Origin of the sequence: Actinoplanes sp. NPDC051346 (assembly GCF_040682215.1) — a bacterium.
In the GTDB taxonomy this organism is placed as follows: domain Bacteria; phylum Actinomycetota; class Actinomycetes; order Mycobacteriales; family Micromonosporaceae; genus Actinoplanes.
On sequence record NZ_JBFBAJ010000022.1, the window covers coordinates 1 to 57,375 of the forward strand.

At 68.5% G+C, this 57,375-nt stretch carries 48 protein-coding genes (1 of these 48 only partly in view); 14 read left to right on the forward strand and 34 right to left on the reverse strand.

All coding sequences use genetic code 11. The features are described from left to right. Positions 1-632: 632 nt before the first annotated feature. Both AB0M36_RS35130 and AB0M36_RS35135 read left to right on the forward strand, forming a co-directional pair. Positions 633-1,460 carry a hypothetical protein gene (locus tag AB0M36_RS35130; protein WP_364166625.1) on the forward strand — a complete coding sequence of 276 codons (828 nt, stop codon included), beginning with the start codon at positions 633-635 and terminating at the stop codon, positions 1,458-1,460. 546 nt (positions 1,461-2,006) lie between these two features. Further along, on the forward strand, positions 2,007-2,861 hold the full coding sequence (locus tag AB0M36_RS35135; protein WP_364166626.1) for a bifunctional helix-turn-helix transcriptional regulator/GNAT family N-acetyltransferase: 855 nt from the start codon (positions 2,007-2,009) through the stop codon (positions 2,859-2,861). Here AB0M36_RS35135 and sthA read toward each other — a convergent pair. From sthA to AB0M36_RS35160, 5 genes are all read right to left on the reverse strand, one after another. After that, positions 2,858-4,261: a Si-specific NAD(P)(+) transhydrogenase gene (gene sthA, locus AB0M36_RS35140; protein ID WP_364166627.1), complete on the reverse strand. Its 1,404-nt coding sequence runs from the start codon at positions 4,259-4,261 to the stop codon at positions 2,858-2,860. The two genes, AB0M36_RS35135 and sthA, sit on opposite strands and share 4 nt — an antisense overlap. Before the next feature lie 34 nt (positions 4,262-4,295). Then, a complete protein-coding gene (locus tag AB0M36_RS35145) occupies positions 4,296-4,799 on the reverse strand; it encodes a hypothetical protein (RefSeq protein WP_364166629.1) in 504 nt (167 codons plus the stop codon). 245 nt (positions 4,800-5,044) lie between these two features. Then, complete coding sequence (locus tag AB0M36_RS35150) at positions 5,045-7,087, reverse strand: CHAT domain-containing protein (RefSeq protein WP_364166631.1); 2,043 nt, start codon at positions 7,085-7,087, stop codon at positions 5,045-5,047. A 2-nt stretch (positions 7,088-7,089) separates the two neighbouring features. Beyond that, positions 7,090-7,458, reverse strand: a complete 369-nt coding sequence (locus AB0M36_RS35155) for a hypothetical protein (RefSeq protein WP_364166633.1) — start codon at positions 7,456-7,458, stop codon at positions 7,090-7,092. A 51-nt stretch (positions 7,459-7,509) separates the two neighbouring features. Further along, positions 7,510-8,346 (reverse strand): alpha/beta hydrolase, encoded by an 837-nt coding sequence (locus tag AB0M36_RS35160; RefSeq protein WP_364166634.1) that lies wholly within the window; start codon positions 8,344-8,346, stop codon positions 7,510-7,512. A gap of 90 nt (positions 8,347-8,436) precedes the next feature. Here AB0M36_RS35160 and AB0M36_RS35165 point away from each other — a divergent pair, with 90 nt between their 5' ends. After that, complete coding sequence (locus AB0M36_RS35165; RefSeq protein WP_364166636.1) at positions 8,437-9,396, forward strand: sigma-70 family RNA polymerase sigma factor; 960 nt, start codon at positions 8,437-8,439, stop codon at positions 9,394-9,396. On the opposite strand, the gene AB0M36_RS35170 is transcribed toward AB0M36_RS35165, so the two are convergent. Beyond that, positions 9,393-10,079: a hypothetical protein gene (locus AB0M36_RS35170; protein ID WP_364166637.1), complete on the reverse strand. Its 687-nt coding sequence runs from the start codon at positions 10,077-10,079 to the stop codon at positions 9,393-9,395. The genes AB0M36_RS35165 and AB0M36_RS35170 overlap by 4 nt on opposite strands. Positions 10,080-10,127: 48 nt before the next feature. Next, the gene (locus tag AB0M36_RS35175) at positions 10,128-11,165 is read right to left on the reverse strand and encodes a medium chain dehydrogenase/reductase family protein (RefSeq protein WP_364166639.1); all 1,038 of its coding nucleotides are present in this window, start codon (positions 11,163-11,165) and stop codon (positions 10,128-10,130) included. 117 nt (positions 11,166-11,282) lie between these two features. Here AB0M36_RS35175 and AB0M36_RS35180 point away from each other — a divergent pair, with 117 nt between their 5' ends. Further along, positions 11,283-11,948 carry a TetR/AcrR family transcriptional regulator gene (locus AB0M36_RS35180; protein WP_364166641.1) on the forward strand — a complete coding sequence of 222 codons (666 nt, stop codon included), beginning with the start codon at positions 11,283-11,285 and terminating at the stop codon, positions 11,946-11,948. Here AB0M36_RS35180 and AB0M36_RS35185 read toward each other — a convergent pair whose 3' ends face one another. Genes AB0M36_RS35185 through AB0M36_RS35210 form a run of 6 tightly spaced genes read right to left on the reverse strand, consistent with a single transcriptional unit; the run spans position 11,949 to position 18,588 of the window. Beyond that, positions 11,949-12,386, reverse strand: a complete 438-nt coding sequence (locus tag AB0M36_RS35185) for a hotdog domain-containing protein (RefSeq protein WP_364166643.1) — start codon at positions 12,384-12,386, stop codon at positions 11,949-11,951. Beyond that, positions 12,383-14,740, reverse strand: a complete 2,358-nt coding sequence (locus AB0M36_RS35190) for a bifunctional salicylyl-CoA 5-hydroxylase/oxidoreductase (protein WP_364166644.1) — start codon at positions 14,738-14,740, stop codon at positions 12,383-12,385. Before AB0M36_RS35190 ends, AB0M36_RS35185 begins: the two co-directional genes overlap by 4 nt. Then, entirely contained in the window at positions 14,737-16,356 is a 1,620-nt protein-coding gene (locus tag AB0M36_RS35195) for an AMP-binding protein (RefSeq protein ID WP_364166646.1), read from the reverse strand. The genes AB0M36_RS35190 and AB0M36_RS35195 overlap by 4 nt, the downstream gene beginning before the upstream one ends. 23 nt (positions 16,357-16,379) lie before the next feature. Then, on the reverse strand, positions 16,380-17,288 hold the full coding sequence (locus tag AB0M36_RS35200) for an acyl-CoA thioesterase domain-containing protein (RefSeq protein WP_364166648.1): 909 nt from the start codon (positions 17,286-17,288) through the stop codon (positions 16,380-16,382). Then, positions 17,285-17,761 (reverse strand): cupin domain-containing protein, encoded by a 477-nt coding sequence (locus AB0M36_RS35205; RefSeq protein WP_364166650.1) that lies wholly within the window; start codon positions 17,759-17,761, stop codon positions 17,285-17,287. Before AB0M36_RS35205 ends, AB0M36_RS35200 begins: the two co-directional genes overlap by 4 nt. 8 nt (positions 17,762-17,769) lie before the next feature. After that, positions 17,770-18,588 carry a fumarylacetoacetate hydrolase family protein gene (locus AB0M36_RS35210; protein ID WP_364166652.1) on the reverse strand — a complete coding sequence of 273 codons (819 nt, stop codon included), beginning with the start codon at positions 18,586-18,588 and terminating at the stop codon, positions 17,770-17,772. An 82-nt stretch (positions 18,589-18,670) separates the two neighbouring features. Between AB0M36_RS35210 and AB0M36_RS35215 the strand changes: the two genes are divergently transcribed. Next, a complete protein-coding gene (locus AB0M36_RS35215; RefSeq protein ID WP_364166654.1) occupies positions 18,671-19,084 on the forward strand; it encodes a RidA family protein in 414 nt (137 codons plus the stop codon). Here the strand turns inward: AB0M36_RS35215 and AB0M36_RS35220 are convergent. After that, a complete protein-coding gene (locus AB0M36_RS35220; protein ID WP_364166656.1) occupies positions 19,074-19,919 on the reverse strand; it encodes a PaaX family transcriptional regulator C-terminal domain-containing protein in 846 nt (281 codons plus the stop codon). The two genes, AB0M36_RS35215 and AB0M36_RS35220, sit on opposite strands and share 11 nt — an antisense overlap. Positions 19,920-20,131: 212 nt before the next feature. Between AB0M36_RS35220 and AB0M36_RS35225 the strand changes: the two genes are divergently transcribed. Continuing rightward, complete coding sequence (locus AB0M36_RS35225) at positions 20,132-20,533, forward strand: nitroreductase/quinone reductase family protein (RefSeq protein ID WP_364166658.1); 402 nt, start codon at positions 20,132-20,134, stop codon at positions 20,531-20,533. A 56-nt stretch (positions 20,534-20,589) separates the two neighbouring features. Here AB0M36_RS35225 and AB0M36_RS35230 read toward each other — a convergent pair whose 3' ends face one another. The 5 genes from AB0M36_RS35230 to AB0M36_RS35250 all read right to left on the reverse strand — a co-directional run bounded on the left by AB0M36_RS35230 (position 20,590) and on the right by AB0M36_RS35250 (position 24,231). After that, a complete protein-coding gene (locus AB0M36_RS35230; RefSeq protein WP_364166660.1) occupies positions 20,590-22,050 on the reverse strand; it encodes an alpha/beta fold hydrolase in 1,461 nt (486 codons plus the stop codon). A gap of 60 nt (positions 22,051-22,110) precedes the next feature. Beyond that, a complete protein-coding gene (locus AB0M36_RS35235) occupies positions 22,111-22,557 on the reverse strand; it encodes an SRPBCC family protein (RefSeq protein ID WP_364166662.1) in 447 nt (148 codons plus the stop codon). A gap of 157 nt (positions 22,558-22,714) precedes the next feature. Then, positions 22,715-23,056, reverse strand: coding sequence for a VOC family protein (locus AB0M36_RS35240; protein ID WP_364166664.1), 342 nt, complete (start codon positions 23,054-23,056; stop codon positions 22,715-22,717). 20 nt (positions 23,057-23,076) lie between these two features. Next, positions 23,077-23,826: a L,D-transpeptidase gene (locus tag AB0M36_RS35245; protein ID WP_364166665.1), complete on the reverse strand. Its 750-nt coding sequence runs from the start codon at positions 23,824-23,826 to the stop codon at positions 23,077-23,079. A 69-nt stretch (positions 23,827-23,895) separates the two neighbouring features. Further along, the gene (locus AB0M36_RS35250; RefSeq protein ID WP_364166667.1) at positions 23,896-24,231 is read right to left on the reverse strand and encodes a helix-turn-helix domain-containing protein; all 336 of its coding nucleotides are present in this window, start codon (positions 24,229-24,231) and stop codon (positions 23,896-23,898) included. A gap of 154 nt (positions 24,232-24,385) precedes the next feature. On the opposite strand from AB0M36_RS35250, the gene AB0M36_RS35255 reads away from it, so the two are divergent. Continuing rightward, on the forward strand, positions 24,386-25,393 hold the full coding sequence (locus AB0M36_RS35255) for a zinc-dependent alcohol dehydrogenase family protein (RefSeq protein ID WP_364166669.1): 1,008 nt from the start codon (positions 24,386-24,388) through the stop codon (positions 25,391-25,393). Here AB0M36_RS35255 and AB0M36_RS35260 read toward each other — a convergent pair. The 5 genes from AB0M36_RS35260 to AB0M36_RS35280 form a co-directional block, all read right to left on the reverse strand. Then, on the reverse strand, positions 25,390-26,451 hold the full coding sequence (locus tag AB0M36_RS35260; protein WP_364166670.1) for a hypothetical protein: 1,062 nt from the start codon (positions 26,449-26,451) through the stop codon (positions 25,390-25,392). The two genes, AB0M36_RS35255 and AB0M36_RS35260, sit on opposite strands and share 4 nt — an antisense overlap. Beyond that, positions 26,448-26,780 carry a PadR family transcriptional regulator gene (locus AB0M36_RS35265; protein WP_364166769.1) on the reverse strand — a complete coding sequence of 111 codons (333 nt, stop codon included), beginning with the start codon at positions 26,778-26,780 and terminating at the stop codon, positions 26,448-26,450. Before AB0M36_RS35265 ends, AB0M36_RS35260 begins: the two co-directional genes overlap by 4 nt. 413 nt (positions 26,781-27,193) lie before the next feature. Next, entirely contained in the window at positions 27,194-28,261 is a 1,068-nt protein-coding gene (locus tag AB0M36_RS35270; RefSeq protein WP_364166672.1) for a helix-turn-helix domain-containing protein, read from the reverse strand. A gap of 180 nt (positions 28,262-28,441) precedes the next feature. Continuing rightward, entirely contained in the window at positions 28,442-28,696 is a 255-nt protein-coding gene (locus AB0M36_RS35275; protein WP_364166674.1) for an RICIN domain-containing protein, read from the reverse strand. Continuing rightward, the gene (locus AB0M36_RS35280) at positions 28,645-29,208 is read right to left on the reverse strand and encodes a hypothetical protein (RefSeq protein ID WP_364166676.1); all 564 of its coding nucleotides are present in this window, start codon (positions 29,206-29,208) and stop codon (positions 28,645-28,647) included. Before AB0M36_RS35280 ends, AB0M36_RS35275 begins: the two co-directional genes overlap by 52 nt. A gap of 215 nt (positions 29,209-29,423) precedes the next feature. Here AB0M36_RS35280 and AB0M36_RS35285 point away from each other — a divergent pair, with 215 nt between their 5' ends. Next, entirely contained in the window at positions 29,424-31,250 is a 1,827-nt protein-coding gene (locus AB0M36_RS35285; protein WP_364166678.1) for a WD40 repeat domain-containing protein, read from the forward strand. A gap of 136 nt (positions 31,251-31,386) precedes the next feature. Continuing rightward, positions 31,387-31,782: a hypothetical protein gene (locus AB0M36_RS35290; RefSeq protein WP_364166680.1), complete on the forward strand. Its 396-nt coding sequence runs from the start codon at positions 31,387-31,389 to the stop codon at positions 31,780-31,782. Between the two features lie 89 nt (positions 31,783-31,871). Here the strand turns inward: AB0M36_RS35290 and AB0M36_RS35295 are convergent, their stop codons facing one another. From AB0M36_RS35295 to AB0M36_RS35310, 4 genes are all read right to left on the reverse strand, one after another. Then, positions 31,872-32,429: a PadR family transcriptional regulator gene (locus AB0M36_RS35295; protein ID WP_364166682.1), complete on the reverse strand. Its 558-nt coding sequence runs from the start codon at positions 32,427-32,429 to the stop codon at positions 31,872-31,874. Between the two features lie 36 nt (positions 32,430-32,465). Then, positions 32,466-33,281 carry a crotonase/enoyl-CoA hydratase family protein gene (locus AB0M36_RS35300; RefSeq protein WP_364166684.1) on the reverse strand — a complete coding sequence of 272 codons (816 nt, stop codon included), beginning with the start codon at positions 33,279-33,281 and terminating at the stop codon, positions 32,466-32,468. A gap of 20 nt (positions 33,282-33,301) precedes the next feature. Next, positions 33,302-35,359, reverse strand: a complete 2,058-nt coding sequence (locus AB0M36_RS35305; protein WP_364166686.1) for an NADPH-dependent 2,4-dienoyl-CoA reductase — start codon at positions 35,357-35,359, stop codon at positions 33,302-33,304. A 274-nt stretch (positions 35,360-35,633) separates the two neighbouring features. Further along, positions 35,634-36,002: a hypothetical protein gene (locus AB0M36_RS35310; protein WP_364166688.1), complete on the reverse strand. Its 369-nt coding sequence runs from the start codon at positions 36,000-36,002 to the stop codon at positions 35,634-35,636. Between the two features lie 255 nt (positions 36,003-36,257). Between AB0M36_RS35310 and AB0M36_RS35315 the strand changes: the two genes are divergently transcribed. Beyond that, positions 36,258-36,695, forward strand: coding sequence for a PRC-barrel domain-containing protein (locus tag AB0M36_RS35315; RefSeq protein WP_364166690.1), 438 nt, complete (start codon positions 36,258-36,260; stop codon positions 36,693-36,695). 51 nt (positions 36,696-36,746) lie between these two features. Here the strand turns inward: AB0M36_RS35315 and AB0M36_RS35320 are convergent, their stop codons facing one another. Together AB0M36_RS35320 and AB0M36_RS35325 are read right to left on the reverse strand one after the other, a co-directional pair. Then, the gene (locus AB0M36_RS35320) at positions 36,747-37,718 is read right to left on the reverse strand and encodes a metal ABC transporter substrate-binding protein (protein WP_364166692.1); all 972 of its coding nucleotides are present in this window, start codon (positions 37,716-37,718) and stop codon (positions 36,747-36,749) included. Continuing rightward, positions 37,694-38,905, reverse strand: a complete 1,212-nt coding sequence (locus AB0M36_RS35325; protein ID WP_364166693.1) for an Ig-like domain-containing protein — start codon at positions 38,903-38,905, stop codon at positions 37,694-37,696. Before AB0M36_RS35325 ends, AB0M36_RS35320 begins: the two co-directional genes overlap by 25 nt. Before the next feature lie 210 nt (positions 38,906-39,115). On the opposite strand from AB0M36_RS35325, the gene AB0M36_RS35330 reads away from it, so the two are divergent. After that, positions 39,116-40,156 carry a calcium-binding protein gene (locus AB0M36_RS35330; RefSeq protein ID WP_364166695.1) on the forward strand — a complete coding sequence of 347 codons (1,041 nt, stop codon included), beginning with the start codon at positions 39,116-39,118 and terminating at the stop codon, positions 40,154-40,156. Positions 40,157-40,163: 7 nt separating this feature from the next. On the opposite strand, the gene AB0M36_RS35335 is transcribed toward AB0M36_RS35330, so the two are convergent. Then, on the reverse strand, positions 40,164-40,997 hold the full coding sequence (locus AB0M36_RS35335) for a hypothetical protein (protein WP_364166697.1): 834 nt from the start codon (positions 40,995-40,997) through the stop codon (positions 40,164-40,166). 143 nt (positions 40,998-41,140) lie between these two features. Here AB0M36_RS35335 and AB0M36_RS35340 point away from each other — a divergent pair, with 143 nt between their 5' ends. Continuing rightward, positions 41,141-41,857: a spermidine synthase gene (locus tag AB0M36_RS35340; protein WP_364166699.1), complete on the forward strand. Its 717-nt coding sequence runs from the start codon at positions 41,141-41,143 to the stop codon at positions 41,855-41,857. A gap of 64 nt (positions 41,858-41,921) precedes the next feature. Here AB0M36_RS35340 and AB0M36_RS35345 read toward each other — a convergent pair whose 3' ends face one another. Both AB0M36_RS35345 and AB0M36_RS35350 read right to left on the reverse strand, forming a co-directional pair. Then, positions 41,922-42,419: a DUF1877 family protein gene (locus AB0M36_RS35345; RefSeq protein WP_364166701.1), complete on the reverse strand. Its 498-nt coding sequence runs from the start codon at positions 42,417-42,419 to the stop codon at positions 41,922-41,924. A 9-nt stretch (positions 42,420-42,428) separates the two neighbouring features. Next, positions 42,429-49,142, reverse strand: a complete 6,714-nt coding sequence (locus AB0M36_RS35350) for an RHS repeat-associated core domain-containing protein (protein WP_364166702.1) — start codon at positions 49,140-49,142, stop codon at positions 42,429-42,431. 651 nt (positions 49,143-49,793) lie between these two features. Here AB0M36_RS35350 and AB0M36_RS35355 point away from each other — a divergent pair. Then, positions 49,794-55,640: a LamG-like jellyroll fold domain-containing protein gene (locus tag AB0M36_RS35355; RefSeq protein WP_364166704.1), complete on the forward strand. Its 5,847-nt coding sequence runs from the start codon at positions 49,794-49,796 to the stop codon at positions 55,638-55,640. 48 nt (positions 55,641-55,688) lie between these two features. Here the strand turns inward: AB0M36_RS35355 and AB0M36_RS35360 are convergent, their stop codons facing one another. After that, positions 55,689-56,438 (reverse strand): TauD/TfdA family dioxygenase, encoded by a 750-nt coding sequence (locus AB0M36_RS35360; protein WP_364166706.1) that lies wholly within the window; start codon positions 56,436-56,438, stop codon positions 55,689-55,691. Positions 56,439-56,881: 443 nt separating this feature from the next. Between AB0M36_RS35360 and AB0M36_RS35365 the strand changes: the two genes are divergently transcribed. Then, positions 56,882-57,375 carry the 5' portion of an ATP-binding cassette domain-containing protein gene (locus AB0M36_RS35365; protein ID WP_364166708.1) on the forward strand. 457 nt of this gene lie beyond the right edge of the window, so only the first 494 of its 951 coding nucleotides appear in the window; the start codon lies at positions 56,882-56,884; its stop codon lies beyond the right edge, outside the window.

Here is a 57,375-nt window from a genome sequence, read left to right on the forward strand (position 1 = left end):
GCTAAGCCCTCCAGCGCCGATGGTACTGCACTCGGGAGGGTGTGGGAGAGTAGGACGCCGCCGGACTTAACGTGAAGAAACGCCCACCCCGACACGCGTGTCGGGGTGGGCGTTTCCGTTATATCCACACCCATGTTTTCTGAGGCCGACCCGCCCCCGGGTCGGCCTTTCCTCATTTCCACACCCAAACAGGCGACCACCCAGTCCCAGCTGTGGACCGGGGATTCGTCCTGGAGACCGCGCGGGCTCGTCGCGCACGATGTCACGCGGCGGGCCGGACGTGCGTAGGCCGGACCGTGTTGAGGCCGGACCGTGTTGAGGCCGGACCGTGTTGAGGCCGGACCGTGTTGAGGCCGGACCGTGTTGAGGCCGGACCGTGTTGGGGTCGGACCGCGTTGGGTTAGGCCGAGCTGGGTGGGGCGGGCTTGACGTCGGTGATGGCGTGCGTCGACGTGGGGGTCCAGGCTGACGGCGGGGGCGCTGCTGCTGTTGCTGCGCTGCGGCGGGCTGGCGTGGCTGCTTCGGTGGCTGGCATGGCGTCGCGGGTTTGCAGGGCGTAGGTTGACCTTCCTGAAGGGACGTGCCGTGTAGGCAACCGAGGGGTCGGGTAATAGGTGGCCATGATTGTCCGGGTGCTGCGGACGGCCGTGATGGCGGGTGTGCTCGTGATGGCCGGTTGCTCGATGGCCGACGACAGTGGGCGGGACTACAACCCGGCTCATCAGCCCGACTACGTTCTTCCCGGCTATGGCGGTTCCTCTGATCCCGCCCCGGTTCCGACCTGGCAGGGGTCGGGAACAGGGTTGGGGCTTCCCGGCATCGGACAGGCCGAACCCAGCGAGCCCGACCAGACCGTCCGAGGTGGCGCCGGGTATGCGAGCAAGCCGCATACCTTCGAGCTTGCCAGCGGAGCTGATGCCGTGCGGGTGAGTGTCGCGGACCTCGGTGGGGACCTGTTCGACGTGTCGGCCCCGAGCCGCTCGGAGGTTCGGCCGACTGTCGATGTGAAGGGGACCTCCGTGGTCGCCCGACTGGGAGAGACCGGGAATGCCGGCCCTTCCATCGTCACCGTGCTGTTGGCGCGGGACGTTCGGTGGCAGGTGCGGCTCACCGGCGGTGCTAGCGACGAGGCCGTCGATCTCACCGGAGGGACGCTCGGCGGGGACGTCGATCTCAGCGCCGGCACGAGTCGGGCCGAGGTGGCGTTGCCGGCCGCTGCGGGTACGCAGAAGGTGACCGTGAACGGCGGGGCTAGCCTGCTTACCGTCCGCCTGGCTGGCACCGCACCCGTTCGGGTCGCTGCTCGGGACGGGGCCGCGAATGTCACCATCGAGGGCCAGAGCCAGTCGAGTGTTGCCAACGGGTTCCTCTTCGTGCCGCCTAGCTGGGAGTCGGCCAAGGACCGTTTCACCATCGACGTCACTTCGGGGGTCTCGTCCCTCACCGTCGCCCGTGGATAACTACCACTGAGTCATCAGCGGGTTGTGCACTGCGCACGGGTGCTGGCCGGGTCGGCAGCGTCGGAAGGGCGATAGATCCGACAAACCGCCTGTGGACGGGGCTGTGGACGGAGGCCGCGGGTGTGGCAACGGGCGGCTTACCGACGCGCTTGCGGACGAGGGTCGCGAGCGCAGACAGGTTGCCCCAGGCCAACTGGACTTCCCAATCGGAGAGGTCGGAGAGGTCGGAGAGGTCGGAGAGGTCGGAGAGGTCGGAGAGGTCGGAGAGGTCGGAGAGGTCGGAGACGCGCGGGCCCGCCGTTCTTGGCCGTGCCGATGACGAGGCTGCGGGCGCGCTTCCAAGGGTGCACCCAGATTAGGGAGACGCCAGCCGTCCGCCGTTCTCACCCGCGTGGGCAGGAATGCCAGTGAACACGGGGGTACCCGCGCTCATGGAAGCGAGAGTTCGGCGCGTGCCGAGTGGCGCTTGTCGACCTAAGTGGCTGGTGGTTGGGCGTACGATGGCGATTTTCTGACCTTAGTCAGAGAATCTGTTACCGTCGCGTGATGGACCAGGTCGAGCTGGTGAGGGACTTCAACCGCTATTACACCCGGCGCATCGGGGTCCTGACCGATCGATATCTCGGACAGCGTCGTTCGTTGGGCGAGGCGCGACTTCTCTTTGAGATCGGCGCCGGTGCCGAGGTGCGCGAGCTCCGCGCTCGGCTCGGACTCGATTCCGGATACCTGAGTCGGCTGCTGCGATCCCTGGAGGCCGAGGGGCTCATCCGGGTCGACCCGCAGCCGGACGATCGCCGGCTGCGGGTCGCTGAGCTGACCGATGCCGGCGCTCAGGAGCTGGACGATCTTGATGCTCGTTCGCGGGAGGCTGTTGACGCGTTGTTGCGTCCGCTGACGGTGGTGCAGCGGGAGCGGTTGGTCGCCGCCCAGGATCAGGTGCGGCGCCTGCTGCGGCTGGCCGCGGTTGATATCCAGCGGGTCGACGATGCCTCCGGGATTGCGCGGGCCTGTCTGCGGACGTACGCGGATGAGCTCGCGGATCGCTTTCCGGAAGGGTACGACGCTGCGACGCTGACGCCGCCGGGGCAGTTGGCGCTGCTGGTGGCCTGGGATGAGGGGGAGGCGGTCGGTTGCGTGGCGTGGCGGCGGCTCGGGCCGAAGGTGGCCGAGGTGCGGCATCTGTGGGTTGGCGTGCGGGCGCGGGGTATCGGGTTGGGGCGCCGGCTCCTGCAGGAGATCGAGGCGGATGCGGCGGCGCACGGGTTCACGATGATTCGGCTGGGCACGCATCGGGCGTTGACCGAGGCGATCGCGTTGTATCGCAGCAGTGGGTATCGGGAGATCGAGCCCTATGACGATTCGCCGTACAACCAGGTGGCCTTCGAGAAGGGGGCCGCTTAGCCGTCGATGCGGGTGATGTTGCGGATCTTGTTGGAGGCGTCGAGGGCTGCGACTTTGTAGGCTTCGGCGAGGGTGGGGTAGTTGAAGACCGCGTCGACGAGGTAGTCGACTGTGCCGCCGCAGCCCATGACCGCTTGTCCGATGTGCACGATTTCGGTGGCGCCGGTGCCGAAGACGTGGACGCCGAGTAGGCGGCCGTCGGTGGGGGAGACAAGGAGCTTCAACATTCCGTACGAGTCGCCGACGATCTGGCCGCGGGCGAGTTCGCGGTAGCGGGCGATGCCCACCTCGAAGGGTGCCGACTTGTCGGTCAGTTCGTCTTCCGTCGCGCCGACGAAGCTGATTTCCGGGATCGTGTAGATGCCGATCGGCTGGAGCTGGTGCATGTCGCGGGCCGGTTCTCCGCAGGCGTGGTGGGCCGCCAGCCGGCCCTGCTCCATCGATGTCGAGGCCAGGGCCGGGAAGCCGATGACGTCGCCGACCGCGTAGATGTTTTCTACCGCCGTACGGTAATTGCCGTCGACTTCGATGCGGCCGCGACGGTCCGCGGTGAGGCCGGCCGCTTCCAGGGCCAGGTCGTCGGTTTGGCCCTGCCGGCCGGCGGAATACATGACAGTGTCGGCGACGATCTTCTTGCCGCTCTTGAGGATGCACAGTGCGGCGGTCTGGTGTCTTTCGACCGAGGCGACCTCTTCGCCGAAGCGGAACGTCACCGACAGGTCTCGCAGGTGGTACTTGAGGGATTCGACGATTTCCTCGTCGCAGAAGTCGAGCATCTTGTCGCGGCGCTCGACCACGGTGACCTTGGTGCCGAGGGCGGCGAAGAGCGAGGCGTACTCCATGCCGATCACGCCGGCGCCGACGACGACCATGCTGCGCGGCACGGCCTCGAGGTTGATGACGCCGTCGGAGTCGACGATGGTGCGGTCGTCGAAGTCCACGCTCTCCGGGCGTGCCGGGCGGGTTCCCGCGGCGATGATGATCTTTTCGGCGCGGATCTTGCTGTCCCGGCCGTCGCCGGCGTCGACCCAGATGGAGTGCGCGTCGGCGAACCGGCCCGTGCCCGTGATCATCGCGACCCGGTTGCGGGCGAGCTGGTTGCGGATCACGTCGGTCTGGCGGCTGATCACGTGCTGGGTCCGTGCGGCCAGGTCGGAGACGGTGATCTCGTCTTTGACGCGGTAGCTGCTGCCGTACAGATCTCGTTGGCTCAGGCCGGTCAGGTAGAGCACGGCCTCGCGCAGCGTCTTGGACGGGACCGTGCCGGTGTTGATGCACACCCCGCCGATCATGTCGCGGCGGTCGACGATGCCGACCCGCTTGCCGAGTTTGGCCGCGGCGATGGCCGCCTTCTGCCCGCTGGGCCCCGAGCCCAGGACTACCAGGTCGTAGTCGTTCACAAGGCTCAGCGTCGCAGGACTTGCACCCCTCGCGCTACGGCTTCTCGCACAATGCCTTGATCGGCATGTCCGAGTCGGGGACGTGCCCGGGCGGCCACGGCGAGCCGTACAACTCGGCAGACATCACCACGGTCATCCACGGCACCCAGGGGCTGCGCAGCATCATCGGCTGGGCGCCCTGGAAGTAGAGGTTGACCGACCAGTCGAGCGGGTTGGGCTGGATCAGAATCAGCGAGCGGAAATCGTACGCCTGCTCACCGTTCTTTTCGCGCAGCACGAGTCGCTGGCTGGTGATGGTCGCGCCCTGCCGTCCCTCGTGCCGCCAACCCGCCCGGGTTCTCGCGCCGCTGCCGTTGCTCGTGAAGAAATAGCCGCCGCTGGCGAAGATTCCGCTCGAGTAGTCCACATCGGCGGAGAAATAGGCGAGTACGTCGACGGGAAAGGCGCCGTACTCTGCCTCGTCCGGCTGGAGCGCGATGGTCGGCGTCACCGCGGCGGGGTGCCCGCCGCGGTGCACGAGGCGGGCGAGCAAAGACATCGAGCGCCACCCCGCGTCGGTCTGTTCCTTTGTGAAATCCCACGTCACCCTGGTCACGACACCCACCGTGACACGCTCCGTCGAGCCACCACCAGTGGATTCACCCGGCCATGCGGCGAAATGCCCGGAGCGCCGAGGCGGCTCAGCCGAACGTCCGGTATGCACCCCCCACCCGGCGCCACCCGGACGAAGGACAATCCCGCGAGTTGGCAGCGGCAACCCCTCCTGCCTGGTAAAACCCGCCGCTACGCGAGGTCGGCACAGCAGGCGCCGAAGATGCGCCTCGACCCGCAGGGGCAGGAGTCGTCGTGCCGGACGAGGCGAAGCTGCGGCGGGGCATAGGCGACAAAGGCCATGCCCAACGGATCCCGTTCCGTGAGCAGGCTCAGCCTGGCCGAGCGCATGGCGTCGGCCACGGGCGCGCGGAGAATCAGGAAATTCTCGAGGAAATGCTGGCCGAAACGAGCACCGAGACTCTCGTCGGTGATGATTTCGGTGCCTATCACTCCGGAAGCCCGCGCCCGCTGGATGAAGGCCTCGACGAAATTCATGGCGTACTTGGGCTGGACCGCGGCCGTGCGGCAGCCGTTGAGAAAGACCAGGGGCCTGCTGCCCTTCCAGAAGACCTTGCCGTTGGAGAGTTGGGCATAGTCGATACCCGCGGACTCCTCCGAACCCACCTGGAGGGCGGGCACGCCGTTCGCTTCGGTGCCGTGACAGTAGAAGTACACGAAATGCGGCGAGCGGTGGCGATCGCGGAGCGCGGACAGCAGTTGATCGCGGTCCTGGAAGCCGGCCACCGAGCCGAGCCCTTTCAACACCTCGAGCACCCAGGCGGTGTGCGGGCCGATGAAGACGTCCGCCACACCCAGGATGGCGCGCAGGTCGTCGGCCACCTCGATGTAGGGCTTGGTGCTTCCCCCGCCTATCGACTGCGGGAGCGTCACGCCGTGCCGGAAGCCCCAAAATCCGGCCGGGCACACCACCGTTTCCGCGTGGGTCGTCTCGCCGCGGAAACAGGCATGACTCGCCAGGTCGGCTTGCGCGTCGATCGCGGCCAGCGCGTGCTCGCACACCCTCCAGGAGGGCCACGGCACGCCGGTGTCGAGGTCGAAGTCGTAGAGCAGCGCGGCCGGCACGGTGTAGGACGCCTTGACCTTGTTGGCGAACTCGACCAGCCCGGGCCGACGCATGACTTCTTGCAGGGCGAGGATCGGCGAGTTGTCGTCGTCTTCCGGCAGGCCATCCGCGGTGGCGGCCACTCCTCCGATGACCGCCGTCCACATCAGATAACCGGCGAGGGCCAGTTCCTTGAGATCGCTCTCAAACGTGGGGGTGTGTCCCGGATTCAGATACTTGAAGGGAGTGCCCTCCTGCCAGCCCTCGGTGTTGCCCCAGGCCACCCACGACAGAGTCCGGCGTACCCGGCCGAGGAACTCCTCCACCTCTCCGGCGGAGACCATTGTCGTGGCCTTGACGGTGGATTCGCCGAAGAACCGGAAGCTGTGGGTGCCGTCGTCGTTGCTGTTGGCGAAGACCGACAGGCGCAACGGTGGGATGCGGGCCAGGGCGGCCGGATCGAGGGTCGAGTCGGTCACGTAGTCGAGCGTCGTACGCAGGGCATCGCGCTGGCGTACGCCCGCGAGAGCGACGGTGACCTGCACTACCCGGGACTGGAGCAGGGTATTTCGGCAGTAGATGTTGCACCGGAGCCGGTAGATCCCCGGGGTCTCCGGCACGTGCACCGGAAAGAGCAGCCGATCGTCGGAGCGGAATTCGTGCGTGGGCTGCTTTACGTCCATTCCGCCGTCGGCGCGCAGGATGAGACGGCCGACGTCCGCTCCGGGCGTCACCCCGAGCTCTCCCCGGTAGTCGAAGAGCACGACGTGGATGACCTCGCCGGCCGACGCGTCGTCGGGCAACATCAGCGGCGCGGCGAGGTCATCGATGTTCCCTGGGAGCGCGGACGGTCCGACCGCCAGCCAGAACAGGTAGCGGCCGCCCTCGAGCGGCAGATCGGCCGGCAAGGGATCCTCCGACGCCCAGGTCTGGGCGAAGCCGGTGCTGACGACCCGGACTCGCGTCGGGGGCTGTTCGTAGTAGTAATCCTCCTCGTCGTCCTCCTCGAAGGACAGACGTGGCTGGGCGCTCCCCAGCGGTTCACCGCGGCGTTCCTGGCGCCGTAGCACCTGGACCAGCCCGACCGCGAGGTAGGAGAACGGAACCAGCAGCAGGAGCGACGGCGGCAGGTTGGCGACGAAGTCGAGCAGGTCGGTCAGCACGGACACGATCAGCGGCCACCCTGCACGCCGCCCCGGCCCAGCATCGGATGGGAGCCGTCGCTCTCCTGGTTGTCGGCGAGGGCGGGCCTTCGGCCGTCCAGGAAGTAGGCCAGGGTCCACCCGTTCTTACGCTGCGTCAGGATGAAGACCACGAGCAGCAGGAAGTAGACCGTGAAGCCGGTGAAGAGCCCGATTCCGTACGCCGCGAAGAGGGTCGTCTGCTCGGGGAAGAGCGCCAGTATCGCGCCTCCGCCAACCGCGCCGACCAACGACAGCAGGTCGAGGAGCTTGACGGAGCCGCGATAGCGGTTGATGAAGTAGGTGTTCCAGCCGATGACGACGCCGAAGAAGAATGCACCCCACTCGATGAAGGTCATGGACCATGGTTTGCCGTTCCGTACCCTTCGGACAATCCGTCGTTCAGGTATTCACTCCGCTGTCGTCTGGCCGCTCTGCGTGACGGGCTCCTGATCGAGGAAGGCGAGCGTCGTCGAGGCGAACAACGGCGACATGAAGAGGTTGTAGTGCGTGACTCCGGGCAGGATCGCCAGGGCGTGGCCGCCCTTCGGCCGGCCCTCGCCCATCCAGCCGCCGTCGCGGATGCCGCCGTCCAGCAGCCGGAAGATCTCCACGAAGTGGCTCGGCGGCACCAGGTCGGCGTCGGCGCCCATCACCAGCGTCGGGACCCGCAGGCCGCGCACCTCGTCGGTGAAGTCGTAGTCCTTCGCCATCGCCTCACCGATCTTGTCGAGCAGCCGCGGGAAGTCCTCGGGCCGGGGCGCCACCCGCTGGTAGAGCTCGTACATCGGGGTGTCCTTCATGAAGTCAGCGGCGGCGGCGGACACCTGGCCCTGCTGCTCGAGGATCTCCGGATAGGTGGCGTCGCGGCGGATGCCCGCCGACGCGGTGACCAGGCGGCCGACCTTGTCCGGGTGCCGGATCGCGACCAGGAGTGCCACGCCACCGCCGAGCGAGTAGCCGACCACGTCCGGCTTCCGCAGCTCCAGGTGGTCGATGAGCGCGGCGATGTCGTCGGCCATCGACCGGATGTCCAGCGGCCGGTCGATATCGGCGGTGCGGCCATGGCCCTGCAGGTCGACCAGGATGACCTGGTGGCGCTCGGCGAAGGTGTCGATGAGCGGGCCGAACATCTCACCGGAGCCGAGGCCGCCGTGCAGCAGGACCATCGGGTGTCCGGTCCCGTGCGTCTCGTAGTAGAGGGTGATCCCGTTGACGGTGGCGTACTGGCCCTGGGTGGCGGTCATGACGACTCCTCGTGTGCTTGGTGCGGTCTGACGCAGTGGTAGACCGGGCGGGCGCCGCGAACTCATCGCTCCTGGAGCTATTTTTTTCCTGTGACTGATGTGGCGGAGCTCGAGGCCTATCGGCCGGAGCTGACCGGATACTGCTACCGCATGCTGGGGTCCGCCTTCGAGGCCGAGGACGCCGTCCAGGATGCCCTGGTCCGGGCCTGGCGAGGGCTCGACAGCTTCGAGGGGCGCTCCGCGCTGCGGTCCTGGCTGTACCGGATCGCGACGAACGTCTGCCTGACCATGCTGGACAGCGCCCAGCGGCGGGTCCGGCCGATGGACCTCGGCCCGGCCGGGTCCGGCGGGGCGACCGGCGCGGGCGAGCCGCGTCCCGACGAGATCTGGGTGGGGCCGGTGCCGGACGCCAGGGTGCTGCCCGAACGCGCCGACCCGGCGGAAGTCGTCGCCGGCCGCGAATCGATCCGGCTGGCGTTCGTCGCCGCGCTGCAACACCTTCCGCCGCGGCAGCGGGCCGTGCTCATCCTGCGTGAGGTGCTCGCCTGGTCGGCGCAGGAGGTGGCCGACCTGCTCGACATGTCGGTCGTCGGCGTCAACAGCGCCCTCCAGCGGGCCCGCGCCACGATCGCTTCCGTCGACACGGACGCCGACGTGCACCGGCCGCTGGACGACGAGCAACGGGCGCTCCTCAACCGCTATGTGACGGCGTTCGAGGCGTACGACCTGACGGCGTTGACGGCGCTGCTGCACGAGGACGCGACGCTGTCGATGCCGCCACTGCCGCTGTGGCTGCGTGGCCACGACGACATCGCCACCTGGATGGCCGGGACGGGCGGGGGCTGTCGTGGTTCCCGGCTCGTGCCGGTGGTGGCCAATGGCCTTCCGGCCTTCGGGCAGTACCGGCCCCGCCTCGACGGTCCCGGGCACGACCCGTGGGCGCTGATCGTGCTGGAGGTGTCAGCCGGGCGGATCGCGGGGGTCACCAACTTCCTCGACACTGCTCGCCTGTTCCCGCTCTTCGGGCTGCCGGCCCAGTTGTCGGGCTAGCGCTTGAACAGGCGGCTTAGCCAGTGCCGCGGCTGTGGCGGCGGCGAGGACGGTTCCGGCTTCGTTGTCGGCTCAGGTCGTGGCGGGTTGAGCAGGAGGTCGACCAGACAGGTACGGCACAGGTCGGGGCTGCCCCATTGGGCGTACAGGTCGATGTAGGGGATGTCCTCGCTGGCCAGCTCCGGATGGAAATCGACGAGCCAGTACGGCTCTTTGTAGTACGGCAGCGGAGGGCCGGTCAGCAGCAGCTCGCAGATGCTGTTCGGCCTCATCAGCCCGGGGCGGTCCTCCGTGATGGCGAACTCGCACAGGTGCCGGACTCCGGCGTCGTCGGCGATCAGTTCGTAGGTCTCCTGCGTCTCGCGACTGTGGAACGGCGACCTCGGGCCGAGCACCATGCCATGTCGAGGGCTGAACAGGGCATGCCACTCATGGGGGTCGGAATCCGTGGTGACCACCACCGGGATGATGTCGTCCAGCGGCCCGAGCGGCGTATCCGGGTAGGAGGGGTCCGGTTCGCCGATGGGGGTTGCTCGGTAGCAGTGCTCCCCGTCCGGCAGTGTGCCGTTGAGCGGGCACGACTGCGAGTAGACCGGATTGAACATTTCCTCCACATTGGTGCTGTATCGCAGGTACTTGCGGCTGCCGTCGGGGAACTGAATCGTTGCCATCCACGTACCCATGGGCCGCTCCTTCCGTCGATCATCGCTCGGCAAGGGTACGAGGGGTGATCAGGCGGTGAGGATGATTTTTCCGGCCACGGTGCCGGACTCGGCCAGGCGCAGCGCCTCGGCGGCCTGGGGGAGCGGGAACGTGGCGGCGACCTGTGCGGTGATGCGAAGCTCGGCCATGGCGTTCAGGACCTGGGTGAGGTCGTGGCGCAGCCGGTCCTGGAAGCGCCGCTTGGCCAGGCCGCGGCCGGCCCAGACGTTGTAGAAGTAGGCACGCCGGCCGTTCGGCAGCGCGTTCCACGCCCACACCCGGCCGAGGATCTTGAGCACGGGCAGCTGCTTGGAGCCTTCGTCGTCCCGGGTGGCGGCACTGCCGTAGGCAACCAGGGTCCCGCCGCGGGCGAGCAGGCGCCACGAGTGGGGCACGCTGTCCGCGCCGAGGTGGTCGAAGACCGCGTCGACGCCGCCGGGGACGAGCTGACGCACGGCGGCCGCCACGTCGGTGCGGTAGTCGATCGGGGTGACGCCAAGGGCGCGCAGGCTCTGGTGGTGGCGCGGGGAGGCGGTGCCGATGACCCGTACGCCGGCGAGGCGGGCGAGCTGCACCAGGGTGGAGCCGACGCCACCGTTCGCGCCGTGCACCAGGATCGTCTGGCCGGCCCGGATGCGCGCCTTGCGGTGCAGCATCTGCCAGGCCGTGATGCCGTTGATCACGACGGTCGCCGCCTCGACCGGCCTCAGGCCGGTGGGCACCGGCACCATGTCGGCCGCCTCCACGAGCACGTGACTGGCCCAGGCACCCACCTTGGTCAGCACCGCGACGCGCTGACCCACCAACGCGGGGTCGCCGTCGTCGCCGACGGAGTGGACGACGCCGACCATGTCGTAGCCGGGCACGAACGGGAACGGCGGCTGGTCGTAGTAGCGGCCCCGGCGCATCTGCTGCTCCGCGAAGGACACCCCGGTGGCCTCCATCCGCACCACCGCCTGTCCCGCGCCGGGCGTCGGGATCGTCGTCTTGTGCACCTGCAGACCCTCGGGGGCCACCACGCCCGGGAGCACGATCTCGGTCCGCTGCTCGATCATCGCCTTCGTCATTTCACCATCTCCTTGTCGCTACTGCATCTCGCCTTGGTTAGAGGCTCTAACGGAAGTATTATCCACTCACGGAGCCGCTGTCAAGCGAGGTCCATAGGCAGGCGAGGGGAAGAGGCGATGGCCGACAACGGCAGGAGTCCGCGGGAGCGCTACCGGGAGCAGGTCCGCGACGAGATCAAGGCGCACGCCTGGACCCAGGTGGCCACCGGTGCGTCCGCGCCCTCGCTCAACGCCATCGCCAAGCGGATGGGCATCAGCGGGCCGGCGCTCTACCGCTACTTCCGCAACCGCGACGAGCTGATCACCGATCTCGTCCTCGACGCCTATCGGGACCTGGCGGCCACCTGTCGGGCCGCGGCGGCACCCGGCGAACCGCCGCGGGCGCGGCTGACCGAGGTGGCAGTCGCTCTTCGCCGGTGGGCTCTGGCCACACCGCACCGCTATCTGCTCATCTTCGGCACACCGGTGCCCGGATACTCGGCGCCGCCCGAGGCGACCACGATCGCCAGCAGCCTCATGGCGGTCCTCGTCGAGGCGTTCGCCGAATCCGCTACACCCGCCCGCGGCCCGGGGGGCGCGGCGATATTCGACGCGCACCTGGGCGGGCATCAGAAATGGACGGGCAGTCGTCCGGCCACGGCCGGATCCCTCCGCCGGGCGCTCACGTTCTGGACCCGGCTACACGGTGTCGTCAGCCTCGAGATCGCCGGTCACTTCGCCGGCATGGGATTCGATCCGGGTCTGCTCTACGCCACGGAGGTCGAGGCCGCACTGACCGCATGATCAGTTCGGCGGTTGCCGGAGGGCGGCCACCCACTCGTCCGGCCAGGGGGCGCTGCGGGCGCCGTCGTCTTCGTCGTGGCCGCCGGCGATGTGCACCGTGATGTATCGGCCGGATGCGGCCCGGGCACGGGGGCGGCCCGGCAGTTCCTCGCGCCAGACCTCGAAGGTGAAGGTCATCGAGGCCGTGCCGATCTTTTCGATCTCGACGACGGCCGTCACCTCCTGGTCGAAGCGGAGGGCGGCCTCGAACTCGACCTCGTAGCGGACCCGCGGCGCGACGGGGAAGTAGCCCGGAAGGCCATGGGTCCGCATGAGCTCGGCCTCCGCGGCCTCGACATAGCGGGTGACCGCGGAGTTGTGGTAAATGCCCGCGGCGTCGGTATCGATCCAGCCCACCCGGGTGCGGTGCACCCCGCGCGGGGTGTAGGCGTCGGTCACCGCGGGGTCCAGCGCAGATGAACGTGCTGGTCGGCCTGCTGTCGTAGCAGCGCCAACCGCGGCGGGATCTTGTCGGTGCGTGACGTCGGAGGCTTGCGGCTGCCGGCCCGGAACTGGATCGGCCATCCGGCGCCCTCGCCCCGGTAGTCCTGCTCCGCGGCGGCGTGCAGCGTCCACTGCGGATCGTAGAGATGGGTACGGCCCAGGGCGCACAGATCCGCCCGTCCCGCCAGCAGGATGGAGTTCACGTCGTCGTAGGAGGAGATGGCGCCCACGGCGATGACCTTCACGCCCGCCGGCGCCGCGACGAGCTGGCGGATCCGGTCGGCGAACGGGGTCTGGTACGAGCGGCCGTATGCCGGCTGCTCCTCACTCGTGACCTGCCCGGAGGAGACGTCGACGGCCGCCGCGCCATGCTCGACGAAGGCCCGGGCTATCTCGACGGCGTCGTGCTCGGTGTTGCCGTCGGGCACCCAGTCGGTTGCCGAGATGCGTACCGTCACCGGAATCTGGTGGGGAACGGCCGCGCGGACGGCGTCGAAGACCTCCAGGGGGAACCGGAGGCGGTTGGTCAGCGATCCGCCGTACTCGTCGGTGCGCTTGTTGGCCACCGGGGAGAGGAACGACGACAGGAGATAGCCGTGCGCGGCGTGGACCTCTACGAGGTCGAAGCCCGCGGCGACGGCGCGAACGGCCGCGGCGACGAAGTCGGCCACGACCTTGTCCAGGTCGGTGCGGTCGGCCTCGCGGGGCAGGTGGCAGCCCTGGCCGTACGCCAGCGCCGACGGGCCGATGACCTCCCAGTTGTCCCCGGGCAGGGGCCGGTCCATGCCGTCCCACATGAGCCGGGTGGAGCCCTTGCGTCCCGAGTGGCCGAGCTGGACGCCGATCTTGCCGGTCGTCCGTGAGTGCACGAAGTCGGTCACGCGCCGGTACGCGTCGCGCTGCTCGTCGTTCCACAGGCCTGTGCAGCCGGGGGTGATCCTGCCCTCGGGGGAGACGCAGACCATCTCGGTCATGACGAGCCCCGCGCCGCCGAGCGCCTTGGAGCCCAGGTGCACCAGGTGGAAGTCGTCGGGCATGCCGTCGGTCGCCGAGTACATGTCCATGGGGGAGACGATGACCCGGTTCTTGAGGCGCAGGGGACCGATGTCGACCGGCTGGAACATCGCGGGCACGGCCTCGCGGGCCCCCGCCGACTCGGCGAACGCCGACTCGATGCGGTGGGCGAACTCCGGGTCGCGCTCCTTGAGGTTCTCGAAGGTGATGCGCCGGGACCGGGTCAGCAGGTTGAAGCAGAACTGGGCGGGCTCCTGGCCGGCGTACATTCCGATGTTCTCGAACCACTCGAGCGAGGCCTGTGCCGCACGCTGGGTCGACTCCACCACCGGCTTCCGCTCGATTTCGTACGCCTCGAGCGCGTCGACGAGCGTCGGCCGCTCGTGCAGGCACGCCGCCAGGGCCAGGGCGTCCTCCATCGCGAGCTTCGTGCCCGACCCGATGGAGAAGTGCGCGGTGTGCGCGGCGTCGCCGAGGAGGACGACGTTGCGGTCGTGCCAGCGCTGGTTGCGTACCGTGGTGAAATTGAGCCATTTGGAATTGTTGGTCAGCACCTCGTGGCCGGCGAGCTCGTCGGCGAAGATCGCCTTGATCTTCTCGACGGCGTGCTGATCGGAAGCGCCGGGCGGCAGCGACTGGCCCTCGGTCGCGTCGAATCCCGCGCGACGCCAGACGTCCTCGTGCATTTCGACGATGAACGTCGACCCGGTGGCGGAATACGGATAGCCGTGGATCTGCATGGTGCCCCACTCCGTCTGCTTGACGAAGAATTGGAACGCCTCGAAGACCAGATCGGTGCCGAGCCAGATGTACTTGTTCGGCCGGTGGTCGAGAGCCGGCGCGAAGGTGTCCGCGTACTTGGTGCGGATCGGCGAATTGACGCCGTCGGCGGCCACCACGAGGTCGTGGGACGCGCGCAGCTCGTCGGCGTCGGGCGCCTCGGTCTCGTAGTGGACCCTCACGCCGAGGTCCGCGACGCGTTGCTGGAGCAGGCGCAGGAGATCCTTTCGGCTCATGGCGGCGAAGCCCTGCCCGCCGACCGTGAAGGTGTGCCCGTCGACGTCGATGTCGATGTCGGTCCAGCGGGCGAAGCGGCGGGCCATCTGGTCGTGGATGACCGTGTCGGCGTTCCCGATGCCGCCCAGCGTCTCGTCGGAAAAGACGACGCCGAAGCCGAAGGTGTCGTCGGGGGCGTTGCGCTCCCAGACGGTGATCTCGTGGCTCGGGTCCAGCTGCTTCATCAGCGCGGCGAAGTAGAGACCGCCGGGGCCGCCGCCGGCAATTGCGATTCTCACGCGGGTTCCTGCTCTCTTTCGACGCGCTGCCGCAGGACGTAGCGCTGCAGCTTGCCGCTCGGGTTACGCGGCAGCGACTCGCAGAAACGGACTTCGCGGGGGTACTTGTACGGCGCGAGCTGCTGCTTGACGTAGTCCTGGATCTCCTTGGCCTTCGCCGCGTCACCGTCGACGCCGTCCACCAGCACGACGAAGGCGCACACGATCGAGCCCCGGTCGGCGTCGGGCTTGGCGACGACCGCGGACTCCGCCACGTCCGGGTGGGTGTTGACGGCCGATTCGACCTCCGGCCCGCCGATGTTGTATCCCGAGGAGACGATCATGTCGTCGGTCCGCGAGCAGTAGTAGAAGTACCCGTCGTCGTCGCGGTAGAACGTGTCACCGGTGACGTTCCAGCCGTCGACGACGTAGCCGGCCTGTCGTTCGTCGTCCAGGTAGCGGCAGCCGACCGGGCCGATCACGGCCAGCCTGCCCTCGACTCCGGCGGGCAACTCCTCGTCCTTCGGGCCGAGGATCGTCGCGCGGAAGCCGGGCACCGGCTTGCCGGTCGCGCCGGGACGGATGTCGTCGCCGGCCGCGGAGATGAAGATGTGCAGCAACTCCGTGGCGCCGATGCCGTCGATGATCCTGAGCCCGATGGCGGCCTCGATCTCGTCCCGGACGCTGCGCGGAATGTGCTCGCCCGCGCTCACCGCGACGCGCAGGCCGCGCAGCTTGTCGATCTTGCCGGACTTCAGGATCTGCCGGTACGCCGTCGGCGCGGTGGCCAGCGCCGTGACCGCGTGCTTCTCGACGAGCTCCGCGAGCTGTGTCGGTGTCGCGCTCTCGACCAGGAACACGCAGGCGCCCGCTCGGAAGGGGAAGACCACGAGCATGCCGAGTCCGAAGGTGAAGCCGAGTGGGGCCGTACACGTCACGATGTCGTCGGCGGTGAGCTGGAGAACCTCCTGGCCGAAGGTGGCGTCGATGGCCAGCAGGTCGCGGTGGAAGTGTGTGGTGATCTTGGGGGTGCCGGTGCTGCCCGAGGTGGGCCCGAACAGGGCGACGTCGTCGGCGGCGGTCGGCACGGCGGCGAACTCGCCCGACTTGGCGGCGCACAGCGCGACGAGGTCGCGGTCGTCGGACCCGCCGAACGGCACCACCGTGACGGCTTCCACCTCCGCCGTGAACCGGTGGTCGACCAGCGCGATCGTCGGTCGGGCCTTGGCGATGACTGGGGAGAGATCGCGGGCGCGCAGGGCCGCCATCGTCGTGACCGTGATGCCGCCGGCCTTCAGCACGCCGAGCCAGCACGCCACCAGCCAGGGGTTGTTGGGGCCGCGGAGCAGGACCCGGTTTCCGGGTACGAGGCCGAGGTCCTCGACGAGAACCTGCGCGACCTGGTTGGCGCGCCGCTGGAGCTCGCCGTAGGTCCAGGTCTCCCCGGAGTCGGTGCGCAGCGCCGGCCGATCGGGGCCGAAGGTCGCGACCGCGACGTCGACGAGCTCCGCGGCCGCGTTGAGGCGGTCCGGGTATCGCAGGCGGTCGGTCGTGAACTCCAGGTGCGGCCACTGGTGGAACGGGGGCAGGTGGTCGCGGGCGAAGGTGTCGGTGTGGGACGAGGGTGAGAGCTGCATCTTCAAGGTCCCTTCCAGGGGGGTCAGGACGCGCGGATCATGCCTTCCTGCACGACCGTCGCCAGGTGTTCGCCGTCGCGGGTGAAGAAGCTGCCCTGGCCGAGCCCGCGCCCGGAGCCGGCGGAGCCCGCCTGCTGCGCATAGAGCAACCAGTCGTCGAGAACGCCCTCGCCCGGGGCGCGGTGGAACCACATCGCGTGATCCAGGCTCGCGGTGACCAGGCCCGGCTTCGCCCAGGGCAGGTCGAGCACGCGCAGCACCGGCTCGAGGATGGTGTAGTCGCAGACGTAGGCCAGGGCCGCCAGGTCCCGCTGGGTGCGGGTCAGGCCCTCGACCGGCCGCAGGGTGTCGTACGGCTTCACCCAGATGGCCTGATGTGGCGCCCGTTCCCCGTCGACGGTCAGGTAGACCGGCCCGGGAACGTGCCGCATGTCGAAGCTGCGCCCGCCGCCCCAGTAGGCCTTCGACTCCTCGGTCATCGTCCCGCCGTCGCGCGGCGCTAGGTATTGCGCGGAGGTGGGCAGCGTCTCGGGGCCGGGGAGCTCGGGAGCCTCGACGGAGAAGGTGCCGCCGGGCTCGCCCTTGGCGAAGGAGGCGAGGGCCACGTACACCGGCTTGCCGGACTGGTAGGCGCGGACCTGGCGGGTGCCGTACCCGCGGCCGTCACGGAGCAATTCCACCTCGTAGCGCACCTCGGCGCCGATGTCGGCCGGGCGCATGAAGTAGGAGTGCATCGAGTGCAGGGTCTTGCCCTCCGGACCGTCGGGGACGGTCCGCATGGCGGCCGCCGCGGCCGCGGCCACCAGGTCGCCGCCGTACGCCTTGGGCCAGGGGCAGGGCTGGGTGACGGCGGTGTAGGCCACGTCGAAGTGCTGCGCCTCCGCCTCCTTCAGGGTGATGGAGGCGGTGAAGGTCTCCGAGGTCGGGGTCACGGGCGCTCACTCCAGTCGCGCAGCGCCTCGTCCGCGACGTCGTCGAGGTTGACCACGATGTTGTCGGGCGTGCGGGTGGTCATCCAGGTCAGCGGGTTGTTGCGGTCCAGGTTGCACTCGACGTGCGGCATGTAGGGCGGGACGAAGACCCAGTCGCCCTCCGCCATGTCGATGTAGTCCTGGAACTTCGCTCCGAAGTAGATGCGTGCACGGCCCGACAGGACGAACCCGCCGGTCTCGGCCTCGCCGTGGTGGTGGGGGACCGACCGGAAGCCGGGCTCGTTGCTGACCTTGCCGAACCAGAGGCGGCGTGCCGGCGTGTGCTGCGGGCTCACGCCGGCGATGCGCGTGGCGCCCGCCGACTGGCCGGTCAGCCCGGATTCGAGCCCTCCCCGGGTGACGACCGGGACGACCAGGCCGTTGGTGGCGTACATCGAGTTGTCACCCGGGAAGTCACCCTCGGTGAGTTGCATGTCGACTCCTAGTCCTTGACGACGATCCGGTTGCGCAGGACGCCGATGCCGGTGATCTCGGTTTCCAGGACGGCGCCGTCGGCGAGGTAGGCCGGGGGCGTCATTCCCATTCCCACCCCTGAAGGCGTTCCGGTCAACACCAGGTCGCCGGGTCGCAGCCGGGTGAAGGTCGACACGTACGCGACCAGCGCGGCAGCGTCGAAGACCAGCGAGCTCGTGTTGCCACGCTGCCGCTGGACGCCGTCGACCCGGCAGACGACCTCCACGCCCGCGGCCGGGTCGAGCTCGTCGGGGGTGACCACGACCGGGCCGATCGGCGTGGTGCGGTCCCAGGCCTTGCCCTGGAACCACTGCAGGGTCCGCTTCTGCCAGTCGCGGACCGACACGTCGTTGGCGACCGTGTAGCCCCAGATCGCGGCGGCGGCCTCGGCCGGGTCGGCACCGCGGATCTCCGCGCCGACGACCACGGCCAGCTCTGCCTCCCAGTCCACGTTCAGCCCGGGCGGAAGTGCGATGTCGTCGGTCGGACCGGTCAGGGTGTCCGCATACTTGGCGAACAGGGTCGGATGGGTAGGAAGCTCCCGGCCCATCTCGAGGATGTGGTCGGCGTAGTTCAGGCCGCAGCAGATCACCTTGCGCGGCGCGGGAAGCGGCAGTGCCATGCCGGCGGGCCGCACCGGTTCGCCGATGAGGTCGCTCACCGGCCGGCCGGCGAACTCGTCGAGATAGGCGGACAGGTGCGGTGCGGGCAGCCGGCGCCACCCGTCGCCCGGGTCGACCGCGGCCGTCGCGATGCCGTCCGCCGGGGTCACCGTCGCGAACCTCATGCGTGCACTCCTCCAGGCCGTGTATGCAGTTTTTTTCACGCCCGTCAGCTAAAGTCAATACTCTAGACCCGACGGAGGCCCGATGCTGCCCATTCCTGTTAATCCGGATGCCCTGCCCGCCCCCAGCGGCTACTCGCACGGCACTCTGGCCGGCAACACGCTCTACCTGGGCGGCCAGACCGCCCTCGACAAGGACATGAAGATCGTCGAGGGCGGCATCGTCGAGCAGTTCCGCCAGGCCTTCGGCAACGTCCTCACCACGCTGCGGGCGGCGGGCGGCCGGCCGGAGGACCTCGTCAGCATCACGATCTATCTCACCGACATCCCCGACTACCAGGCGCACGGCAAAGAGATCGGCCGGGTCTGGCGCGAGCTCGCCGGGTCCGTCTACCCGGCCATGGCCGGCATCGGCTGCACCGCGCTGTGGCAGCCGGAGGCGTTGATCGAGATCCTGGGCGTCGCCGTCATCCCCGAGGAGCGGCTCGTCAGGCCGTGACCTCGCCCATCGCTTCGCCCATCACCGAGCTCGCGAATCGATGCGCGGGCTCGGTCAGCCTCTCCCGCAGTTCGTCGAAGAGGGTGGCCGCGCGGACTCCGTTCCAGTCGCGCGGAAGGATCTCCGGCGGCAGGCCCGGATCGAGGAACGGGAGGCGGCGCCAGGCGGTCAGGGTGCGTACGTAGTCGTCGAACGCCTCCGCGTCGCCGTCCACCTCGCCCCGCACCCAGCGCGACAGCACCGGCTCGAACGAGTCCAGGAACTCGCCGTAGAGCTTCTGCAGCCCGTCCAGGTCCCACCAGCGGCCCGCCAGCTCGGCGACGTCCCCGAACGCCAGGTAGTCGGCGTCGAACAGGTCCACGAACCCCGACAGCTCGTAGCGCTCCAGCACCTCGCGGGTTTCCTGGCGCAGATGACGAGGCGCGATCCACACCCCCGAGGCCACCGTGCCGAACCCCAGCCAGCTCAGCCGTGAGCGCAGCACGTGCCGCTGCTGGCGCTGGGACTCGGGCACGCTGAAGACCGCGAGCAGCCATCCGTCCGCCAGCTCGGCACGCTGCCGGCCGAAGATCCGTTGATCGCCCTCATCGAGGATCCCCCGGGCCTGGTCGGACAGGCTGTATCCGGCCGACCCGTTCACCTTCCGCGCCTCGAGCAGTCCCCGGCGCTTCAGCCGTGAGATCGCCGAGCGCGCCGAGGGCGCGTCGATCTTGAGCCGTTCCATGAGCTGGATCAGGGCGGACACGCTGATCCAGCCGCCGGCCTCGCGGGCGTACAGCCCGTAGATCGTGACGATGAAGGCGCGAGGCTGCGTCGACCTCGGCTCTTCCGTCACCTGGACACGATAAAGGCCGCGGGCCGGGCCGCGCGGGGACCCCCTGGTAACCGTACGTACGTCTTTAGATCGCAGCTCAGCGCGCTCACAGGTGGTCGGGAGGAGAATCGGGCCGACCGTCACCCGCCCGGCGAGAGGCGACTGAGGTGGAACTCCAGGAGAAAGGGGCCGCGCGGCTGCCGCCGCGTTGGTTCATCCGTCTTTTTTGGACAGTGCATCGCGGGCTGTACCGGATCACCCGGGGACGATTCGGGTTGCGGCGGCCGAAGGCGCAACAGTGGGGAATGTTCCGGCTGACGACGACCGGGCGCCGCAGCGGGCAATCGCGCAGCGTGATTCTCGCCTATCTCGAGGACGGCCCGAATCTGGTCACCCTCGCCATGAACGGCTGGGGCGAAGCGGAGCCGGCGTGGTGGCTCAACCTTCAGGCGAACCCGGATGCGCGCGCCGACCTCCCGGACGGGTCGCGACTGGTCCGGTGCCGCGCCGCCGAGGGCGCCGAGCGGGACCGGCTCTGGCAGCTCTGGCGCGAGACCAACGCCGACCTGGACGCCTTCGCGGCGCGGCGCCCCACCCCGACCGCGGTGGTGGTCCTCGAACGACGACCCGGATGACACCCGCGCCCGCGCGGGCTCTGTCGGCGATGACAGAGCCGCGCGGGCGGTTTTCTTCAGTTTTTGCAGGTGGACCCGGGGGCGGGCAACTTCTGCTGGGTCAGGTACCTGCCGAAGGCGTCCTGCACACACCCGGAGAAGAGGATCATGCTGTAGTCGTCTCCCTCGCGGGTCAGCACCCTGCTGCCGGGCAGCTGCCGGGCCAGGGAGAAGCCCTCGGAGTACGCGGCGAGCGACTGATGCGTGGACTGCAGAATCAGCGCGGGCGGCGTGGTCCGGGCCGGTGCCGGACTGGCCGGCCGGGTGGCCCGGTGGGGCCAGCCGATGCAACCCGCCGCGGTGTCGTAGGCCCGGGTGGCGCCCGCCACGTGCGGGGAAGCCGATCGGGTCATGGCGGACAACTGGGTCAGGTCAGCGAGCGTGGCGGCCGCGGGCGGAGTGTTGACGCAGTTCAGAACGTGGGCCTGCACGGGTGACAGGGTGTCGTCGGGGCTGGCGGCGAGCGTCGCCGCGTTGCCGGCGAGCGCCTCCTTGATCGCCTGGCCGAAGCGGGGCCAGGCCAGGGTCTGCACCAGGTGCTCCTGGGCCGCGCGCCGGACGTCCTCACCGGTGAGCGACGGCAGGCTCCGCGCCCTGATCGGCTTGGCGTCGGCGTTCTTCACCAGCCGGTCGAACGCGGCAAGGGAAGACTTGCCCTTCAGGGCGCAGCTCGCGGTGGTATCACACCAGGCGGCCCAGCGGACGAGCGCCGTCTCGGCGGCGGTCGACTCGCCGGCCAGCCGGGTGACCGGGTCCAGGGTGTCGTCGACAGCGGTGTCCAGGACCATGCCGCGGAGGCGGTGCGGGAACATCTGCGCGTAGGCGCGGCCGAGGCTGGTGCTTCCGTGGATGCCGTACCAAGTGACCTTCTTGGCGCCGAGGGCCTCGCGCACCGCGTCGAAGTCGCGGACGCTGCTGGCGGTGTCGAGGTGGTCGAACAGGGAGCCGGTCAGCCGGCGGCACTGCTTGGCCAGGTCGGCGTTGTCGGCGGCCAGGGCCTGGAACTGAGCCTGGGTACGGGGGAAGTAGGTGACGCCCGCACGGCGCTGCGGCCGCCCGCAACTGATGGGGCTGCTCTCTCCCACGCCGCGGGGGTCGACCGCGATCAGGTCGAACCGGGTGGCCAGCGGCGCCTTGACCAGGCCCGCCTTCAGGCCCAGCCGAAGCTGCTCGATCGGCGACGAACCGCCGCCGTTGTTGAGCAGCAGCGGGCCGATGCGGTTCGGGCCGTCGGCGCGCCGACGGACGACCGCGAGGGTGGTCTTCTCACCGCGGGGCTTCTCCCAGTCGACAGGCACTTTCAAGGTGCCGCAGTCCAGACCGGCGAGCCCGTCGGCGGTGCAGGCCTTCCAGGCGATGGTGCTCCTCGGCGTGGCGGAGCTCTCCCGGGTCGTGGTCAAAACGGTGACGCCGGCGGCGACGGCGGTGACGGACAGGGCGGCGAGCGTCAAGGTCCGCAGCCGGGTGTTCCTGAACATGATCTCTCCGGATCGGTGAGGGGATTCAACTGATGGCGATGGGGGATCGGTAGCTCGTCGTCAGTCGGTGCTGGCTTCGGCCTTGGTCCGGAGAAGGTGCAGCCATGAGGCGAGAGAGGTGTCGAGGGCGTGACGGAGGTTGTCCTCGTCGGCGCGGACCGGTTCGCCATCCCACGACTCGGCGGTGCGCACGATGGTGGCGTCGCCGTCGGCGGTGAAGGTCCACTCGTGGATGCCGGTGATGCCGTGCGCGGGACCGCCCCAGAGGATGCGGTGCGGAGCGTCGACCGCGTAGACGGTGGAGGCGATCTGGAGGCCGGCGGTGGTCCAGTGGAACGTGGTGCCTGGTTCCAGCGGTCCGTCGACGGAGGCGGTGTCGATGTCGCTCTGCCAGGTGGTCCAGTTGTTGACGTCGGTGTGCAGCCGCCAGACCCGGTCGACGGGCGCCGCGATGCGAATCTCACGTCGGACGACGACGGTGGCGTCTTCTTGAATGTTCGTGATCATGGCGTTCTCCAGGTCTTCGTCGCTCCGAGGGCCACCGGCGATCTCCGGTGCGACTCTGACTCTGCACGCAGCGGCCGGCCAAAGGCATGATCAACCGCTGCTCACCACTGACCATCACTGCTCACCGCGATTCGCCATCGGGCGCCCTGGCGGTGTCCTAGAGCGGAGCGCCGCCGACGCCGAACTCGTTGCCGTCGGGATCGCGGTAGGTGATCTTGCGTACGCCGTTGTCGTACGTCTCCCGCGTCACGGGCTCGATGCCCCGCTCGGCGGCGCCGGACACGAATGCCTCGAGGTCGTCGAGGACGATGGTGTGCATCGCATGGCCGGCGTGCTCGGGCCGGACCTCGACGTAGACGTATCGGTGCTCGCCGAGCTCCCACACCGCCTCGACGTCGTTCGGGAAGAACGCCGGCGGGTGGCCTAGCAGCTTCTCGTACCAGGCCAGCGCCGCCGGACGGTCGGTGACCGGGATTCCCGCGAACAGGTCAACGGTCATGCGGCGAGTCTAATTCGGCATCAGGTGCCGGGACGGCGGCCGAACGTTTTCACCGTCACGCCGACTTTGCCGACGCTGTAGTACTTCTTGGCGTCGGACCGCAGCAGGTTCACGCAGCCGTGCGAGCCGCGCCACTTGTCGTGGAGGTACGTGGTGGTCTGGTGGAAGCCCACTCCGCCGATGAAGCGTTGCCAGTACAGCAGCCACACGCTGTAGGGGTTGGACCATTCCTTCTTCGCCCGCTTGTTGATCGTGAAGGTGCCCGTGGGGGTGCGGTAGCCCTTCATACCCGTACGGACGACGGTGGGTTTGGTGTGGACCTTGCCGTTCTTCATGATCCAGCTGGTCTGGTGCGTCAGGTCGACGCAGAAGGTGATGCCCTTCTTCCTGGGCTTGCACTTCGACGTCTTCGTCGCCGCCAGCCGCTTGGCGACGTCGTTGGTGGTCGCACCCGCCAGACCCTTGGCCGGCGTGATGCCGAAGCGCTTCTGGAACTTGACGATCGCGGCACAGTCGGCGGTGGACTGCTTGCCGTCGACCGTCACCGTGCCGTATCCGCCGAGCTTCTTGAGGTAGCCCTCGACCTGCTTCTGGTACTTGCCGGTCGCGCATGACGCGGCAGCCGCCCTGGCGGCCACGGCGGCGGTCGCTGGAGCCGTCCGCGTGAGGTTGCCGGCGCTGGCCGGCGCTGGCGCGAACGCCCCGAGACCGCCGCCCACCAGCATCGCCGCTATGCCGGCCAGGCGGGTGATAACCCGTCTCCCTGCCACGTTTCGTCCTCCCCAGGATTGTGTCCGCACATCGAAGCACAGCCGATCCAATTCATGATCGGACAGCTGTTACCGCTCTCGGTCCATGGCGGTGAGCAGCGCGGGAAGCAGGCCGGGGAAGCGGGCCTCGAGGTCGTCGGCGCGGAGCGCGTTCATCTTCATCGTGCCGGCGTAGTACTGCCGCACCAGGCCGGCCTCGCGCAGCACGCTGAAGTGGTGGGTCATGGTCGACCGGGTCACGGGCAGGTCGAACGCGCCGCAGCTCAGGTGCTCGCCGACGTCGGCCAGGTGCCGCACGATTTCGCGGCGTACCGGATCGGCCAGGGCCTCGAACAGGCTCTGGACGGTGATCGCGTCGGATTCCGGGTGTTCCAGGATCCTGGGCTGGGTTTTCGGTCTCGCCATCGTCCGCGCTCTCGTGGGATGCCGGCTGGCCGCCGGGCCGGTCAACGATAGCCGCCGGATGACGGTGCGGCCGGTCACAGTCTATTCCGATCGGACCCGTATTACGATCACACTCGTAATACGTACCGCTCCTTCTGGCGAAAGCTGAAACGACATGCCCGAGATGATGCAGGCAGTGCTACTTGACGACTACGCGGAGGCCACCTTCCGTACGGCTCGGGTCGACCGGCCCACCCCCGGACCCGGCCAGGTTCTCGTCCGGGTGGTCGCGGTCGGGGTCAACCCCATCGACCCGAAGATCCGGACCGGCAAGTCGACCTACGCCATGCCGGAGCTGCCCGCGATCCTCGGCACCGATCTGGCCGGAGTCGTCGTCGAGACCGGTCCGGACGTCACCGAATTCACCGCGGGCGACGAGGTGTACGGCCTCACCGGCGGCGTCCGCGGGCTGCCCGGCTCGATGGCCGAGTACGCCGCCGTCGACGTCCGGTTGCTGTCGCGCAAGCCGGCGAACCTCACGCTGCGCGAGGCCGCCGCCCTGCCCCTGGTGTCCCTGACCGCGTGGGAGGGGCTCGTCGGCGCCGCCAACGTCGGACCCGGCGACAAGGTTCTCGTGCACGCCGGCGCCGGCGGGGTCGGCCACATCGGGGTGCAGCTCGCCCGGGCCCGTGGCGCGGAGGTCTTCGCCACCGCCTCGACGGGCAAGCTCGGCCTGGTCAAGGATCTCGGCGCCACCGCGATCGACTACACCACCACGTCCGTCGAGGAGTACGTGAACGCGTACACCGGCGGTCGCGGCTTCGACGTCGTTTACGACACCGTCGGCGGGCCGGTCCTCGACCAATCGTTCACGGCGGTGCGTCACTACGGCCACGTGGCCAGCTGCGCCGCCTTCGGTACGCACAACCTCGCGCCCGCCTCGCTGCGGATGGCCACTCTGCACGGCACCTTCGTGCTGCTTCCCCTGCTCACCGGTGAGCGCCGCGACGAGCACGGTCGGCGGCTGCGGGAGATCACCACGCTGGTGGAGCAGGGGAAGATCCGTCCGGTCGTTGACCCGCGCCGGTTCACCCTCGAGACCGCGATGGACGCGCACTTCGCGGTGGAGAACCGTACCGGCAACGTCAAGATCGTGATCGACGTAGCGGACGGCACCGTCTAGCGGCCGTCAGCGGAATGCTCGGAGGCCGGGGCGCGCAGGGTTTCCGTTGCGGTGGGCAGTCGGCGCAGCCGACGGACGGCAACGGCGGCGAGTGCGGTGCCGGTGGCCGCCAACAGCAGGCACTGGACCGCCCCGATGGTCATCGGTACGACAGTCTCGCCGAAGTGGCCCAGGAGCGTTGTCACCCGCAGCCCGAGCAGAAGCGGAACGAGCAACGCGAGTGCCAGCGGCCAGGACGGCGAGGGGTTGTCCCTGCTCGCCAGGTGCACCATGGCGGCGCAGATCAGTGCCGCGCAGTACATGCCGGGCACGTCGACGAGCGGGCTGAGCGCCATGTTGTCCAGGAACAAGGGTGCGGTGAGGAGGGCGACAGCGAAGCTGACGGCGGCGCCCACGGGCAGAGCGACCAGCCACGGCCGGGCCCGCACCCGCGGCACGTTCGGCCCGAAGGCGGTCAGCGCCAGCATCGGTACGGCGGCGAGGAACAGCCAGTAGGCCTGCGCCGGGACAGGGCCGTTCCACGGGTCGAGCATCTGGACGACGCTGGTGATCGCCGCCGGGATGAAGGCCACGACGGCCATGATCCGAGCCGCCCGATAGTGGCCGAACACCGCCGACAGGTACGTCGGGATCCACAGCAGTCCCGCCATCGCCCACAGTGCCCACCATTGGCTGGCGAATCCGACCTGCGCCTCCTCGACCACGCCCGGGCGGGGCAGGTGAGCGAGGTGCCAGGTCATGAATAGGGGCATGAGCAGGGACTCGACCGCGGGCACCAACAGGCAGATCAACGCGACCCGGCGAATCGCCTCGCCCCAGGCGAAGGCGCGCGGGGGAGCGCCGGTGCCACCCAGGCGCAGCCGCAGGGCCAGCAGCGCGATGCTGGCCACCTCGCCGTGGCTCGGGCTGCTGATCTCCACACCCTCCGGATCGTCGGGGGTCGAGGCGTAGGCCGCCTCCAGGAACGAGGACACCATGTCCTCTTCCCACAACCTCCGGTAGTCGGCGGGCAGCAGCCGCAATGCCCTGCGGTAGCGCTCTTCCAGCAGACTGGTCATCCCAGGCCTCCCACTGTCGCTGGTCGGTGTGCGGCCAGCCGCTGGCTGGCGGCCTTGGCGTTGGCGGCCTGTCGTGCGGCTTCCGCCGTGAGTGCCCGGCGGCCCCGATCGGTGAGCCGGTAGTAACGGCGCAGCCGGCCCTTGTGCGGCTCTTCCCGGTCCAGCTCGACCAGGTCCTCGCCGGCCAGGCGGTCGAGCACCCCGTACAAGGTGCCGATCTTCAGGGAGACCCGGCCCTCGGACAGCTCGGCCACCTCGCCGACGATTCCGTAGCCGTGCCGGGGGACGTCGACCAGCGCCGTGAGGACGAAGAACGCCGGCTCGGTCATCGGACTGGCAGTCATTGCCACAATATACTGCCTGACAAGATATCTGGGAAGGCCTGACGATCGTCCCGGATGATCTCCCAGGTTCGTGGCTCCGCCGCAGGTCAGAACCCTTGTCCCGTCCCACGGTCCCAGGGTCTGCTCGGGGCGTTGTCGGCCCCAGCGCCTCTTGGCACTGTTGCTCCGCGGGGCGCCTCGGGACCGTTCGAGCAGCACCCGCGGCGCGACGAGGAGATTTTGTGACGGGACGAATCGCGGGAGCGCTCGTGCCGTCCAGAAAAGCACCAGCTGCCCGCGGACGGCGCCGTCACGTCGGCCGGCTGGCAGCTAATGGTGGAGCGGACTGCGTAGTCCGCATCGGGGGCGGCCGGTCGCCATGGACCTGACGGGTTCTCGGTGACCGGCCGATCGTACGGTCAGCTCGGCTCCGCCGCCTTCAGGCAGGCGGGCCAGTTGCTGAAGCCCTTGTTGTCGGCCCACAGCCGGTGCGCGGTCGTGATGTTCCACTCGGGGTCGAAGGCCTGCCTGGGCGTGCCCTGGTATCGGTCGAGCACGACGTCGGCGAGCTGGAACACCCCCCAGTTCCGGGTGCCGTTGGTGTTCGGCGTGATCCAGTGCGGATCGAGGAACGACTGGCAGCGGGCGATCCGTACGGCCAGGTCCGGATTCTCGTGGAACACCTCGCGGACCCGCCGCTCCACCTGCGCGGGCGTCCACGTCTTCATGGAGACCCGGCCGGCGTAGAGCGCCTCCTTGGTCGCGTCGTCGACGACTCCCTTGGTCGGCAAATCGGCGAGGACCTGGAAGGCGGTGACCCGGCGCAGCGTCTCCGGGCCGAACGACGCGTCGACCTGGATGGTGGTGCCGGCCTCGGAGAGCAGCCGCTGCACCTCCCGGACGCACTCGTCGTGTTGTCCCATGCTGACCACGTCGGTGCAGGCCGGTGTGAACAGCATCCGGCCATCCGCCGAGCGGCTGGCCGCCGCGCTGGAGGCGCGCTCCCGCGGCCAGTGCTTGGCCGCGAAGGCGGCCGTCGTCATCGTGCCGACGAGGGCGAGCGCGAGCGCCGCGACCAGGTAGCGACGCGGCATCCGCCGGGACGGCGCAACCGGCTCCGCCGTCGTGGCGTCCTCGGCGGCGGCATCCTCGTCCTCGGCGGCGGCAAGCTCGCCGACGGGTGCGCTCACTGCCGCGGCTGGAGGGTCTGTGTCCCCGGCGAACGTCGACGGCGTCTCTCGTGGCGCGGCGCTCGCCAACGCCCAGCGTCGGTGGAGCTCCAACAGCTCGTCCCGGCTCGCTCCGCACGCGCGGGCGAGGCGGCTCAAACTCTCGAAATCGGCCGGTACGGCGGCGCCGGAGCAGTACCGGTGCACGCTGGACCGGCTCAAGTTCGCGCGGCGGGCCAGCGCCTCGTAACTTCGCCCGGTCCGTTCCTTCAGCCGCTGCAGCAGCTCGGCCAGATCCTGAATGGAATCAGCTGACACCGACGTCCCCCATGTCGAGCGGCATGGCACCCCGGCGTCCCGGTTTCCGGCGGACCCGCCGACGACGGAACGCCGCGGGCGACTGTAGCCGACCACGGTGCGAGGACGCACGTCCGGTGGGTGACTGCGGCATAGCTCTCCGATGTACTCGGATCGCAATCCGGCGCCGCCGGTTCCGTCTCAGCTCTCGACCAGCAGCCACCTCTGGTCGCGATCGGTCTGTTGCCGATCTTTTTCGTACACGAAGGCTCCGTCCCATTCGCCGTCCCTCGAGGGAGCCTCGTGCAGATCCAACACCTTGCCCGAGGCCCGGTTCCGAATCCAGAGCCGGCCGTTTCCGGCATCCTCCAGCTTCCATTGCGCCGAGCGCCAATATGTACGGATCAGCGCCGCTGAGACCGGAGAACTGCTTGCTGAGGTCGCACATGGCGACACCCAGCGCGGCGATCGCGTCGTGCGGGTCCCAGACGGAAGCCTTCTTGCCCTTGTACATGTCCCACAACGCCGGAGTGAACAGGGGCGATGCCCTCATTCGCCCCTTCGGACCGCCGGTTGGCGTCGAAGTTCGACGCGGCTCGCAACTGGGCGGCGACCCGGGCCGGGGTCACTCTCGGGCAGATCACGCCGGCCGCGTTGATGTCGGCGACCAGGTCGTCCGGCACCTTCAGAGGCGTGGTGGCGGGGCCGGCGCCAGGCTTCGGGCCCTGACCGATGCGGAACACGGACTGGTCGGAATACCAGTCGGCATATCCCGCGACCTCGTCAACATAGGACTGTACGGACGCCGGGATGCCGTTCGCGGCCTTGACCTCCGCTAGGCTGCTGCGTTCGGCGGCGACGGCCAGCTCCCAGGGGTCACCCTTGATCTTCTTTTTGCGGAGCTGACCGGCGAGGCGGTGCCCAACATGCTCAACTTCTTCTCGGCGGCAGAGATCGAGATCGGGCATACCGATGAAGGGACCTTCAACAAGAATTCCCACAAGCTTCAGATCACTACTCGAGGCTCAGGCAGGAGCGGCGGCCGAGGAGGCCGATGACGCTGTCAGCAGTGCTGAAGTGATGCTCGCAGAGGGAACGGAGAGAGATGCGCATTGAGGTTGCTCATCGGTCGCCAGTGCGGGCCATCGCTGGTGCCACGACGGCCGACGGTCGAGGGTTGATCGTGACTGCGGGAGGCGACGACCTGTTCCGCCTGTGGGATGCGTCTTCCGGTGCGCCGGCTGGCCGGGCGATCCCCTACTCGGATTGCATCGTCTCGTTCCTCGGGGTGCTTGAGGCTCCAGGCCTCCGCCTGCTGATCTCCGCCGACGGCACGGCGATCCGCCGGACCGACATGGAGACCGGCAAGGAGGTCGGGCCGCGGCTGCGGCCGCACCAGGCGGCGTGGATTCCTGTCGGTGGCCTCGGTCCGGTGGCGATGTTCGCCGATGATGACAGCGCGGTGCTGGTGGCGGGTGGGCCGTTTGGTTCGGTGCACCGTTGGGATGCGGTGAGCGGGGAGCTGCTGGGGAAGGACTGGATCGCTCATGACAATAAGGTCCTGTCGCTGGCGGTCATGCGAGTCGACGGGCGCCCGATGCTCGTCTCCAGTGGCACAGACGGGCTGGTGCGCCGCTGGGACGCGGTGACCGGCGAGCCGATTGGTGAGGCGTGGGCCGGCCCGGACGGGCCTGTCACAGAGCTCGTCTGTGTGTCTGCGAACGGCCGTTCTGTGGTGATCGGCCAGCAGCGGAAGGGGGCGATCCATCGGTGGGACGCGGTGACCGGTGAGCCGATCGGTACGCCGATGTTGGTGGAAGGTTGGGGCCTGATAGGCGGCGGTCTGGCAGTGACCCCCGATGGACGTGCGCTGCTGTCGGTGGACCAGCGCGGCAGGCCGTGGCGGTGGGATCTGACCGTGGACGATCCGGTGGCTGAGCCGCTGTCGGAGCCGACCGCGGTGGTGGAGGCGGTGGCGGTAGTGCCGTCGAAGCAGGGTTGGCTGTTCGTCACCGGCGGCCTTCGAGGTCGATTGCGACGCTGGGACCCAACTGGCCGGATGGTCGGCGACGACATGTCCGGCCACACCGCCGCAGTGAGTCAGGTGCTCGCGGTGGCGCCCGGCCCAGAATCGCAAGGCCGGACGGTGTTGCTGTCCACTGGTCGCGACGGGCTCCGCGTCTGGGATGCGGCAACCGGTGCAGCGATGGGTCGTCCGGGGGTCGATCCACCACAGGTCGGCCAAGGCCTGGCCGCGGTGTGGCTGCCCGACGGCCGGTTGCTCGCGGCTTCGACCGCCGAAGAGGGCTTCCTGCGCTACCGCATGCCCGCGGGCACCGTCGAGGACCCGCCTGCCGACGAACCCGAACCGACAGTCACGGAGGTCGCCGTCGGTAGGTTGCCCGATGGCCGGCACTTCTTCGCCGGCGCCGGTCAGGACGGTCCGGTCTATCTGGTGGACGCGGCCACTGGAGAAGCAGTGGGTGAGCCGCTGCGTGGCCTGACATCACAGACGTTGGGCGTGGCGGTCGTGACCCTGCCGGATTCGACTGTCATGGTTGCCGCAGGCGGCGAGAAGAGCCAGGTCCTACGGTGGAACGCGGTCACCGGCGAGCAGATCGGCGCGCCGCTCTCGGCAGGCGAGTGGATGATCCTGTGGGTGACGTTCCACCCGCTGTCGGATGGCCGGGTGGTGCTGAGCGCGCACGATGACGACGGAGACGTCTACCGGTGGGATGCGGTGACGGGTGAGCGGTGGGGCCCGCCGCTACGAGCCGGCGGAGAACCGGGCGCCTCGCTGCGGCTGGACGCTGTCTCCCCAGAACGGCTGCTCGTGGCCGCCGAGGATCGCGTCGTGCGGTGCTGGGACGTCGTCACCGGTGAACACCTCGGTGACGTGCCGGACGCGCTCTGCGCCACCACGGCGATCCTGCCCGACGGCCGCGACGTCTTCGTCGTCGGCGGGACGGACGGCAGCATCACCATCACCCCGATACCGGCACCCCAATGATCGCGGCGACATCAGGAAGCGGGGGACTCCACATCTGATTCGCGGATTTCATCGCCCATGCGTGTCCGATGATTGAGCTGCAGCTGAAGCCCGGATCTGTCGGCTATCTCGCCGGTCGGGGGTTTCTTCATGTTGGATGCGCTTCTTGCTCGCAAGGCATCGATATCAGCGACGATGTGACCGGAATGGCACCCTTCGCGGGAAGCAGAGCATCGCCGTCGCCGACCTTAGACCAGGCGACTGCATTAAGGACCTGGAGTCCCAAGACGGCAAGTATATTGATGCCCTGCCCTGCTCGGCGCCGCACACAAGCGAGCTCTTCGCCGCCTTTGCGGTGTCCGAAGAGGAGCTTGGAGCCGGCCTCGCTTCAAAGATGGGATGTCTCCAGCGCTTCGCTTCCTATGCCGGTCGCGACGTACCGCAGGATGCGGAGTTCACTCTCGTCACCGCACGTATGGCGGACAGCGACCGGGGCATCCTGTGCTTCGGGCACCAGACGGTCGGCACGACGACGGGCTCACTCAAGCGCTGACATCAGCGTTGTGTTCCATAGCCTCACCTGCGGGCCTCGTTTGGCTAGCCACGTGGACACGCTGCGGGGCACCAGTCCCAAACCCTCACTCAGTCGCGGTAGCGGCGGTTCAGGACTTCGAGCGCCATGCGGCCCCATGCGATGTTCTCGCGTTCGAAGCTGATGCCGCGCTGCAATGTCAGATAGGGGCCGATGCGCTTGCCCGTCATCAGGAAGTCCTCGTCGGCGCGCCCGCCGAGGATTTCCGCCAGGCGAGCCTCGTAGGTTTCCAGGCGGCGGGTGCTGGTCTCGATGCGGGACTCGATCGAGGAGCGGACACTGCGAACGTCCGCGTGGGCGAGCGCCTCGACCTGCACCAGCAGCTCGTCGCGGAGGGTTGTCGGGCGGGGCTCCTGCTTCGTGAACTCGTTGAGCGCGAGGCGCCCGGGCTCGGTCAGCGAGTAGAGCCGTTTGTCAGGGCGCTTGGGCTGGGCAACGACCCGGGCAGAGAGCAGCCCGTCCGACTCCATCTTCTCCAGCTCGCGGTAGAGCTGCTGCGAGGTGGCGGTCCAGAAGTTCGCGACCGAGACGTGGAACTGCTTGGCCAGCTCGTAGCCGGACGCCTCGCGGTTGATCAGGGCGGCTAGGACTGCGTTGCGAAGCGACACGGTATCCAGATTACGAGGAGGGGAGCCGGGGGCAGGTCATCGCGCACGGGGGCGGAAGTCGGGTGAAGTCTTACGGCGGACGGCTTGCTGGGCGATCCGGGTGTTTCGCAGCAGGAGCAGGCGCAGCTGTTCCCGCCTTTCCCGGGCGAAGGTCCGGCGGGCGCTGCTGGTCACGGCGCCGTCGAGCAGTCGTTTGGCGGCGGCGACCGCGTCCGGGGAGCGGGTGGCGAGCCGCCCGGCGAGGGCGGTGGCGGCGGCCAGCGGATCGTCGTGCACTTCGGTGACGAGGCCGATGCGGGCCGCCTCGGATCCGGAGATCACCTCCGCGGTCATGGTGAGACGTTTGGCGACGTCGATGCCCACGACCTCGGACAGGCTGCGCATCCCGGTCATGTCCGGGATGATGCCCCACTTGCCTTCCAGCACCGACCACTTGGAGTCCGGTGTCGCGAGGCGGAAGTCCGCGCCGAGGGCGATCTGCACGCCGCCGCCGTAGCAATGCCCGTGCACCGCGGCGATCACCGGGACGGGGACCCGCCGCCAGGCCCAGCAGGCTTCCTGGAAGAGGTTGGTTCCGCGCCACGGTGCGGGCATGAAGGCGCCCGCGATGCGGCGAGGCGTACGCATCACGGTCGGAAAGTCCAGGCCGGAGCAGAACGAGTCGCCCTCACCCGCGATGACGACCGCCCGCAGCGTACGGTCGCGGCGCAGCCACCGCGCCGTACGGACCAGATCGTCGAGGGTTTCCAGGGTGAGCGCGTTGAGCTTGTCGGGCCGGGCCAGGCGGACGTGCGCGATCGCGTCCTCGACCCGGGTCGTCACGAGCTTCGTCGACGGCTGCTTGCTGGTCATGGGTGCGCTCCTGGAGGGGGTCAGAGCCGGGCGGCGAGCTCGGTCGCCTGCTTGATCGCGCGCTTCGCGTCCAGTTCGGCGGCGACGTCGGCGCCGCCGATGACATGGACGGAGACGCCTTGGGCGGTGAGCGGGTCGACGAGGTCGCGGACGGACTCCTGGCCGGCGCAGATCACAACCGTGTCGACGGGAAGGATCTGGGCCTGACGCGGTGACTTGGGATCGCGGACGTCCTGCGGCACGGTGATGTGCAGGCCCTCGTCGTCGATGCGGACGTACTCCACTCCCCGCAGCATGGTCACACCGGAGTCCTGCAGGGTGGCTCGGTGCACCCAGCCGGTGGTCTTGCCGAGCCCCTTGCCCAGCGGCGTGGATTTGCGCTGCAACAGGTGGATCTCGCGGCGAACGGGCGCCGCCGTCTTGGTGGTGAGGCCGCCCCGGTGCAGCGCCGGATCGGTGACGCCCCAGCGCCGCATCCACGCCTCGGCCTGTTCGCCGGGCTCGTGCAGCAGGAACTCCGCGACGTCGAAGCCGATCCCGCCGGCGCCGATGACGGCGACGCGGTCACCCACCGGGGCCCGCTCGGAGATCACCTGCTGGTAGGTGAGGACCTTCGGATGCGTCGTTCCGGGGATGCGCGGCATCCTGGGCGTCACCCCGGTCGCCAGGATCACCTCGTCGAACCCGGTCAGTTCCGCCGCTGAGGCGCGTACGCCCAGGTGAAGGGTGATGCCCCGGACCTCGATCATGTGCTCGTAGTAGGCGAGCGTGTGCGCGAAGTCCTCCTTGCCGGGGATTCGCGCAGCCAGGCGGAACTGGCCGCCGATCCGGTCCGAGGCCTCGAAGAGTTCGACGCGGTGGCCGCGGCCGGCGAGCTCGACCGCCGCCGCCAGCCCGGCCGGGCCGGCGCCGACCACGGCGATGCGCTTGGTCGTCCGGGTCGGTGTGAGCACCAGCTCCGTCTCGTACCCGGCGCGCGGGTTGAGCATGCAGGTGGCGCGCTTGTTCCGGAAGGTGTGGTCCAGGCACGCCTGGTTGCAGGCGATGCAGGTGATGATCTCGCGATCCCGGCCCTCGGCGGCCTTGTTCACGAACTCGGCGTCGGCCAGCAGCGGCCGGGCCATCGAGATCAGGTCGGCGTCACCGGCGGCGAGCACCTGCTCGGCGATCTCGGGCCGGTTGATGCGGTTGGAGGCGATCACCGGCACGGACACCTCGCGGCGCAGCTTGCCGGTGACCCAGGCGAAGGCGGCCGGCGGCACCGAGGTGACGATGGTCGGCACCCGGGCCTCGTGCCATCCGATCCCGGTGTTCAGGATCGACACGCCACGCTCCTGCAGGCCGCGCGCGAGCTCGACGGTCTCCTCCCAGGACTGGGCGTCGTCGACGAGGTCCAGGAGGCTGATCCGGTACTGCACGATGAAGTCGTCGCCGACCAGATCGCGGGTCCGCCGTACGATCTCAAGTGGGAAGTTCATCCGCTTCGTGGCGCTTCCGCCCCACTTGTCGGTGCGGTCGTTGGTCCGGGCGGCGAGGAACTGATTGATCAGGTACCCCTCCGAGCCCATGATCTCCACGCCGTCGTACCCCGCCTGCCGGGCCAGGCCCGCGGCCCGCGCGAACGTGGTCGCCGTGCGATCGACCTCCCGCGTGCTCATGGCCCGCGGCCGGAACGGGGTGATCGGCGACTTGCGCCGCGACGAGCTGGTGCTGAACGGGTGATACGCGTACCGGCCGGCATGCAGCACCTGCAGCAGGATCTTGCCGTCGTGACCGTGCACGGCGTCAGTCACCACCCGGTGAGCGCGCGCGTGCCCGCGCGACGTCATCACGCTGCCGAACGGCGCCAGCCAACCCCGCCAGGTCGGCGCGAACCCGCCGGTGACCATGAGGGCGACCCCGCCTCGCGCGCGCTCGGCGAAGAACGCCGCCAGCTTCGGCAGATCCCGTGCCCGGTCCTCCAGCTTCGTGTGCATCGATCCCATCACCACGCGGTTGCGCAGGGTGGTGTGACCGAGATCCAGCGGGCTCAGCAGGGTCGGATACCGGTTCTCAGGCCGTTCGGGGGACGCGCTCACGTCGTCTGCCTCCTCGCCTCGGGCTCGCTGGACGGGGGCAGCATATACAACTAATCACCTATGCAACAGGTTGCATAGTGTCGAGCTTGTCGCGGGGGGACCCGCTGGCTTGTTTGATGCGAGCAGAGGCTCCATTTCGCTAGTCGCCGGTGGCGTGCAACGAAGGGTTCTCCGTTGCGCGCCACCGGCGACGGGTTTGCGTGCTGGGGTGGATCACGAGGGCGCGGACCGGCGTCTTGGCCGCCATGTCGCCCGGACGCCGGCGGCGGGTGGGTCAGCGGTGCAGGAACCCCGGCAGCCAGCGGTTGCGAGCGGCGCGGGCCTTCGCTGCCCGACGGCGGCGGATGAGGACCGCGGCCACGGCGCCGACGGCGGTCAGGGCTGTCGCTGCAGCCGGCACGGGACGGCGGCGGACGGCGTGTTGCGCTTGCCGGGCCCGTTGCGGCGCTGAGGCCCGTACGTGGGCAGTCTTGGTCTTCATGGTCGACAGGGCGCTGCTCAGACGCGGGCGGGGGAGGGTGATCGCCGCAGCGGTGTCGCCGAGGTTGTCGCGGGTTTCTTCGATCTCCGTGCGGATGTTCTCCGGAGCGCCAGGGGTGCTATGCGAACTCGTCACCTTTGCGGTGCTGGGGTTGATCTTCATGGCTTTTCCTCTCTTGGAGCCTGCACGCCGTCGTCGCCGGCAGCCTGACGACGCGGTAGTCGCCTCCTTGCCCGTCCGTGGAACCCGGCTAACGTGACTAATGTGTTCATTCATGCCTTCGGGCGGTGACTGCTGGGCTACCCGGTCCGGGGTCGATCGCAAACGTCGATGGCACGGCGACGCACGGTTTGGCGCGTGCCGCCTGGGTATACGGCAGACGACGGCACATTCATCGACGACGATGAGGAGTCTGTGATGCAGCCCTACGTGTTTGAGCCGTGGGCGTGGCGTGACCCCAACCTGGTCGGCGGCACCCCCGCCACCAGCGGCGAGCGGGCCTTCGACGCCGACAGCGACCGCGCGGACGAGCAGGTCGGGACGGACCTGGCCGGCTACCACGTCGAGGCCACCGATGGTGGCATCGGCAAGATCGACGAGGCTACCTACGACGTGGGCAGCGCCTTCCTGGTCGTGGACACCGGGCCGTGGATCTTCGGCCGCAAGGTGCTGTTGCCGGCCGGCACGGTGCAGCGGATCGACCACGCCGACCGCAAGGTGTACGTCGACCGCACCAAGGACCAGGTCAAGGATTCGCCGGAGTACGACAAGGACACCTTCGACACTCCGGAATACCGCGACCAGGTCGGCACCTACTACACCAGCAGCTACCGCGACGTGCCACCAGTGCAGTAGCCCACACCGCACAGCTAGACGCCGCTGTCACCGCGAATGGTGACGGCGGCGTCACCCACGAGGTCGCGCCGCCGGCCCGCATCCCAGGGCCGCGGTGAGGGCGACCAGGTTGGCGCGCATGACGGAGAAGTAGTCCGCGCCGGGCTGGCTGATCTCGAGCGGATCGAGCAGGGCGGTGCCGCCGCCGACCTCGCTCGCGACGGTCTTGGCGGCGCCGGTCCAGAACGGGTCGGTGAAGAAGACGGTCGTGGTGCCCGTGGCCTTCGCCTGCTCGGTGACCTCGGCCAGACGCTGCGGCGAGGGCTCCTCTTCGGCAAGGACGCCGGTGATGCCGATTTCCTTCAGGGAGTGGCGGTCGGCGAGGTAACCGAATGCGCTGTGGCTGGTCACAAACTCGCGGCGCTGGCACGTTTTCAGCTTGGCGGCGTACTCACGGTCGAGCGCGTCCAGCTCGGCGTGCAGGGAGCGGGCACGTTCCTTGTACGCCGCGGCGTGTCTGGGATCGGCCAGGCTGAGGCTCTCGGCGATTGCCTCCGCGATGGCGGCGTAGCGCTTCGGGTCGAGCCAGACGTGCGGATTCGTGCCGCCCTCCTCGCCGGTCGTGGGTTCTTCGGCCGGGAGCGGGTCGACGCTGGCGGTGACGTCGAGGGAAGTGGTAGCCCAGGAGCTGAGGTCGACTTCCGCGGCCGGCTGGAGGAAGCCGTCGAGGTAGACGACGAGCGACGAGTCCCTGATGTCGGCGATCTGGACGGGGGTGACCTCCGCGTTGTGCGGGTTGACGCCGGGCTTGGCGAGTTGGCTGACCAGCACGGTGTCCCCGCCGACGCGTTCGGTCAGAAAGGTCAGCGGATAGAGCGCCGTCACCACGAAGAGCCGGCCGTCGCGGAACCCCTTCGGGTCGAAACCGCACGCATTCGTCGCCCCGAGCAGCAGCGCGGTGACGGTGACCGCAACGATACGGCGGAACCGGGCCGGCTCTTTCCGCTCCAGGCTGGAGATCAGAGCGCGCTGCCCTTCTTCCACTGGGCCCAGCTCAGGTTCCAGTCGGTCCAGCCGTCACCCTGCTGGATGTGCTCCTCCGTGCCGGTGATCGTGACCGGGTCGCCCATCAGCGTGTTTTCGAAGAGCCACGCACCCATGTTCTGGGAGACGTTGATGCAGCCGTGCGAGACGTTGGTGCGACCCTGAGCCCACGCCGACCAGGGCGCCGCGTGAATGAATTGGCCGCCCCAGGTCAGCCGCTGGGCGTACTCGACCTCGACGTCGTAGGCGTCGTCGCCGGTGAACCGGCCGATCGTGTTGAACCTGGTCTTCCGCAGCTTGTTGACGACCAGCATGGTGCCGCCGACCGTGGGGAATCCTGGCTTACCGAGGCTGACCGCGAGGCGCTTGACGGTCTTACCGTCGCGCTTGACGGTCATGTGCTTGCTCTTGTTGTCCACCGTCATGACGAAGGACCGGCCGACCTTGACGTCCACGGTGTAGTCGGAGCGGCCGTACCACCCGTCGCCCATCGGCACGCCGGCGAGCTGGATCCGGTAGGAGATCTTGGTGTACGGCTTCCAGTAGACCTTCGGCCGGTAATGCACCTCTTTGCCGCTGATCCAGTGCCAGATTCCCTCCTGCGCCGGTGTGGCGGTGACCTGCATCCGGCGCTGCACCTCCGCGCGGTACTTCTTCGGAATCTCGCGCTCGAAGTTGATGAACAGCGGCATGCCGACGCCGACGGTCTGGCCGTCGCTGAGGTGGCTCACGATCCGGACCAGCTTCGACGGCTTCTTCATCACGGTGAACGAGCTCGTCGCGGAGCCCGAGCCGGTGACCGTGACCGTGTACTTCTTGCCCCAGCCCAGTGCCTTCGCCGGCCGGAAGACCTTGGCGTCCTTGTCGAGGGTGCCCTTGACCTCTTTGCCCTCGGCGTCCTTGACCGCGACCGACGTGTTCGCGGGATCCTCGGACTTGTACGCGATCTCGGTGCTGGCCACGACGCCGGTCGCGTCGGCGGCGGGCTTGGTGATCGCCACGGTGCTCAGGGAGGGTTGCGGCGCCGCGGATGCGGACGGGCTCTGCGACCCGGCCGGCGACGAGGGAGATCCGGGCTTGCTCTCGCCGCTGCAGCCCGCGCTGAACAGCACACTCGCCGCCACCAGTGCCGCCACGGCCGTACGCCACTGCCGCCCGGCCGAGCCGGCCACCCCATGAAGTTTCATGATCCCTCTCACCACACCGTCGTCGACGACCATAATCGGTCGTCGCGACGCGGCCGCCCATCCCGGATTCGTGCCAGGCCGTCGTCGGCCCCCGGACCTGCCCAAACGTACGCCCTCCAGCACCGTGACCGCGGGGCAGCGGCCAGCGTGACTTCCTTCTATGATCAGCTCCCGCAAAGATCATCTCGATCTGCTTCCCAGGGGGATCCCATGCTTCGGTCCACGTGGCCATCCCGGTTGAGCCTCATCGCGCTCATCACCGTCGCCGGCGGCGCGCTCGCCGCACCGGCCGAGGCCGCGAGCACCGGTGTCGCCTCCGTGAGCGGCACGAAGGTGAAGTACAAGGCCGCCAAGGGCAAGCAGAACAAGGTTGTCGTCACCCGGTCCGGACGCACCATCACGATCGACGACAAGGTGCGGATCGAGCCCGGCAAGGGCTGCAAGGCCGTCAAGGGCGACAAGACCAAGGTGCGATGCACCACCAGGGCCAACCCCACCCGGGTGAGCGTCTACACGTACGACCGCAACGACTCCGTGGTCAACAAGACCGATCTGCCCATGACTGCCGACGGCGGCTCCGGCAAGGACCGACTCGTCGGCGGCCCCCGCGGCGACCGGCTCACCGGTGACACCGGCAACGACTGGTTCGACGGCGGCGACGGCGGCGACCTCATCGTCGGCGGCGACGGCAACGACACCATGTACGGCGGCAACGGCGACGACACGATCCACGGGACGGACGGCAGCGACCGGGGCTACGGCGGGCCCGGCCGTGACTCGTTCTACCTCGATCCGGTGATCACCCGCGGCGCCGCCAACGACGACTACGTCTCCGGCGGCACCGGCCACGACGCCGCCTATTACGCCGGCTACGACAAGTCCGTCACCATCGACGCCGACGGCGTGACCGGCGACGACGGCGCCAAGGGCGAACACGACACCATCGCCGCCGACATCGAGGAACTCCAGGGCGGCAACGGCAACGACCGGATCAACGGCACCAACCGCCAAGATTTCCTGTACGGCGGTCCGGGCAACGACATCATCCGCGGCGGCGCCGGCAACGACATCCTCGACGGCTTCGAGGGCCGCGACCAGCTCTACGGCGACGCCGGCGACGACATGCTCTCCGGCGAGGACTTCGGTGCCCCCGCCGCCGCCGACCGCCTCGACGGAGGAAGCCACACGACCCCGGAGGGCGACTACTGCCTCGCCTACCGTGGCGACGTCAGAGTCAACTGCGAAAGCTGAGCTTTCGTCAGTCGGGCTCACTCATCGTGGGGTCGTCGGGGTGGCCTGCCAGCGTCGCCCCGTCGACCTCGCGCACCGTGAAATCCGGCAGCGGGCCGGCGACGCCGGGCACAAGCTCCAGAACGGCTCCGTCGCGCAGACAGCACAACGCACGCTGTTTGCCCTGCCCGGCAGCGCTCTCCCGCCAGGGCCGACCGCCTCGCGACGCGCAGTCGACCTCTCGGCCGGGTGTTCTCCCGATGACCGCGAACAGCTCCCGGCCGGACGGGCCGACCAAGGCCATGCTCACGCTGTAACGCCCGGCCCACGTGCCGGTCAGCCGATAACCGGGCACCTCCGGTACGTACAGCGGCAGCCCGACGGCCTCGAACTTCTGCGCTCGCCAGCGGGTCTGGCAGCCCCACGTCGCCAGGGCGGCGGCGGCACAAGGCAGCACGAGCCCGGCGGCCATCCAACGACGCCACCGATCGCCGGAGCCTGAGTAGGCCACCAGCACCTGGACCGCGACGGCGGCGGCACCCCAGATAAGGCCGGCCTCCAGCCGGTTGCGTTCCGCCCCCGTCACCAGCGGCACCACCGCCACGGGCACCAGCACCACGGGCAGAACGACGTGCGTCTTCGGCCAGCGAGCCCCCGACCGACCCGCGATCACCCGCACCACGGCGATGACGGCGGCCGCGACAACGGCCGCGAGCACAGAAAAGAGCAGCCCGACGGTGCCGTCCGTGTCGGCGAAGTCGGGCACCTGATACTCCTCAAGGGACCCGAGGGCGACACCGATCGCACCAGCGGTGACCAGGCCACACACGACCCCGCCGGTCGCCGCTCCTCGAACACCCATTCATCGATGATCCCCACATCGTCAAGTCGGCGCCGTCCGGAACGCGCCGCCTCGGCGACCCACGTGGTAGCCGACATGGCTCTAACGTACTTCTCGGAGATGCCATCCCTTTCGGGGTGCCTTGCCGGAAAGATGAGAAACGCATGCCCAAACGCTTCGAAGAACTGGCCTGGAACCGCACCCCGATCGGCGAGATCAGCCTCCGGCGCCGCCACGACCCCACCGTCGACGCCGAGGTCTATGAGGTGAAACTCGGCGACGAATTCCTCATGTCCAGCCTGTTCACCGTCGCCGAGATCGAACTCGCCCGCCGAGGCCTGGCAACTCTGCAGGGCGACGCCCTCGACGTGGTCGTCGGCGGTCTCGGACTGGGCTATACCGCCGACACCGTCCTGACCGATCCCCGGGTTCGGTCGCTGCTCGTCATCGACGCACTCGACGAGGTCATCACCTGGCATCGCGAGGGACTCCTGCCCTTTGCGGGGGCTCTCATTACTGACGACCGCTGCCGGCTCGTGCACGGTGACTTCTTCACCCTCACCGATGACCCCGCCGGCTACCACCCGGACCGACCCGGGCACCTGGCGCACGCCATCCTGCTCGATGTCGACCACAGCCCACGACACCTGCTGCATCCCAGGCACGCCTCGTTCTATACCGCCGAGGGTCTGCGACGTCTTGCTCGGCACCTGCATCAGGGAGGGGTGTTCGGACTGTGGTCCAACGACGCGCCCGACGAGCAGTTCACCGATCTTCTGGCCGAGGTGTTCGCCACCGCCCGCGCCGAGGTCGTCGAATTCGACAATCCGCTGCAACGACGCACCTCGACCAACACCGTCTACCTGGCGCAGATCTCCTGACGGGCGCGCGACGGTCTGTAGTAGCCGGGCCGGCGCTAACGAACCTGCCGGGAGAACGGGTCGCTCAGGCCGCCCAGAAGATGGTGCGCTGGCCATTCGCCGCGGCCGCCGCGAAGAACGCGGTCAGCTGGGCGTACGCCTCGGCGAGCCGCTCACGGACGGCGGCCGCCATGTCCTCCTCGGCCGTGATGGGGTGGAGGTGGCCGTCGGGGTGGACCGACTGCCAACCCTGCGCGTGCAGATGGGGCAGATGCTGCGCCACCTGGTCGAAAGGTGTGCCGGCCAGCCGGTCCGCGACGAGGGTGACCTGCTCGGTCGTCAGCGCCAATGCGTCTCCGTTGCCGCCCCACGAGTAGCGCTCGTCCGGGAAGACTTCGCCGCCGGTCATCGGGTTGACCGGGAAGCCCGCCAGGTCGAGCAGCGCGGCCAGGCGCTTCCAGTCTCGGTCGACGTCGAGACTGTCCGGCAGGTCATGTACGCGGTCGTGCGCCCGTGGGGGTTCCGACCGGATGTCTTCGAGCGTTTCCGGTGACATCCGGCGGAACTCCCCGAGACTGCTCAACGTCACTCCCTAAGCCATGGGCATGTCCGAACCATAACCCTGGATGCAGTAGGCCTCGACCATCGTAAAGTCGCACAAGAACTGGTCCCTCGCCCTGGGGTCGTCCGACTCCAGGGCCTTGCCGAGCTTGTACGCCGAATACAGATCGCCAACGATGCTCAGAGCTCCCATCGCTCCTGCTCCGCCTCGGCCCGTTCGTGAGCCGCCCCTGGCGCCTTCGGTCCCGCCCTGGGGCGTGCGGGTTGTCGTGCCGCCCTTGAGGCCGAATCGCTGCAGCGCCTTGGTGTGGGTTCCGGAGTACGTCTCGCCTGTGTCGAAGCCGGAAGACGGGTGGATGATCCGGGCGTTCTTGACGTCCTTGACCCGCTCGGCCAGGCTCGCCGCCTGGCTGTCGCTCTGGGCGACGAAGACGACCAGGTTGGACTGCCTCTTGCTCCCGGGGCTGGTGTCCATCTTGTTGCGGATGGTCTGCTCGTGGAATGGGAGCCGGTCAGGCTTGGTCCCGCCCGTGGTGAAGTCCACGGAATCCACACTGACGATCTTTCCGTTGAGCCAGTTCACCTTGATCGCGTCGGCGGTCGTGCCTCTCACCGTCAGTTCGCCGTCGACGCCGACGAAGGTGCCCTTGCCGACGATCGGACGATCCTCGTCCTGCAAGAAGTACTGCGAACCGTTGCCACTGCTGGCGTCGTACAGTTCACCGCTGGTCTGCAGGTGTTTGTTCAGGTACCTGACCGTTCCTTCATCGGTCGGATTGGGGTATTTCTGAGTGTCACGCACGCGGTGAGGAGTGCCGTGCTGGTCCGTGTAGACCGTGGATCCCTGCGTCTTGGTTTCGGAGTTGGGTTGCCACTTGTATGAGCCGTCGGCGTTGGTGCGGCTCGTGCGCATGTCCGGCGGCACCATCTTGCCGCTGGGGTCGGAGCTGGTGATCGGGTTGTCGGCGGCGTAGGCGTAACCGCCGAGCTGGTTAGGGTCGGTGGTCTGAAGCAGCGGGTCAGCGCTGATGAACCGGCCGATCGACGGGTCGTACTTGCGCGCTCCCAGAGTGGTGTACCCGGTGGTGAGGTCCTTGGGTGCGCCCAGGAAGCCGCGGGTCGGGTCGGGCCATACCCCGAGGTTGGCGGAGGTACGCGCCTCGCCGTACGGCTTGGTCTGCTGGCGGGTTACCGCCTGGGTGGTCGTGTCCATGGCCAGCACGCCGGTGCCGTGCGCGTCGGTGAACATGTAGTGCGATCCACCGCCGGGCAGGGTGGACCGGACGGCGACCGCGCTGCCTTCGCCGCCGTGGCTGTAGGTGCGGACCGCGCCGAGAGACTTGGCCGGGGTGACCGAGGTGTCGATGACGATCTGGGTGTCGCCGGCGAACAGTGTCGTGCGTCCCGGGTCGCGGCGGATGAGCTGGTTGCCGTCGGCGTCGTACAGGTAGGAAGTGACCTTCGGGTCGTTGCCGGTGGTGGTGACCTTGGCGAGGTGGCCCTCGTCGTCCCAGTTCAGGGACTGGCCCGCCCGGTTCTCCGTGGTCGGGGAGCGGGTGAGCAGGTTGCCGGCGACGTCGTAGACGAATTTCGTCGGGTCGGTGCCGCCTTCGGTGGAGGTCAGTGTGTGCGGCTGGGCGCCCGTACGGTTGCAACCGTTGGTGCAACCCGTGGTGTACGTCGTCGTGATGTCGTCGCCGCCGCCGGTCGCGTGGTCCACCACTTTGGTGCGGTCGCCGATGGCGTCGTAGGAGAAGGTCTGCCAGTAGGCGCCGGGCTTGTCGGCGACGGTGGCCGTCGTGGGTTGCGTTCCGGCGGCCGGGCATTCGTCCTTGGCCGTCCACGCCTCGGCGAGCCGGCCGAGCGAGTTGTGCCGGTAGCACTGTGTGTCCGTAACGACGTTGCCGCTCTCCGACTGCTTGTCGGTGACGCTGAGCGGGTTACCGACCTGGTCATACGTGTACGTGGCCTCGTCGATCACGGGGCCGATGCCGCGGGCACGGGAGACGGTCCGGCCGCTCAAACGCAGCGTCTGTTCGTCGTACGCGTATGTCACCTCCGCCTGATTGGTGGAGGCGCCCATCCGGATGAGCGATGGCTGGCCGAAGTCGCCGTAGACGGTGTCAGAGACGTAAAGGTCCACGCCGGTGGTGCTGGTCGGCGCGCCCTGCGCGTCCCGCTGGTAGGTGATCGTCTCCCCGAGCAGCCCGCCGACGCTCGGGTCACGCTGCTGGGCCAGTAGCTCCGCAGTGTCGCTGTACGCGTAGGAAGTGGTGTACTCCAACGGCAGCGGCGCCTCCGACGTCGGCAGCGTGATCTTGCGGCCGAGTGCCTTGCCGAGCCTCGAGTAGCCCGTGACCGAGGTCGTGTATGCCCCGGTCACTCCGTTGACGTACCGCGAGGCGGCGGTGGGCAGGCCGATGCGCAGGGTGTCGTAAGTCCAGGACGCGAACTTGAAGTTGTCCTTGGCCTTGTCCCGCGCGGTGAGTTTGCGGCCGAGTAGGTCGTAGGTGTAATTGAGCTCGATGCCGCGGGCGTCGCGGGTGGCGACGAGGTTCCCGGCGTCGTCGTATCGCGACAGGCTCGTGCCGGCGTCGGGGTCCTTGGTCGACGTCTTGCGGCCCAGCAGGTCGTAGGCGAAGGTCCAGACGGAGTCGTCCGGCCCGGTCACGGTGGCCTGCTGTCCTGCTGGGGTGTACGTGTACGTGATGTCCTGCGCGGCGCCTCCACTGGCGGTGAAGCCGTTGGTCAGGTCACCGGTCAGCGTCGGGGCGGTCGTGTACTGCGCGAACGAGGTCGTTCGGCCCCGGGCGTCGACGGTGGTCCTGGTAGCCACACCGCCGGCCGGAGGCACGCTCGTGATCGTGTCGCCGGTGTACGCCGTGCGCGTACGCGAGGTCTCGACACCGTTGTGTTCATTGGTCGTCTGGGTGATCCGGCCCAGGGCGTCGTGGTCGGTCGCCGTTGTGGAGGGGATCGACACCTGCGACAGTCGGTCGGACACGAGCTGGTCTGCCGGTGCGCCGACCGCGGCGTAAGCATTGTTGGTCAGCACGGTCCAGCCGTGCGAGTCGTACTGGGTGTCGTTGACCGTGATGGTGTTGTTCTTGCCGGTCAGCTGCTTCTCCAGTGGGCGCAGCATGGCGTCGCTGAGCACCTTGCTGACCGCGTAGGTGCCGTTGTCGAGCAGAGAGCTCGTCGTCACGACCGACGGGCCGGTGCGGGACACCTTGTAGTCGTAGACCAGGCTGGCCTTGGCTCCGCCGGCCTTGCTCTGGTTCGGCAACCACACGGCGGTGAGCCGGCCGAGAGCGTCGTAGGTCAGCGAGGTGAGCGACCCGTCCTCCTCGACGGTCTGGATCGGTACCTGGCGCGCCGCGTCGAGGATCGCTTCGTTGCGGTGGCAGTCGGCCGAGGAGGTCGTGGCACCAGCGCAGTTCACGCCGGGCGTCGCGGCCACGATCGTGGTGACGGCGCCCGGCAGGGCTCCGCTCGCCGGGGCATACGCCGTGTACTGGGTCTGCGCGAGGCTAAGCCCGTCCGGCGACTTCGATTTCGGCGTACGGGTGGTCGAGGCGACCCGCCCGTAGGAGTCGTACGTCTTAGCCGTCTGGTCGAGGAACGCGGTCGCATTCGCTCCGGACGCGGCAGATGCCTGCTGGACCAGGGTGGCGTCGCCGCGGGACGGCTTCGCGGGGGATGCCTGGCCGTCGCCGTTGTAGGCGAACGGATTGCCGTCGAATGACGTACGCACGTCGGAGAGCAGCGTGCCCGACGGTGTCGCACCGGCGGACGGGCAGTCCTGGGCCGTGACAATCGTCTCGGCACCGACCACCACCGTGTCGGCCTTGCCGTCGAGGTAACGGACGAAGGTGCAGGTGGGCACGTTGCCCGCCGCTCCTGTCTCCCCGCGGTCGGCGGTCTGCATCGGCATGCCGGTGGTGCTCTGTCCCAGCTTGGTGTTGTAGAAGCTGGCGGTCTCGGTGCGACGCCATCCGCCGGACGTCGCTTGGCGCTTGGCGACCTTTGCGGTCCGCACCATCTGGGCGGTCAGCGCCGGCAGGCCGCCGCGGTCACGTGACGCCGTCGGCCCGATCGCGGTCGGTACGGTCACCACGCTTGCGTCGAGGTCGCCGCCGACACCCGCGTACGTGGCCGTCTCGAAGATCCGGCCGGCGTAGGCGTTCTTGTCCGCTACCGTGATCGTGCCGTCCAGGCTGGTCAGAGGCCCTGTGTCACGGGTCTTGCCGCCCGGCAGGGTGTCGCCGTCCATGCCCAGGAAGTAGTACGTCTTCGTGAGTGTCCGACGGTCGTAAACCTTCTTGCCGTTGGTGTAGTGGAAGACCTCCGGGTCACCGGTGGTGACGTCGACCTGCGGGTACCCCCGGAACTGTCCCCACGTGCGGTACTTGGCCTTGACGACCTCGTTGTCGTCGTAGTGCCATCCCGGCTTTCCCCGGTAGGCGTACTCCGTGACCAGTCTGGGCTGGGAGCCGTCCTGGTAGGCGTTGTACCGGTCGACCGTGCTGACCTTGGTGACCGGATGGGTGTAGAACCAGTCCATCAACGGCGCGGGCTGACCCTCCGGCGTCCAATAGACGGGGAAGCATCCGGTGGTGTTGGTGGACGCGTACGCCTTCGCTTCCTTGTCGTCGGGGTCACCGGGATCGCTGGCCCGGACGCCGGAGCAGTTCGGGGTGCTGTACTCGACCGTGGTCTCCGCGCCGGATTCCGAGACGATGTTCTGGATGCGGGTGTGGTACATCTTCGGCAGGCCAGCCAGGGTTCCGACGCGGTTGGCGAGTTGCACCGGGTAGAACGTCACCGCCGCGACTGGAGCATCCGCCGTCGCACCGCCCAGCAGGTCGAGACCGGTGTGCTTGATCGACTCGAGCCACATCGTGGGAGCGTGATCGCCACCGTCCGGGAACGTGTGGACGAGGTCATAACGGTCGACCTTCTTGGTGGCGCCACCGACCTGAACCTGGGTGGTGATGGAGGTCAGACGCTTGCGTGACCAGAAGCTCGGGGCGTGCTGAGTGCAACTGGTAGAGCCCTTGGCGCAGGCGAGGTCGACCGGCACATCCGGCCAGTACTCCGGATGCGCGACCGTGAACTGATCGTCCTGGCACTTGTTGCCGGTCGGGGAGCCCACCAGGCAGCGCTCCTGCGTGCCGAAGACGATCTGGGCGGGGGCCGTGCCCGAGTAGATCGTCGAGGCCGTCATGCCGTAGTCGATGCGCGAGAGCGTGCCGCCGCGCGTGTACTCGACAGCCGTGTTCTTCATATTGGGCCCGTAGTAGCCCAACTCCGGCGCGTAGTAGTACGCCGTGGCGTTGTTGTGCAGGTCCACGACGTAGTCGAGGTTGAACCGGTAGCCGAGGGTGCAGGCCGTATCGGCGAAATCCCCGTCGGGGCAGGCCGAGACGCCGGCATGCGCCTTGTAGACCGGCATCGTCCAGGCCGAGCGGGTCTCGTCGTCGCCCGCCTTCCAGCCAGGCAGGCGGTTGAGCCCGAAGTAGTACTGCCTGCCGTTTTCGGTGACGCGGAAGTACTCGCCGTTCCTGGTGCCGTTCGTTGCGCCGGTCAGGCTTTCGATCTTGGTGGTCGCGTCGTCCGCGGTGGCCCGGAACGTCTTGGTGGCGTCGTCGTACACGATCTGCGCCGACATGCCGTTGAGGGACATGGTCAGGCGCTGGCCGCCCCAGCACATGTCGGCGTCATTCTTCGGGGCGCCGGAGTCCTTGACTTCCTTGCACGGCTCGAAGATGCGCTGGATGAAACTCTCGGTCGAGGACCAGCCGTCGCCCACCCACGAGGACTGGTTGTTCGTACCGATCGTGCGGGCGTCCTGCGATGCGGAGTTGTACCCGAGGCTGATGCCCGGCGCGGACCCACCGACGGCCGGCGGCACCGCGATCGGATAGCCATACGTGAAGGAACCGGTGTTGCCGCTCGTTGACCAGGTTCCCCCGGGCGACAGGCTCGTGGCGGTGTAGTCACCTCCGGTGCCGCTCGCCGTGGTCGTGGCCGCGAGCACCGTCATGGCGCCCACCGCGACCTCGGCGGTCAGCGGGGCGCTGGCGGAGCGGGCCGCGGGGGTGGTCCGCTGGCACTCCTCACGCCCGGGGGTGGTCAGCGCGCACGCCGGCAAGCTCACCAGCCGCAGCCGGGACTCGTACGCGCCGCCGTAGGCGTTGCGGAAGGAGGTGCTGTCGACGGCTACCCGGACGCGTCCCTTGTCCCCTTCGCCGCGAAGGGTGAACATGACGCCGCGGACGCCCGCCGCCTCCGCGGTCTTCCGGTCGACAGTGGACACCTGCACCTGCTTCGGCGCGGCGCCACTCGCGGGCCGGGCGAGCGACACCGGCGTGGTTCCGGCACGCTTCCATGGCGAGGACGCCGAGAATCCGGAGGATGCGGCGGAGGCCGCGCGAGCCGGCGCGGCCGGCGCGGCCGGCGCCAGGGCTACGGTCGTGCTCTCCGCCGCCGGCAGGACGTCATGCCCGGTCGAGCTGAAGTGCGCGTATGTCCTCGGCTGAGGGGTCGGGCGGGTGACTTTCCGCTTCGTCAGGTCGACCCGGTCCAGGGCCTGCGGTTCCGGGAACGGCACCGCGCCCGGCGCGGCCTCCGCGGAAGCCGTGGTGACGAATTGATTCGACGTCACCGCCACAGCGAGAACGAGTACGGCGGCGAGCATGCGCCCCGCGGACGTTCTGACGACCCGGTCATGTCTGGACAGCATGGAGCGCCAGCCCTTTCCCCCGTTGCCTTGACTGGGGCGCACGGCAGCATGCACACCAGACATGGGCGATGAACGACACCGAAGATCCTTTCGGTGTCGCGACAGAGTACGGCGTTCGGGCGCCGCCGCTCTACGGGACAAACAGCTGCCAATCAGACTCATGCCGCTCAATGGCGGTGATCGGCTCCCGGATAAGCGGCTCACATTGGATGGGTCGAATCCAGGGCCGGCGCCTCGCTGGATGCCGGCGACGAGGAATCGGTCGTGTTGGCTTTGAAAGGGCATCAACCACACGCAATCGACAAGATCATCGACGTGTCTCCGGTCACATCAATGGTTCTGGACCAAGACGGGACGATGCGCGTCGTTCCGCTCCCCCACAATGGCCGGGCCCACGCGAGTTTGATCGCCTTCCCCACAGAAGGGTCCCGAGGCAGCATGTCGACACTCCCGACACGCGGTCGTCGTCTGTCCACGGCCACGGCCACGGCGATAGCCACCTTGCTCACCACCGGTGTGGTCGGCGTGACTGCGCCCACCCCAGCGCAAGCCGCGAAAACACCCTCTCCCACCAGCCAGAAGGCTCCGACGCAGCCGCCCGCGGACCCGGTCGTCGCGGCCATCAAGGAGGCCGCGGCGCAGGGTGAGTCGGTGCCTGTCGGCTCTCTCACTGACGAGTACTCGACGACGTCGGCCAATCCCGACGGGACCCTGACCCGCCTTTCGTCGTCCAGCCCGCAGCGGGTGAAGAAGAACGACGAGTGGGTGCCGGTCGATACCACCCTGGTTCGTAAGAGCGACGGCACGTACGCACCGAAAGCGGCACTGACGACGCTGTCCGTCTCTGATGGTGGTGGCACGCAGCTGCTGTCGATGAAAGACGGCCGTAATGCCATCAAGCTCTCGTGGGCGAAGAAGCTGCCTCCCGCCAAGGTCGCGGGTGACACCGCCACCTATCCCGACGTATTCCCCGATGTTGATTTGCAGGTCACCGCGGATCCCACCGGGTATTCGTCCATGCTGGTGGTGAAGACGCCCGAGGCGGCGGCGAATCCGGAGTTGAAGAAGGTCGATTTCGGGCTCACGGGTACCAACGTCAGGATCGACGAAACCAGCAACGGTGGGGCCAAGGCCGTCGACCCGAAGACGGGCGAGCAGGTGTTCCACACCGACACCGCGCTCATGTGGGACAGCACCCCGGCGAAGGACGTCGCCGCGGTTCCGGCCAGCGGCGATCCCACCCCGCAGGAGATGCGGGTGGCGGGCGGGCGGCTCGGTGGTAACCGGGCGCAGATCAAGGTCGACATCAGCAAGGGCAAGCAGAGCCTGACGCTGGACCAGAAGCTGCTCACCGCGAAGACCACGAAATATCCGGTGTTCGTCGATCCGTACTGGTCCGGCTCTCCGGGGAAGTCGCAGCTCAAGTGGGCGCGGATTTCGAGTAACGGGTGGGATGTCTACAACTCCACCTCGAAGACCGGTCACACCAGTGCCCGCATCGGTTACGACAACTGGCCCGAGTCCGGTGGTGGTGGTGAGCGTGCGCGCACGTACTACCAAATGAACACCGCCGGTATCAAAGGCGCGGAGATCTTCGAAGCGAATCTGTATGTCGTGCATCGCTGGTCGGCTGCCTGTAACAGCAAGAAGGCCGCCGTGGTTTACGGCACCGGCGGAATCAGCAGTTGGAGTTCCTCGGGACTGAACTGGGGCAAGCAGCCATCCAAGAAGACGGGTGTGCTGTCCACCGCCTACGGCACCGAGGTGGACTGCGGCACGTCGAAGCCGAAGCCGAGCCCGGCGGGTCTGCAGTTCAACGTGGTGAGCTTCATCAAGACGGCCGCCAAGGACAAGCTGAGCAATGCCACGTTCATGGTCGAGGCCAAGGACATGGACGACAAGTACGCCTGGAAGCAGCTCGGATACGGCGGTGGCGCGACCCTGTCGGTCAAGTACAGCTACAAGCCGAAGTTCCTCAACGGCACCGGCAACCCGACGATCAAGCCCTCCATCGTCGACCAGGGTCGGATCCTCACCACCACCCGTACGCCCACGCTGACCGCCCAGGGCTACACCCCGAAGGCGAACGGCTACCAGGAGAACGTGCAGATCTCCTACCAGGTGTTCAACTCGGCCGGCACGAAGGTCGCCTCCGGGTACGGGCCGTCGAAGGGCTACAACCTCAACGGCAGTAGCTGGACGGTGACGCCTGCCCTGGCGGACGGCAATTACAAATGGAAGGCCGCCATCAAGAACGCCTCCGGCGTGTGGGGTGGCGTCTGGTCGCAGGAGCAGGCCTTCACGGTCGACACTGTCGCGCCGAAAGCGCCAGGAGTCAGGTCGACGCAGTTCCCGCCGAACCAGGTGGGCGCGGCCCTGTCCGACAAGGGCCTCTTCGTCCTCAGCAACGACCGCAGCAACAACATCACCGGCTATCTGTTCTCCCTCGACGGCGATCTGAGCAACGTCGTCTACGGGTCGAACAAGGGCACCCCCTGGACCGCCAACACGGTGATCAAGCCGGGCATCGTCTATTTCGCCAAGGCTGACAACGGCAACGGCACGGGCGCGACGGTCATCAACGGCACGGCCGGAGTGTCGTTCGCCCCCGGCACCGCCGGTGAGCACCGAGTCTTCGCGAAGGCCGTGGACCAGGCCGGATCCACCTCGCCGCAGACCGCCTACGTCTTCAACGCTGGAAGCAGCACCCCGGTCTATGCGTACGGCGACAAGATGATCGAAGGCTGGACCGCGACCAACGCCGACGGCACCACCGTCGCCGTGCCGCCCGCCACCCACACCAGCGTCAACGGATTCCTGCGCAAGCAGCAGCATTACCCCGGCTACTACTTCGCCAGCGGTTTCCAGGCGATGTTCTCCAACGTCGACGCGAACAAGAAGGTGGCGAACGGGGAAACCGCGACGTTCAACTTCCACGTGCCGAAGACCGGCCTGTGGAGGCTCGGTGCCAACCTCACCATCGGCATGGACTACGGCACGTACACGCTGACTTTGGACAAGGGCAAGCCCACCGAGAAGGTCCTGCTGGAGAACTTCGACGCCTACAACGCGCGGGGCGCCAACACCACCTACCGCAACTTCGACGGCTCGGAGATCGAGCTCGGCCAGGGCGTGCACAGCGTGACGCTGAAGCTGACCGGCAAGAACGCCGGGTCGGCCGGCTACCAGGCGGGCATCGACGTGCTGCGCCTGACGCGGACGCCCGCGTGCACGATCAACGACCCGGCCGACTGCTTCAACAACACGGCGATCAGCACCTACACCCCGGGGACGGCGCCGACAGTCACCCCCGCCGACGCCGACGGTAGCGGGAACAGCTTCGAGGCGGCCGACCTCAAGGCCGCCGGTTGGACCGCGGGCGGCACGGTCACCGTCAACGGCGCGGCGATCAAGCTGCCGGCCAGGTTCGGCGACGGTACGCCCGACAACATGCTGGCCTCCGGCCAGATCGTGACCGTGCCCGACAGCGGTGTGGTGAACAAGGGCAACGCCCTGGTCTTCGTCGGCTTCGCCGCGCACGGCCACCCGTTGAACGCGACCGGCACCATCAACTACAGCGGCAGCGGTTGCGGCATGCGGAGTCAGACGTACACCCTGTCGAGGGTCTCGGACTGGGATGCCACGACGCCGGCCGAGACGTTCCTCTCCTTCACCCGTACCAACCACAGCGGCAACAAGACCCAGAAGCCGTCCCGGGTCAGCATGTTCGCGTTCAGCGTGCCGCTGCAGTGCCCCGGCGCGCCCATTTCCAGCATCACGCTGCCGCTGGTCACCAACACCGTGGTGGCAGGGGTGACGTCGCTGCACTTCTTCGGCCTCGGCATCCGTCCCACGTCGATCACCGGCAAGGGCGCCGACGCGAAGCACTGGGTCGGCAGTTGGGCAGCCGCCCAGGACACCGCCGCGGTGCCGAATGACACGAGCCCGACCACCCGGGTCGACGCCACCCTGAACAACCAGACCGTGCGGATCCCGGCACGGTTGACCATCGGCACGGCCGGTGACAACCAGCAGGTTCGTGTCCGGCTGGCGAACAGCCTCGGCAAGACACCGGTCACCCTCGACGCGGCCACTGTCGCCCTGCAGAGCAGCGCCGGCGGAGCCACCGCGGCGGATACCCCGATTCCGCTCACCTTCGGTGGCGGTCGGACCCTCACCCTGCCGGTCGGCGCCGACGCGATCAGCGATCCCGTCGACCTCACCGTGCCGGACCGGACGACGGCGCTGGTCAGCCTCAAGGTACGCGGCAACCTGGCCTCACTCTCCGGCCATCAGGATTACCGCGAGCCCGTCTTTGTCAGCGCCGCGGACAACGTCGATCGCACCGGTGAGTCGGCCGGAACGAACTTCACGCGCTCGACCTTCATGGGTGCGCCCTTCCTCTCCGGCATCGACGTCACCACCTCGACGGCTGATCCGGCGGGCGCCGTGGCGCTCTTCGGCGACCACACCGTCAACTCGGACACCGCGGGTGAGGGCGGCCGCAGCCAGGTCGACGGTCGGCTGGCGGACGGCCTCGCGGTTACCGAGGACGGTGAGCAGCGGGTTCCCATGGGCGTGCTGAACCTCGGTAGCAGCAGCTGGGGGCTGCGCGGTCAGTTGCCCGTCGGCAACGCCGCCCTGCCGGAGTCGGCCATGGCCACGGTCGACCGGGCGGTCCTGCACCAGGCGAACGTGCGTACGGCACTGATCTCCGCAGGATCGAGCGACCTGCTCGCCTGCACCGCCGCCACCGCCGAGGCGTGCGCGGCGCCGGTGCGCACCAAGCTCGTGGCTCTTGCCACGCAGCTGCGCCAGTACAAGACCGACGACGCGCCCAACTCCGCGATCACCCTGCCCACCAAGACCGGTGCGATCAAGGTGTACGCGGCGACGCTGCCCCCCTTCCACGCCACCCACACCGCGGTGCAGGAGGCGGCACGGCAGCTGGTCAACGGCTACATCCTCGGCGCCGAGGGCGGTCAACCCCTCCAGGGGTACGCCGACGGAGTGATCAACTTCGCGGCCGCCGTCTCCACCAACGGTGATCATCTCTCCGACACTGTGCTCGCCGACTACACCTGGAACGACGGTGGCCGGTTACTCCCCAGCGACCTCTACTACCAGGCGCTCGCCGACCAGTACCTGCTGGACGCCGACGCCTCCGACTGGTCCAACGACGACCAGTCGGGCGGCACCGAGCCCGACGCCGAGGCCATCGCCGCGTGGAAGTTCGACGAGGGCGCCGGTGAAACGGCCAAGGACACCGGCTTCGGCACCGGAAGCGGACGCACGACGCACGACGCGACCCTGAACAACGTCGGGTGGGGCGCGGGTCGGATGTTCGGTCGCAAGGCTGGCGTCTTCAACGGCACCAGCAGCTATGCCAGTACCGATCTGAAGCTCAATACGGCCCGGAGCTTCACGGTCTCGGCGTGGGCGCGGTTGACCGACAAGTCGGCCGACCGGACGATCTTCGCCCGGGACGCCAAGGGCTACGCCTCGTTGTACTTCCAGTACCAGAAGTCCTCCGACCGCTGGCTCGCGCAGATGCCGTCGGCCACGACCGGCGACGCCGTCAAGTGGCAAGGCGCGCTGTCCTCCAGCCCGGCGCAGACGGGGGTCTGGACCCACCTGACCGCCGCCTACGACGCGGATCTGAAGACGTTGACGCTCTATGTCAACGGTGCCGCCGAAACGTCCGTCGACGAGATGGAGTCGTTCAACGATCCGGAAGGAGCGACCTGGATCGGGCGGAGTGGCACCACCTGGTTCGCCGGTGACATCGCCGATGTCAACGTGTGGGCCCGGGCGAGAAACGCGGCGGAGATCGATGAGCAGGCTTCCGCCGCTCCGATCGCGAACTGGCAGCTCGACGATGACAGCGATCCCACCATCGCCAAGGACGCCACCGACGCGGAGAATCACGGCAAGTTGGCCGGCGGTGCCGGTTACACCTACCCCGGACACAACGATTGGGACATCGCGGCGCTGAAGTTCAATGGCACCGACGCCGCGGTCACCGCCGGTCCGCTGGTGCGCACCGACCAGTCCTTCACGGTCGCGGCCTGGGCCAAGATCAGCAAGACCGACGGCGACTACACGGTCCTCAGTCAGGACGGGGCCCACGCCAGCCGCTTCGCGCTGCAGTGGGGTTCCAGCTGTTCCTGCTGGAGATTCGTCAGCGCCGACACCGATCAGGCCGTGCCCGCCACCGCCCACGCGGACGGGCCGACAGGAGCAGCCGCTAACACCTGGACGCATCTGGCGGCGACGTACGACGCCACCTCGGGCACCATGACGCTCTATGTCAACGGGGTGGCCGCCGAACCTGTGCAGACGGCTGCGGCGCCGTGGCAGGCCACCGGCGCGTTCGCGGCGGGTCGGGGCCGCGGAAACGACCGCAACAGCGGCTGGTTCCCCGGCGAGGTGGACGCCGTCCGGCTCTACCAGGGAGTGCTTTCCGCGGACGCGATCATGGGACTTAGCCAGTCCTGACCGCACGTCACGTCGAGGGCGCCCAGCGATGCTGGGCGCCCTCGACGTTTACATGAGCACGTAACCGTCGGCTGGCCGCTGGTGGCGGGACCGTCGAAGGTCGTTCGTCACGAACGTACGCTGCAGCCAGCGGTCGCGGCCGTCGTAGTGCGGCTGGAATCCGGTGCGTCCGTGCACCGTGATCCGGTTGTCCACGATCGCCAGTTCACCCGGCTCGAGCCGGTGCACCAGCGCCGTCTCGTCGAACGCGGTACGCAGTTCCTCGAGTGCCGTCCGGGCCCGCGGAGTCTGGCCCGTGGTGGCGGCGAGATCCACCTGGATGTCGGGATCCTCCGGCGCGCCGGTCAGCACCGCGTGACGTACGGTGCACTCGCCCAAGTCGAACGAGGGCGGTGCGTCAGTGATGAACTCTTCCGCGAAGAGTGCCTCGCGGGCGGCGTCGCTGAGCGCCGGAACCACCTGGCGGGCACAGGCCGTCCGCAGGCCCGCGATCTTCTCGTGGTCGGCGCGCAGGCACAGCAGCATCACGTAATCCGGCCGGTGCGGGTGAAAGGCGTTCTCGTTGTGCCATTCCAGCAGCACGGAGCCCGCGTTGCCCTGGAATTCCTCCTTGCCGGGCACCGGAACGACGTCCTGCACCAGCGATCCTGACTTCTCCGGCAGGAAGGCGGCGGGATCGCCGAGGCCGGCGGCGACCATGATCAGCAAGGCCGCCGAGACGGTCGCCGTCTTCTGCACCGAGCCCGCCACCGACGGCGTGTCCGGGAGCTCCGGCACGGGTAGCCCTCGAACGATCATCGCGCCATGTGGACCCGCATCGCGGCGGAACGCCCGGAGCGGCTGACGCAGGCCGACCGGGCACTCCTCCCAGGCTGCCCGGGCTCGGGAAACCCAGCGGGAATCGTCGACCTGAAAGGTGCCGGGGCCGCACAACGCCTCGGCCACCCGGGCGACCGATGATCGGTCATCCGCATCGAGCTCGACAGGTAGGGGCGCTGCGACGGAAGGTGTGACCACCGTCATGTCGGGACCTCCGAGATAGATCGTCGGGACCCGCGTTTGTCGTGCGGCCCGAATGGCCGCTGCCATGGGTCCCCATCGGTTCCACGCTAGGAATTCCCAGCTCTTTCTTGTTATCGGTTCCAGATCGCCCGGCCACAGTCGGGATGTGGCGCTGATATGGAGACGAAAAGGCACGCCGTTACGGTCACGCCACTGACCATCGACGGACGGCGACGGGCATGAGCCACGCATTACTAGCTGAAGGCCTGAAGAAGAGTTTCGGTACGACCCAGGCGGTGCGACACGTTGATCTCGCGGTGCCGGCGGGCACCGTGCTGGGTCTGCTCGGTCCCAACGGCGCCGGCAAGACGACCGTGGTCCGGATGTTCTCGACTCTGGTCCGACCAGACGCCGGACGCATCGAGGTGCACGGCTATGACGTGGTTCGGCAGCCGCAGCAGGTCCGCACGCTGATCGGCCTCACCGGCCAGTACGCCACCGTGGACGGCAGCATCTCCGGGCGGGAGAACCTCTACCTGATCGGGCGCCTGCTCAACCTGTCCGCGTCCGCCGCCCGACGGCGCGCCGACGAGCTGCTCGAACGCTTCGATCTGGTCGCGGCGGCACGGCGACCGGTGCGCACCTACTCCGGCGGCATGCGGCGACGGGTGGACCTGGCGGTCAGCATGATCGGCAATCCCCGGGTGCTCTTCCTCGACGAACCGACGACCGG

Excerpts from the sequence above, each read along its gene's own strand:
- AB0M36_RS35215 (WP_364166654.1), top strand. The coding sequence starts at position 18,671 with ATGCTGCCCATTCCTGTTAATCCGGATGCCCTGCCCGCCCCCAGCGGC.
- AB0M36_RS35360 (WP_364166706.1), bottom strand. The coding sequence starts at position 56,438 with ATGATCGTTCGAGGGCTACCCGTGCCGGAGCTCCCGGACACGCCGTCG.
- AB0M36_RS35175 (WP_364166639.1), bottom strand. The coding sequence starts at position 11,165 with ATGACGAAGGCGATGATCGAGCAGCGGACCGAGATCGTGCTCCCGGGC.
- AB0M36_RS35235 (WP_364166662.1), bottom strand. The coding sequence starts at position 22,557 with ATGATCACGAACATTCAAGAAGACGCCACCGTCGTCGTCCGACGTGAG.
- AB0M36_RS35205 (WP_364166650.1), bottom strand. The coding sequence starts at position 17,761 with ATGCAACTCACCGAGGGTGACTTCCCGGGTGACAACTCGATGTACGCC.
- AB0M36_RS35195 (WP_364166646.1), bottom strand. The coding sequence starts at position 16,356 with ATGCAGCTCTCACCCTCGTCCCACACCGACACCTTCGCCCGCGACCAC.
- AB0M36_RS35170 (WP_364166637.1), bottom strand. The coding sequence starts at position 10,079 with ATGGGTACGTGGATGGCAACGATTCAGTTCCCCGACGGCAGCCGCAAG.
- AB0M36_RS35340 (WP_364166699.1), top strand. The coding sequence starts at position 41,141 with ATGCCCAAACGCTTCGAAGAACTGGCCTGGAACCGCACCCCGATCGGC.
- AB0M36_RS35260 (WP_364166670.1), bottom strand. The coding sequence starts at position 26,451 with ATGACCAGTCTGCTGGAAGAGCGCTACCGCAGGGCATTGCGGCTGCTG.
- AB0M36_RS35300 (WP_364166684.1), bottom strand. The coding sequence starts at position 33,281 with ATGACCAGCAAGCAGCCGTCGACGAAGCTCGTGACGACCCGGGTCGAG.
- AB0M36_RS35240 (WP_364166664.1), bottom strand. The coding sequence starts at position 23,056 with ATGACCGTTGACCTGTTCGCGGGAATCCCGGTCACCGACCGTCCGGCG.
- AB0M36_RS35290 (WP_364166680.1), top strand. The coding sequence starts at position 31,387 with ATGCGCTTCTTGCTCGCAAGGCATCGATATCAGCGACGATGTGACCGG.
- AB0M36_RS35310 (WP_364166688.1), bottom strand. The coding sequence starts at position 36,002 with ATGAAGATCAACCCCAGCACCGCAAAGGTGACGAGTTCGCATAGCACC.
- AB0M36_RS35330 (WP_364166695.1), top strand. The coding sequence starts at position 39,116 with ATGCTTCGGTCCACGTGGCCATCCCGGTTGAGCCTCATCGCGCTCATC.
- AB0M36_RS35315 (WP_364166690.1), top strand. The coding sequence starts at position 36,258 with ATGCAGCCCTACGTGTTTGAGCCGTGGGCGTGGCGTGACCCCAACCTG.
- AB0M36_RS35145 (WP_364166629.1), bottom strand. The coding sequence starts at position 4,799 with ATGTCTTTGCTCGCCCGCCTCGTGCACCGCGGCGGGCACCCCGCCGCG.
- AB0M36_RS35255 (WP_364166669.1), top strand. The coding sequence starts at position 24,386 with ATGCCCGAGATGATGCAGGCAGTGCTACTTGACGACTACGCGGAGGCC.
- AB0M36_RS35350 (WP_364166702.1), bottom strand. The coding sequence starts at position 49,142 with ATGCTGTCCAGACATGACCGGGTCGTCAGAACGTCCGCGGGGCGCATG.
- AB0M36_RS35155 (WP_364166633.1), bottom strand. The coding sequence starts at position 7,458 with ATGACCTTCATCGAGTGGGGTGCATTCTTCTTCGGCGTCGTCATCGGC.
- AB0M36_RS35250 (WP_364166667.1), bottom strand. The coding sequence starts at position 24,231 with ATGGCGAGACCGAAAACCCAGCCCAGGATCCTGGAACACCCGGAATCC.
- AB0M36_RS35180 (WP_364166641.1), top strand. The coding sequence starts at position 11,283 with ATGGCCGACAACGGCAGGAGTCCGCGGGAGCGCTACCGGGAGCAGGTC.
- AB0M36_RS35325 (WP_364166693.1), bottom strand. The coding sequence starts at position 38,905 with ATGAAACTTCATGGGGTGGCCGGCTCGGCCGGGCGGCAGTGGCGTACG.
- AB0M36_RS35280 (WP_364166676.1), bottom strand. The coding sequence starts at position 29,208 with ATGCCCGATCTCGATCTCTGCCGCCGAGAAGAAGTTGAGCATGTTGGG.
- AB0M36_RS35335 (WP_364166697.1), bottom strand. The coding sequence starts at position 40,997 with ATGGGTGTTCGAGGAGCGGCGACCGGCGGGGTCGTGTGTGGCCTGGTC.
- AB0M36_RS35265 (WP_364166769.1), bottom strand. The coding sequence starts at position 26,780 with ATGACCGAGCCGGCGTTCTTCGTCCTCACGGCGCTGGTCGACGTCCCC.
- AB0M36_RS35230 (WP_364166660.1), bottom strand. The coding sequence starts at position 22,050 with ATGTTCAGGAACACCCGGCTGCGGACCTTGACGCTCGCCGCCCTGTCC.
- AB0M36_RS35160 (WP_364166634.1), bottom strand. The coding sequence starts at position 8,346 with ATGACCGCCACCCAGGGCCAGTACGCCACCGTCAACGGGATCACCCTC.
- AB0M36_RS35135 (WP_364166626.1), top strand. The coding sequence starts at position 2,007 with ATGGACCAGGTCGAGCTGGTGAGGGACTTCAACCGCTATTACACCCGG.
- AB0M36_RS35210 (WP_364166652.1), bottom strand. The coding sequence starts at position 18,588 with ATGAGGTTCGCGACGGTGACCCCGGCGGACGGCATCGCGACGGCCGCG.